At 61.7% G+C, this 55,473-nt stretch carries 42 protein-coding genes; 25 read left to right on the top strand and 17 right to left on the bottom strand.

Going from position 1 to position 55,473, the window contains the following annotated elements:
* Positions 1-50: 50 nt before the first annotated feature.
* From JIN78_RS11390 to deoD, 7 genes are all read right to left on the bottom strand, one after another.
* Entirely contained in the window at positions 51-353 is a 303-nt protein-coding gene (locus JIN78_RS11390) for a hypothetical protein (RefSeq protein ID WP_200392098.1), read from the bottom strand.
* On the bottom strand, positions 350-1,144 hold the full coding sequence (locus JIN78_RS11385) for a hypothetical protein (RefSeq protein ID WP_200392097.1): 795 nt from the start codon (positions 1,142-1,144) through the stop codon (positions 350-352). The genes JIN78_RS11390 and JIN78_RS11385 overlap by 4 nt, the downstream gene beginning before the upstream one ends.
* A gap of 146 nt (positions 1,145-1,290) precedes the next feature.
* Positions 1,291-2,838, bottom strand: coding sequence for a sulfatase family protein (locus tag JIN78_RS11380; protein ID WP_200392096.1), 1,548 nt, complete (start codon positions 2,836-2,838; stop codon positions 1,291-1,293).
* Positions 2,839-2,964: 126 nt separating this feature from the next.
* Positions 2,965-3,606: a hypothetical protein gene (locus JIN78_RS11375; protein WP_200392095.1), complete on the bottom strand. Its 642-nt coding sequence runs from the start codon at positions 3,604-3,606 to the stop codon at positions 2,965-2,967.
* Between the two features lie 75 nt (positions 3,607-3,681).
* Positions 3,682-4,473, bottom strand: coding sequence for a hypothetical protein (locus tag JIN78_RS11370; RefSeq protein ID WP_200392094.1), 792 nt, complete (start codon positions 4,471-4,473; stop codon positions 3,682-3,684).
* 30 nt (positions 4,474-4,503) lie between these two features.
* On the bottom strand, positions 4,504-8,103 hold the full coding sequence (locus tag JIN78_RS11365; RefSeq protein WP_200392093.1) for a hypothetical protein: 3,600 nt from the start codon (positions 8,101-8,103) through the stop codon (positions 4,504-4,506).
* An 80-nt stretch (positions 8,104-8,183) separates the two neighbouring features.
* Complete coding sequence (gene deoD, locus JIN78_RS11360; protein WP_200392092.1) at positions 8,184-8,891, bottom strand: purine-nucleoside phosphorylase; 708 nt, start codon at positions 8,889-8,891, stop codon at positions 8,184-8,186.
* Positions 8,892-8,951: 60 nt separating this feature from the next.
* On the opposite strand from deoD, the gene JIN78_RS11355 reads away from it, so the two are divergent.
* The 8 genes from JIN78_RS11355 (at position 8,952) to JIN78_RS11320 (ending at position 17,976) form a co-directional block, all read left to right on the top strand.
* Entirely contained in the window at positions 8,952-9,311 is a 360-nt protein-coding gene (locus JIN78_RS11355) for a type II toxin-antitoxin system RelE family toxin (RefSeq protein ID WP_200392091.1), read from the top strand.
* A 24-nt stretch (positions 9,312-9,335) separates the two neighbouring features.
* Positions 9,336-9,887: a YdeI/OmpD-associated family protein gene (locus tag JIN78_RS11350; RefSeq protein ID WP_200392090.1), complete on the top strand. Its 552-nt coding sequence runs from the start codon at positions 9,336-9,338 to the stop codon at positions 9,885-9,887.
* 441 nt (positions 9,888-10,328) lie between these two features.
* The gene (locus JIN78_RS11345; protein WP_200392089.1) at positions 10,329-11,063 is read left to right on the top strand and encodes an RNA-binding protein; all 735 of its coding nucleotides are present in this window, start codon (positions 10,329-10,331) and stop codon (positions 11,061-11,063) included.
* Positions 11,064-11,134: 71 nt separating this feature from the next.
* Positions 11,135-13,399: a DUF1553 domain-containing protein gene (locus tag JIN78_RS11340; protein WP_200392088.1), complete on the top strand. Its 2,265-nt coding sequence runs from the start codon at positions 11,135-11,137 to the stop codon at positions 13,397-13,399.
* A 65-nt stretch (positions 13,400-13,464) separates the two neighbouring features.
* The gene (locus JIN78_RS11335; protein WP_200392087.1) at positions 13,465-14,781 is read left to right on the top strand and encodes an NAD(P)/FAD-dependent oxidoreductase; all 1,317 of its coding nucleotides are present in this window, start codon (positions 13,465-13,467) and stop codon (positions 14,779-14,781) included.
* A 15-nt stretch (positions 14,782-14,796) separates the two neighbouring features.
* On the top strand, positions 14,797-15,384 hold the full coding sequence (pgsA, locus tag JIN78_RS11330) for a CDP-diacylglycerol--glycerol-3-phosphate 3-phosphatidyltransferase (RefSeq protein WP_200392086.1): 588 nt from the start codon (positions 14,797-14,799) through the stop codon (positions 15,382-15,384).
* Positions 15,385-15,420: 36 nt separating this feature from the next.
* Positions 15,421-17,214: a chloride channel protein gene (locus JIN78_RS11325; RefSeq protein ID WP_200392085.1), complete on the top strand. Its 1,794-nt coding sequence runs from the start codon at positions 15,421-15,423 to the stop codon at positions 17,212-17,214.
* A 90-nt stretch (positions 17,215-17,304) separates the two neighbouring features.
* On the top strand, positions 17,305-17,976 hold the full coding sequence (locus JIN78_RS11320; protein ID WP_200392084.1) for a metallophosphoesterase family protein: 672 nt from the start codon (positions 17,305-17,307) through the stop codon (positions 17,974-17,976).
* A gap of 22 nt (positions 17,977-17,998) precedes the next feature.
* On the opposite strand, the gene JIN78_RS11315 is transcribed toward JIN78_RS11320, so the two are convergent.
* The 5 genes from JIN78_RS11315 to JIN78_RS11295 form a co-directional block, all read right to left on the bottom strand.
* Positions 17,999-18,571 carry an exopolysaccharide biosynthesis protein gene (locus JIN78_RS11315; protein WP_200392083.1) on the bottom strand — a complete coding sequence of 191 codons (573 nt, stop codon included), beginning with the start codon at positions 18,569-18,571 and terminating at the stop codon, positions 17,999-18,001.
* A 172-nt stretch (positions 18,572-18,743) separates the two neighbouring features.
* Positions 18,744-19,214, bottom strand: a complete 471-nt coding sequence (locus tag JIN78_RS11310; protein ID WP_200392082.1) for an MgtC/SapB family protein — start codon at positions 19,212-19,214, stop codon at positions 18,744-18,746.
* A gap of 85 nt (positions 19,215-19,299) precedes the next feature.
* On the bottom strand, positions 19,300-19,434 hold the full coding sequence (locus JIN78_RS11305; RefSeq protein WP_200392081.1) for a FeoB-associated Cys-rich membrane protein: 135 nt from the start codon (positions 19,432-19,434) through the stop codon (positions 19,300-19,302).
* 22 nt (positions 19,435-19,456) lie between these two features.
* Positions 19,457-21,499: a ferrous iron transport protein B gene (gene feoB / locus JIN78_RS11300; protein WP_200392080.1), complete on the bottom strand. Its 2,043-nt coding sequence runs from the start codon at positions 21,497-21,499 to the stop codon at positions 19,457-19,459.
* 27 nt (positions 21,500-21,526) lie between these two features.
* Positions 21,527-21,778 (bottom strand): FeoA domain-containing protein, encoded by a 252-nt coding sequence (locus JIN78_RS11295; RefSeq protein WP_200392079.1) that lies wholly within the window; start codon positions 21,776-21,778, stop codon positions 21,527-21,529.
* 144 nt (positions 21,779-21,922) lie between these two features.
* On the opposite strand from JIN78_RS11295, the gene JIN78_RS11290 reads away from it, so the two are divergent.
* On the top strand, positions 21,923-22,126 hold the full coding sequence (locus JIN78_RS11290; protein ID WP_200392078.1) for a thioredoxin domain-containing protein: 204 nt from the start codon (positions 21,923-21,925) through the stop codon (positions 22,124-22,126).
* On the top strand, positions 22,127-22,453 hold the full coding sequence (locus JIN78_RS11285) for a redoxin domain-containing protein (protein ID WP_200392100.1): 327 nt from the start codon (positions 22,127-22,129) through the stop codon (positions 22,451-22,453).
* 68 nt (positions 22,454-22,521) lie between these two features.
* Here the strand turns inward: JIN78_RS11285 and JIN78_RS11280 are convergent, their stop codons facing one another.
* Complete coding sequence (locus JIN78_RS11280) at positions 22,522-23,163, bottom strand: 3-keto-disaccharide hydrolase (RefSeq protein ID WP_200392077.1); 642 nt, start codon at positions 23,161-23,163, stop codon at positions 22,522-22,524.
* Positions 23,164-23,633: 470 nt separating this feature from the next.
* Here JIN78_RS11280 and JIN78_RS11275 point away from each other — a divergent pair, with 470 nt between their 5' ends.
* The 4 genes from JIN78_RS11275 (at position 23,634) to chrA (ending at position 30,443) form a co-directional block, all read left to right on the top strand.
* On the top strand, positions 23,634-27,074 hold the full coding sequence (locus tag JIN78_RS11275) for a hypothetical protein (protein WP_200392076.1): 3,441 nt from the start codon (positions 23,634-23,636) through the stop codon (positions 27,072-27,074).
* Positions 27,064-27,885 (top strand): DUF4397 domain-containing protein, encoded by an 822-nt coding sequence (locus JIN78_RS11270; RefSeq protein WP_200392075.1) that lies wholly within the window; start codon positions 27,064-27,066, stop codon positions 27,883-27,885. Before JIN78_RS11275 ends, JIN78_RS11270 begins: the two co-directional genes overlap by 11 nt.
* A 72-nt stretch (positions 27,886-27,957) precedes the next feature.
* Positions 27,958-28,983 (top strand): TIGR00266 family protein, encoded by a 1,026-nt coding sequence (locus JIN78_RS11265; protein WP_200392074.1) that lies wholly within the window; start codon positions 27,958-27,960, stop codon positions 28,981-28,983.
* A 134-nt stretch (positions 28,984-29,117) separates the two neighbouring features.
* Positions 29,118-30,443, top strand: a complete 1,326-nt coding sequence (gene chrA, locus JIN78_RS11260; RefSeq protein WP_200392073.1) for a chromate efflux transporter — start codon at positions 29,118-29,120, stop codon at positions 30,441-30,443.
* Here chrA and JIN78_RS11255 read toward each other — a convergent pair.
* Together JIN78_RS11255 and JIN78_RS11250 are read right to left on the bottom strand one after the other, a co-directional pair.
* A complete protein-coding gene (locus tag JIN78_RS11255) occupies positions 30,440-30,994 on the bottom strand; it encodes an HD domain-containing protein (protein WP_200392072.1) in 555 nt (184 codons plus the stop codon). The genes chrA and JIN78_RS11255 overlap by 4 nt on opposite strands.
* Positions 30,995-31,020: 26 nt before the next feature.
* Positions 31,021-34,683, bottom strand: coding sequence for a hypothetical protein (locus tag JIN78_RS11250; protein WP_200392071.1), 3,663 nt, complete (start codon positions 34,681-34,683; stop codon positions 31,021-31,023).
* A 208-nt stretch (positions 34,684-34,891) separates the two neighbouring features.
* Here JIN78_RS11250 and JIN78_RS11245 point away from each other — a divergent pair, with 208 nt between their 5' ends.
* The 3 genes from JIN78_RS11245 (at position 34,892) to JIN78_RS11235 (ending at position 41,146) form a co-directional block, all read left to right on the top strand.
* On the top strand, positions 34,892-38,416 hold the full coding sequence (locus JIN78_RS11245) for an immunoglobulin domain-containing protein (protein WP_200392070.1): 3,525 nt from the start codon (positions 34,892-34,894) through the stop codon (positions 38,414-38,416).
* Positions 38,417-38,497: 81 nt separating this feature from the next.
* A complete protein-coding gene (locus tag JIN78_RS11240; RefSeq protein WP_200392069.1) occupies positions 38,498-40,366 on the top strand; it encodes a LamG-like jellyroll fold domain-containing protein in 1,869 nt (622 codons plus the stop codon).
* A 54-nt stretch (positions 40,367-40,420) separates the two neighbouring features.
* On the top strand, positions 40,421-41,146 hold the full coding sequence (locus JIN78_RS11235; protein ID WP_200392068.1) for a hypothetical protein: 726 nt from the start codon (positions 40,421-40,423) through the stop codon (positions 41,144-41,146).
* 19 nt (positions 41,147-41,165) lie between these two features.
* Here JIN78_RS11235 and JIN78_RS11230 read toward each other — a convergent pair whose 3' ends face one another.
* Complete coding sequence (locus JIN78_RS11230) at positions 41,166-42,344, bottom strand: substrate-binding domain-containing protein (protein WP_200392067.1); 1,179 nt, start codon at positions 42,342-42,344, stop codon at positions 41,166-41,168.
* Positions 42,345-42,428: 84 nt separating this feature from the next.
* On the opposite strand from JIN78_RS11230, the gene JIN78_RS11225 reads away from it, so the two are divergent.
* From JIN78_RS11225 to queA, 7 genes are all read left to right on the top strand, one after another.
* The gene (locus JIN78_RS11225; RefSeq protein ID WP_200392066.1) at positions 42,429-43,604 is read left to right on the top strand and encodes a TIGR03364 family FAD-dependent oxidoreductase; all 1,176 of its coding nucleotides are present in this window, start codon (positions 42,429-42,431) and stop codon (positions 43,602-43,604) included.
* A 201-nt stretch (positions 43,605-43,805) separates the two neighbouring features.
* A complete protein-coding gene (locus JIN78_RS11220) occupies positions 43,806-44,639 on the top strand; it encodes an NTP transferase domain-containing protein (protein ID WP_200392065.1) in 834 nt (277 codons plus the stop codon).
* 35 nt (positions 44,640-44,674) lie between these two features.
* Positions 44,675-45,085 carry a molybdenum cofactor biosynthesis protein MoaE gene (locus tag JIN78_RS11215; protein WP_234037945.1) on the top strand — a complete coding sequence of 137 codons (411 nt, stop codon included), beginning with the start codon at positions 44,675-44,677 and terminating at the stop codon, positions 45,083-45,085.
* 205 nt (positions 45,086-45,290) lie between these two features.
* The gene (locus JIN78_RS11210; protein WP_200392064.1) at positions 45,291-48,191 is read left to right on the top strand and encodes a PSD1 and planctomycete cytochrome C domain-containing protein; all 2,901 of its coding nucleotides are present in this window, start codon (positions 45,291-45,293) and stop codon (positions 48,189-48,191) included.
* Positions 48,192-48,200: 9 nt separating this feature from the next.
* Positions 48,201-49,688, top strand: coding sequence for a DUF1501 domain-containing protein (locus JIN78_RS11205; protein ID WP_200392063.1), 1,488 nt, complete (start codon positions 48,201-48,203; stop codon positions 49,686-49,688).
* A 45-nt stretch (positions 49,689-49,733) separates the two neighbouring features.
* Positions 49,734-52,226: an AsmA-like C-terminal region-containing protein gene (locus JIN78_RS11200; RefSeq protein WP_200392062.1), complete on the top strand. Its 2,493-nt coding sequence runs from the start codon at positions 49,734-49,736 to the stop codon at positions 52,224-52,226.
* A 57-nt stretch (positions 52,227-52,283) separates the two neighbouring features.
* On the top strand, positions 52,284-53,261 hold the full coding sequence (gene queA / locus JIN78_RS11195) for a tRNA preQ1(34) S-adenosylmethionine ribosyltransferase-isomerase QueA (protein ID WP_345778149.1): 978 nt from the start codon (positions 52,284-52,286) through the stop codon (positions 53,259-53,261).
* Between the two features lie 118 nt (positions 53,262-53,379).
* Here queA and JIN78_RS11190 read toward each other — a convergent pair whose 3' ends face one another.
* Complete coding sequence (locus JIN78_RS11190) at positions 53,380-54,093, bottom strand: sulfite exporter TauE/SafE family protein (RefSeq protein ID WP_200392060.1); 714 nt, start codon at positions 54,091-54,093, stop codon at positions 53,380-53,382.
* A gap of 85 nt (positions 54,094-54,178) precedes the next feature.
* Between JIN78_RS11190 and JIN78_RS11185 the strand changes: the two genes are divergently transcribed.
* Entirely contained in the window at positions 54,179-55,255 is a 1,077-nt protein-coding gene (locus tag JIN78_RS11185) for a M20/M25/M40 family metallo-hydrolase (RefSeq protein ID WP_200392059.1), read from the top strand.
* Positions 55,256-55,473 lie beyond the last annotated feature (218 nt).

The raw sequence follows: 55,473 nt of genomic DNA, 5'->3' as shown, positions 1-55,473 counted from the left end.
TAACAATCCCCACCTCAAGGCCAAGGACCGCAACGAGTTTCTCGCTTGGCTCAAATCGCCTTTTCACCCCTCAATTTTTGTCGTGTAGTGTGAACGCGGAAGAACATCTTCGCATTGTCGGTCGTCATAAAACCATAACTGATCTCGGATCCGGTTCCTGGCTCGACGATTCCAGTATCAAGAAAAGTCTGTAAATCCGGGCTCATCAGAACCTGATAGTTTTTATTGAGCGTCGTGGGCCATTCTAAGAAAACCCCCTCTTCAACGGGCGTCATTTCCGCTTGGAAAGGTTCCTGCCCCAGAGAAAGCTGCATTGAGGCGATCAAGACCGCAAGTAAAGGGGCGGTCTTCATTTTCCCCCTCCCTTCTTCTTCGGCTGCACCTTCCAATAATGAAGGGTTATATTTTCTGGTTTCGAAGGACGAACCGCGAGTTCGTCCTCACGGGCCTGTCGACGTTGCTCGCGTAAGTCATAGGCCGCCTTGAGCCTTGCGTAATCGTTCCGATAAATTTCATGAAGGGCCTCAATCCCAACGAAAGCTTCCTTGTTAGCGAGGTTACCTTGCTCCACTCGATAAGAGCCGACCTCGGTAGGAAGATTAGCCGGGATACGAAGCGGCGAGTCCTGAGCGAGATGAGCTGATGACATTTCCCCAGCCATAAGAAGACTAGAAAACTGCTGATCCCCTTTCTTAAAAGCGGTTAAACTTGTCAAAACCATCCAGTCGGCATGTGACCAAGCGGAGTAAACTTCTCCATCATGCCACCATTGGAGAAAAGTCGCATGCCCGTCCACTACGGTTGCGGAAACAAAAAGATGGGAAGTTTTGCTTTGTGAAGCCAACCGCTCTTGCACCGCAGCCGATTGAAAAGAATCATCAGCCGTTACTTCTGAATGTTCGCTATTTTCCAACTTTTTCTCCGGTTCAAGAAAAAGGCTTGGATCCTTAATTCGGTGAATGGTCACCGTCCGATCAGGTAATTGATGGGTTTTTGTCTCCTTGATTTCAACAGGGGGTAAATCGAGCTTTGGGGCTGGCAAAGGAAGAGATCCATCCTGCAAAGGTCCGACAATCACGGCTTCTTCAGCCTCAATCGCTTTCCCAATGAAAAGCAGGCTAAAAAGAACGAGGTGTAATTTCATCGCAACCGCACCTAAAGCAGGATTTAGAAACGCGTCACGAAAAAAACATCGAACATTGCAAATATTTTTTGAAAATTACCCCACCGCTTTCTTTCCCTCGCTCCCGGGGAGAGCGAGGAATTTGCCTTTCCTGCCGAAAGAGATAACTAATTCTTCAACTCCGGGAAGAGCGCGAGGAGGTCGTCATGAAAAGGAATGGCGCCATCGTTGCTCAATTTGTCCCCCTCCGTGCTGCGGCCATTGGCGATGAGGGTGACCAGTTCGCCCACCAGCTCGGCGACCTTTTCGGGGTGCTGTTCCTGGAGGTTGGTGGTCTCCGCCAAGTCCTCGGCGAGATTGTAAAGCTGGACCCGGGGCAGTTCTTTGTTGGGCCACGCTTTTTCGGGGCGAGGCGAGGACCAGCCTCCCGATCCGGGGCAGAGGCACAACTTCCAATCGCCCTTGCGGATGGCGAAGGAGCCATTGATGGAATGATGGACAATTTGGGGCCGAGGATGCTGCTTCTCAGACCGGAGAGCGGGGAGGAAGCTGAAGGAATCGGGTGCGTTCTCCGCCTGCAGGGCCTCCTTTTTTTGCAAGATATCGGCGCAGGTGGCAAAGATATCCGTCTGGCAAATGGTGCGGGCGCTCTCCGAACCCGCGCTCACTTCCCCAGGCCAGCGCACAAGGAAGGGCACGCGATGCCCCCCTTCGTAGATATCTGCCTTGTGCCCGCGCAAAGGGCCATTGGGTGAATGCCCTTTCTTCTGCAGGTCCGGTATTTTGGCTTGGTTCGAGCAACCATTGTCAGTGGTAAAGATAACGAGGGTGTCCTCAGCAAGGCCCTGCTGATCGAGTTCGGCGAGGACCTCGCCGACGACCCAGTCGGTCTCCATCAGGAAGTCCCCATAAACCCCCAGGGTGGACTTTCCGCGGAATTTCTCCGAGGGCACGATCGGGGTGTGGGGGGAAGTGAGAGCCAGATAAAGAAAGAAAGGTTTGCCGCTCTCCGCCCGGGAAGAGATATACTTTCGCGACTCACGGGCAAAATCCGCCAGGCATTGTTCGGGCTCCATTCCCTTTACCGCGGCCCCGACACGGTTCTGCCAAAAGGTCCGGGAAACACTGGGAACAGCGGTAGCGAGGTCATTGCGCAGATAGACATAGGGGGGCATGTCCAGAGAGGCTGGAAAGAGGAAATTCTCATCGAAGCCCAATTCGGTGGGACCACCCTTCACCTTTTTGCGATAGTCGATGTCCCAGCCCAGGCCCTTGGTCTCGCCTTCGGCAGCCTGCGCTTTTTGCGGAAGCTTTTGCCATTGCAGCCCCAGATGCCACTTGCCGACCACCGAGGAGTGATAGCCTTGCTCACCGAGGAAGCGGGGCAGAATGGTCTCTTGTCCGATGAGAGGCTGCGAGGTGCCCCAGAGGACCCCTTTCTTGAGGCTGGAGCGCCAATTATATCGCCCGGTCATGAGCGCGTAACGGGTGGGGGTGCACACCGCCGAGGAGGTGTGGGCATCGGTGAAGCGCATTCCTTCCGCGGCCAGGCGATCGAGGTGGGGAGTGGGTGCCAGGCCGCCATTGTGGGAAACATCCCCCACCCCCATGTCATCAGCGAGAATGACGACGATGTTGGGGGCTTCGACAGCTCCTTGCAGCAGGGAAGAGGTCAAGGCGAGGACTCCAGCAAAAAAGGCAAAACTTTTTCTCATTCGACTAGAAAGCAATCACAGCGCCTCCTTGCTCACAAGAGGAAAGAGCAGGCTTTCCGTCGACCCTGTTCACCTTTTCCGGTCAGCCCACCTGCCACCCTGCGGACCACGGCGGCTAACATGCTGTCAACGAGCAATCTCATTCTTCGGGGAAGGGAAAAATCGAAAGAGAAGAAGCAAAAGAAGCAGGCCCCCTCCCAGCCCGGGAAGCCAGCGCAGAAGGGAGGGACGGCTCCCGGTCTCCTCCGTTTGGGGGGTAGCTGAGCGCAGCACCGTCGACTCGCCGGGTGCCAGGAGAAGGAACTCGCTGCCGCGTTCGACGATGAGTTTGGGAAAGTCGCCCTCGCGCACGCCGACTTCCAGGCGGCCGGGCTCGCGGCTCTGCCAGAGGACGCGGAAGTAGGCCGCACCATTGATGAGCTGCGGGAAGTCCGGCGGCCGGGTCTCCCAATCGGGAAAGCTCAGCTGGGGAGAAAGCTCCCGCTCATCGCAGCGGACGATGAGCATTTCCGCCAAGTAGCGGGCCGCCTCCTCCCGCTGCCGGGCCCAGGTTTCTTCCGACTGGGCCAGCAACCAGCGTCGCAGGGGAGCGGGGGCAAAGGGCTCGTTGCGGGTCTCGGGGTCGGCATACCCGGCATCGAACTGGATCTCGAGCTGCCATTCCTCCCCTTCCGCCCGCCACTCGGCATAGAGCTGTTCGACGACGTGGCCGGTCGCGGGAAGAAGCAGTCCCCCAGAAAGCGCCAGGACGGAAAGTAAAGGCTTCACCCCTGCAGTGAAGCCCCATTCCGAGCGCTTTGACAATCCCCGGAGCGAGCATTTTTTCAGCAAAGAGCGCACCCCCTACTCCCCCCGCTGGCGGGGCAGAGGCTGAGCCCGTTCGCGGAGAGTGACCAGCTTGAGGGGCTTGCGGGGTCGTTCCCCATCGGCAAAGTAGACCACGATGGTGGAGCGCTCGCCCTGGTTCTGCACCAGGGCACTGGACCAGAGTCGCTGCCAACCCCGGCGGGGATCCTGATAGCCCACGCGGGTGGGGGTCCCCTGCGAGTAGCCGAGGGACTTGACCTCCGTGCGCCCCGCAGCCAGCTCGAATTGCTCTTGTTCACCGATGACGATGCGAAGAGGCGCGGGGGCGACGTTGATGAAGCGCAAATCTCCGGCCCGGAAGGCGTTGGGGGCCTCGGGCACCCGCACGGCGCGGGCCTTTCGCCAAGTGCCTTCCTCCGGATCGCGGAAAAGGACCACGAGCAGGTCGTCTCCCGCAGGAAGGGCGAGCTGATGCCAATCCCCCCCGGCCTCCAGATGAAGGCGGCCCGCAGCGGCGGGGATCTCCACCGACGGGGAGAGGTGGTTCAAGCGCAGGGGCAAGCCCGGCCCGGTGGACTGGCTTTCCGGCAGGGGGATTTCCTGGCGGGGGCCCTCCTCTTCCTGCCAGGACAGCTGGACCCGCTCGGGGGGGACGCTGCCCGCAGGCGGGGGAAGCTCGTAGCGCACCCCGTTGCGAATTTCCTGCCGAAAGGGAGGGGCATCGCCCACGGGCAAAAAGCGAAGGCGGCGGGTGGTCCCTTCCTCCTCTTGGGCGGGGAGGAGAGGGATGCTGACCAGCAAAAGGAGGAGGCTCAGGAGAAACTTCATGGTTTTGGAAAATCGGTTGGGAGGCCCGCGCTAGACCTCATCGGCAGAGAGCCAACGGAAAGCGCGCACCTCGAAGGCCCGGCCAAACCGACCCGCCGGGTGGCCGGGATCGGGATTGAGGCCCGTGGAATCGGGTGCCAGGGGCTCAGGAGTGCGTTGCACAATGGCTTCGCACCAGGCCTGTGCGGTCACCCGTCCCTCCCCATCGCGCGCCTCGCCGTAGGCCCGGACGACGAAGCTGTCCGAGCGAGCACTGAGAGTGGGAGCGATGACTTGCAGGAGATCGGCCTGGGTGAGATAGCCGGGGGCCCCCCAGGCCTTGCTGTCGGGCTTCAAGCTCTGGCTCAGCCGCGTGCTGTCCGCGATATTGTCGGGATGGAGGTAATCGGGGAGTTCACCGTCTTTGCGCAACTCCCAACGGGCCACAAAGTCCTCGTTGAGCCCGGCCTCCTCAATCGCGGCCTGCAAGGGCCCCATCAGGCCCAGCTCGCCCTCCTCCGGTCCGACGAGACGGCGATTGACGAAGTCGGCCAAAGAAAGGAAGGGCCCGCGGCGCTTGACCTGCTCCACGAGAGCGTCCGCCAAAGCCTCGATTTCCCCGTCGGACAAAGTGCGAAGGCCAGACCACGCTTCCTCGTTTTCCGGATGGGAGATTCCAGCCAGATAGTCCCCGCTGTCACCGGGAAGCCGCCGGGGAAAGGGACTGCCCTCGCCTGCGGAGAGCGCGCTTTGCCGCAGAGAGGCCAGGAGGGCCTTCCACGCCTCCCGGCGGGTGGAGTTGACATTGAAGGCTCCCTCCAGCATCAAAGCCCCGGCCGCGCGGGTCACGCTACCCACTTCCGCAGCCGTGCCCCCGGGCCGCAAACGCAGGCGACCATTGGGCAGGGGGCGGCCTTCCGCGAGGAACTCCCGGCGCTGGCGTTCGTTGCCGGTGGCGAGAAAGAACTCATCGAAAAGACTGTGGTTGACCTCGTAGCTCAGGTCGTAGACGAGGTTTTCCTCAGCGGGCAAATCCTGCACCAGAAAGCGGGCAAAGCGGGCCCACTCGTCGCGGTCCTCAGAGCGTTCGGCGTCACTGGACCACCCTATGGCGAGGGCGTTCCAACCTCCCTCTCCCTCCTCGCCCAGCACCGGGGCCGTTCCCTTCATCCCGGTCAGCCCCAGGCGGGGATCGACCAGGGAATTCCCCACCGCGTAGGTCGGGTGCCAGACGAATTCGCTGAGCTTGGCATGTTGAAACTGCGCTAGGGAAAGCACCCCGAGGTCATCCCGGGGAAGTTCGAAGAGAATCGTGCGCAGGCGCCCTTCCTGCGGCAGGCCAAAGGGATTGCCCCGATAGTATCCCTCTTCGTAAAAGGGCATTTGCTCGTCCCAGCCCACCAATTGGTCATAAAGGTCGCGGGTGTAAAGACCGAAGAACCAGGGACCACTGGCGAGCCCGTCACCCTGATCCCCGGCCAGGTTTTCCCAGGGACTGCGGAGGGAATAGCTGGCCCGCAGGTTCCAATTGGCGAGGGGCGCGGTCTCGAAGGCGTCGGGCCCCGCAGGGTTGTTTCCCACAAAAACATTGGAGGGATGCTCCTCCAGCCAACGGAGGCGGAAGCCTTCCCGGCTACGCACATCGGGCTTGTTGGCGATGACGGGATCGCGCAAATCCGTGAATTCCACCTCGATACGCTGGCGCTCATTAAGGGCGAGACGAGGCTCCTTCCCGGCCCCATACTGCAGGGAACAAGAGACCGAAGCCAGCAGGGGAAGGCGGTCGAAGTCAAAGATACTCAGGGAGGAGTGACCACTGGCATCTTTCCACAAAAAGCGGGAATCGTCAGCCTGGTTATCGAGACCACTCGCGGGATGGTAGAAGTAGTTGAGCAGTTCGAAGTTGAAGCCGGATCCGGTATCATCGTCGTCGAACTCGGAAGAGGAGACATAGAAATTGCGTGAAGGATCGGGAGCCACCCGCGCCGAGAGGCGATTGGCGAGAATGTCGTGCCCCTCATATTCCATGGCCTGTGCGGGGGAAAAGACGAGACACTCGCCCGCACCTATCGTTTCCGCCGGCAACGAAAAGTAATACATCCCGGTGTAGGGATCATTGTAGTTGGCGCTCTCCCGGATGCTTTCCCCCACCTGGGGAGGAGGAGTGCGGGTCCCCCCACCCCAGCTGATCCACTGCACATCCCCCACAAAGTTGTCCGTGCGGACCAGGGTGCGAAAGTCGTTGCGCGAGTTCAGCTGCATCATCATCACCGAAGGAGGCACGGAGAGCGCCGCGCTGTAGGGATTCCAGAGCACCACCCGGGGCCATTGATGGGACCGGATGTTATAGATTTTGCGGAAGCCGGGCGGATTGAGGTGATAGGAAAAGGTGGAATACATGGAGGCCTCGACCACCACGGGCTTGAGGTCGGACTGCTGGCGTTTCCGCAAGATAACGGCCTCCTCGTTGGCAAAGGCCGATCGCATGCCGAGTTCACTTTTAGGCAAAAGAACCGTCTCTCCGTTACGAACTTCGGCCTCGCCCCCATCCCGCGGGAGCGAGCGGCGGGCCCAATCGCGCAAGAGACCAAAAGTGGGAGCGCTGGTCCCGTGGCGGCCTTCGGCCAGCGGCTGGCCGAGGGCCTGCGCATGCTCGCCATTGCGAGGGCCCACCAGATTGTCATCGAGGCCGATTTCCCCATCCTTTCCCCACGCGGCAGGATGGGGATCCTGCAGAAAAGCCGTCAGGTTCTTGCGCAACCCACCCTCCCGGGTATCGGCCAAGACCCCCTGAGACCAGGTGGTGGCGTCGAACCAGTTCCACGCGGAATCCCCCCATTTTCCCAACAAGGAAAGCTGTCCGTCACTCGCCAGCCGCTGCCTTTCCCGCAGGGTCAGGGGCTCTTCCCCTCCTCCCGACATCAGCGAGGAATCGACTTCCTGGCTCAGTAACGAATCAAAGAGACTCTCCTCTCCCTGCCAGCGGTTGGGCACCGCCACAGGAGCGCGCACCCCGAGGTCGCCCACCCAATAGGCATAGGCTCCTGCCCGACTCGACGCCGACCGGACCGGAACCTTGGGGACCACCACCTCGTCCCCTGGCGCCAGTGGACCGGCCCCCAGAGTGCCCCGACTCACCACCGGGACCCAGGACGAGGGGGACCCAGCCGCAGCGAAGGGCTCGAAAAGCGGGCGCGAGCCCTCATTGCCACTCACGAGGTAGCTGAGCGCCTCCTCGCGCGCATCCCAGTCCAGCTCCGCCCGCAAATCGCGCAATCCGCCATTGCGATCATCCCGTTGCCAAAAGGAGGCGCCATTCCCCTGACGGGTGCTCCAGACCCCCACCCAATGGGGCTGGGACACAGCATGAGCCCCGGCGAACAGTTCACTCGGCGCGCAGACCCGTTGGTCGGGGCCGAGGTGGACCTGCAGTTGGCCCAGAGCCATCGTCAGGGCCAAGCGGGCATTGGCCCGGGCCTGCTGGCGATCTTGCTCGGCGTGCGCTCCCCGCAAAGTCAGTGAGGAAAGGGCGAGGAGCCCCGTGGCGAGAAGGGAGAGAAAAAGCAAAATGACCACCGAGACCAGCAGAGCAAAGCCCTGTCGGGTCGATGACTTCTTCCTCCCCCGCCCACGCTGGAACCAGTTTTCCAAAACTCACTGCACTTTAGGCAATGAATTTACGAATGCAATACAGAGAAGCCGGGAGGAGAAAAAAACTTCCTCCTCCGCGCTCATTCACCGAGAGAGCCCAGCACCACTTTCATCATCTCGGAGAACCCCTTTTCGCGCTCACTGCTCGGCAGGCTCTCCCCCGTGCGGATGTGGTCGCTGACCGTGCAGACCGCCAGTCCCCGGGCCCCGAACTCGGCACACACTCCGTAAAGTCCCGCCGCTTCCATCTCCACCCCGAGGATTCCGAGCTTCTCCATCCGGTCAAACATCTCCGGCTGGGGGGTGTAGAAGAGGTCTGCGGAAAACAAACTCCCCACCTTCACCGCGATTCCCTGCCGCTCGGCCGACTCCACCGCCGCCCGGGTGAGCCCCCAGTCCGCCACCGCCGAAAAATCGTAGCCTCCGAAACGAGCCCGGTTGACTCCGCTATCGGTGCTGGCCCCCATGCCCACCAAGATATCGCGCACGGCCACCTCCCGGCTCACCGCCCCACAGCTGCCCACCCGGATGAGCTGGCGCACCCCATACTCGGTGATCAGCTCTTTGGCATAGATGGATAAGGATGGAATGCCCATTCCCGAGCCCATGACCGAGACCGGCCGACCATGATAACTCCCAGTGAAGCCCAGCATGTTACGCACCCCGTTCACTTGGGTCACCTCGCTGAGAAAGGTCTCGGCAATGAACTTTGCCCGCAGGGGATCGCCGGGAAGGAGCACGGTCTCGGCAAATGCATCACCAGCCGCTTCGATATGTGGAGTCGCCATACCGCGTTTATACGATTTCCCGCGATTGACCGCCAACCCTTTCCCGTGGCACCCTGCGCCATGCTCCAAATCGTTTTCAACGAAATTTCCGCCGCCGAGATTTCCCAGCTCGATACCCTGGCCCAACTCCAAATCTTTGACGAGTTCCAAGTGACCCACGACGACTTGGAGCATCTCGATGGGGAAAAATTCGGCAAACTCACTCGCGATGGCAAGACCCTCTACCGCTTTCGCTCCGACGACTGGCGCTTCTACTTCGAGGTCGCCGAGGACAAAGTCATCGTCCATCGCGTGCTGCACAAGGGCACCCTCTCTGATTTTCTCTACCGCTCGAAGATTTCTTCCGAAGACGATGCCCTTGCCGACTCCAAGCATTTCTGGAAACTCATCGACGAAGGCCGCAATGCGAAAGCACAATAGAGCCAAGAGCCCGCCCCGCGAAGAATGAGCTCGCCTCCACTCCCTCCTTCTTCCTTTGAAGCAACTTTGCTCCGCCCCGCCAAGAGTCAGACGGAGGAGGACTGGACATTTCTCCTTCTGCCCCAGGAGGTGAGCGACCTCCTGCCCCGACGGGGGCGCACCACGGTCGCCGGCACCCTCAATGGGCACCCCTTCCAAGCGACCCTCGAACCCGATGGCAAGCTGGGCCACTGGCTGCGGGTGGAGGATAAACTCCGGGCGGCCGCCGGGCTGGAGGTCGGCCGAGCAGTCAAAATCACCCTGGCCCCGGTCGCGAAAGAGCCCGAGCCCGCCATCCCGGCAGATTGGGCGGAAATGCTGGCGGCCTCTCCAGAGGCCCGCGCCACCTGGCAAGCCACCACCCCCCTGGCCCGCTTGGACTGGATCCACTGGCTCACCTCCGCCAAGCAGCACAAAACCCGTTGCCAGCGGCTGGAAAATGCCCGGGACATGCTGGCCAAAGGAAAAAAGCGGGTCTGCTGCTTCGACCCCTCGGGATTCTACAGCAAAGCCTTTCGGGCTCCCGAGGCCGAATAGTGAGCTTTCCCGGCCCGCCCCCCTTTGCGCTCTCTTCAGAACCGCACGGAAGAGCCTCACAAGCAAATCCGCGCTTGCCGCTCCCACTGGCATGAACTAGCTTTCCCCCCAGCCCGAGACTTTTAATGACGCCCGCACGCCACCCATCCAGCACTTTAGCTCCGCTGAAGGCGTGCCTCTCTGTTTTGCCCTCCGCCGCCCCCAAGCGGGTGAGTTTCTCTGCGGAACAACACAAAGACGTCGTGAGCGGTCTCCAGGCCGACCCGAGAACCGTTCGCCGGGATCGCCGCCAATTTTCCGGAATAATTTCCGCTCTTCTTCGCACCCACTCTTCTCCGCCTCTTACGGCAAGGGATTCGGTGCGAGACCGTTGCTGTCATTCTTCCCTTGCTTATCCTGAGGTGGTCTTCCCGGTTCGAACGCTTGAACCGACACAAGACCATGTCTGAAAACAACGAAAACCGTAACAACCGGAACCGCGGAGGCGGCAACCGGAATCGCAACCGTGGCCCCCTCAATCGCAATCGCCAAGGAGGGGGAGCCAACAAGGGAGGAGCCAGCCAAAAGCGTGACGAGCTCCAGCCCCGCCGCAGCCGCCGCCGCAAGCCGGAACCTCTGACCTTCTGGCAAAAAATCCTCAAATTCTTCGGCCTTTTCGAAGACCCCAACGAAAAAGGCCGCCAAGAAAAGAAAGGCCAGAAGAGCGGTCGGGTGCCCGGCGGTGGCCCCGTCAAGCAAGGCGAAGGCAAAGGAAAACCCCGCCGCGAGCGCAAAAGCACGCCCCCTCCCACCGAGGTGAAGAGTTCCCGTCTCTACGTGGGCAACCTCTCCTACGATGCCACCGAGTATGACCTCGAAGAGCTCTTCAAGGGCATCGGTGCCGTGCGCAAGGTGGAGATTGTCTACAACCGCCACACTCACAAGTCCAAGGGCTACGGGTTCATCACGATGGCCAATGTGGAAGAGGCCGAGCGCGCGGTGGAAGTGCTCCACGACCAGCCCTACATGGGCCGCAAGCTCATCGTCAATGGGGCCCGCTCCAAAGGCCCGGCCAGCAACGGCGGTGAAGGCAAGCCCAAGCGCAAGCGGGCTCCCCGCAAGGAGGAAGCCAGCCCCTCCCCGGCGGAGATTCCCGCCGAGGAAGAGGTCCACTCCCTCGCTCCCAAAGAAGACTGAAGCAGTCCCCACCCTGAATTTTGCCCCAAGCCCCGCCTCGGTTCGCCAAGCGGGGCTTTCTCGTGCCCCCGATGAGCCCACTGACTCAGGGCGGACTTTGCCAGCGGCACCGGGCCTGCTTGGCTCTCCCCGTGCGCTGGCTTCCTCTCCTCTTCCTCCTCCTTCTCTCCTCCTGTCAGGAAAAAGATCCGTGGGCGGGTGACCCCTCCGTTCCGGTTAAAATCTCTTTCAATCAACACCTCCGGCCTCTCTTCACCCGCGAATGCCTCTCCTGCCACCGGGGAGAAGACGCGCAGGGAGGCTTCAGCCTTGACCGAGCCGTGGATGTGGCCGGTCTGACCACGGAGAACAGTCCCCGCAAATCCCTTCTCTGGGAAAAAATCTCGGATGGACACCCCCGGCCGCTCCCCGAGCAGGAGCAGGCCCTCATCTGGCGCTGGATCAAGCAGGGTGCGGAGACCGAAAGCCATTGGGCCTCTCTGCCCCTGAGCGAACCCACCGGGGCCATTTTACCGCCCTCCCTGCCTCCCACCGAGGAGGTGGATGGCGAGGAACTGGCCTTTCTTACCCGCAGCCTCTTCGGTCGCGAGCCCACCCCGGAGGAGGAGAGCTACCTCGCCCGCAACCAGCCCCCCCGAGGACTGCTCATCGAGACCATGATGCGGCAACCAGCCTTTGCGCGCTTCTTCAAATCCCGCCTTCTCCTGCTCTCCGGCACGGCCCCGGTCAGCAGCAAAGGCCCCTTCGCCCCCTACCTGCGCTGGCTGGACAATGACCTCGCTCGCCCCGATTTCGCCCTCGACGACTTTCTGCGCCGCGCGCTAGGGGGGGATTTGCTCGCCGAAGGAGGAGAGGAAGGAACCCTAGCCAGCGCTTGGGTCCGCCTGCCCCATCGCGCGGGAGTGACCACTCTCGCCGAGAGAGTGGCGACGAGCTTCCTTGCCCTCAATCCCGGGGAAGAGCCCTGCGACGGCGACTTGTGGGCCGATGCCGGCCTGGTCTTGGGTGCCTATTTGCCGGATTTTCCCACCGCCTTGGAGGAAGGCCCTTTGCAAAGCCCACTGCTACCGCTCTACACCGCAGCCGGGCACCAGCAAATGGGCCAAGCCAGCGCCCGGGAGCGCGACCTCTGGGAACAGGCCGAAATCGTCCCCTCCAGTGTGGATGAAGGATTTCCCGGCTGGCTGGCCTTGGGGGACGCCCCCGCCACCATCCCCGACCTGCTCCACTCCTTTTCCTTCGATGAAAGCGCCCCCCGCGACCACAGCCCCACTGGCGGAGCCCGCCTCTTGCTCACTCCCGCCCTGGCTGGTGGGGTGCAGGGAACGGCCATGGTCGGACCAGCGGTATTCAGCCACCTGCCCCTCACCTCGGACCGGGCCTTCACTCTTTCCTTTTTCATCAAAGCCTCCCATCTCCCCGATAAAGAGGAGAACCTGCTCTGGCTCCAGGGCCCCACCCACCGCCCCGACGGCTTTCAGCTGAGTCTCTCCCCGCACAGTCTGCGCCTGGCTTTTGTGAGCGAAGAGAATGATGCCACCCTCGCGGCCAGCGCCTCCGTCCTTCCCCAGCCCGCTCACTGGCATCACTTGGCCTTGACCTACGATGGCTCCCGCCGGGCGGAGGGCCTGGGCCTCTGGATCGACGCCCGCCCCATCGAACTCACGGTGGAAGAAGACCGCCTCTTCGGCGTCCTCGGAGGACCGGAAAACATTGTCAAACTCCGCTATCCCGCGCCTCCAGAAGGGCAAGAGCCCACCCTCTTCGACGAATTGCAAATCTACGGCGAAGTGCTCAGCGCCATTGAGATTGCTCACCTGCGGGATGGCCAGTCCCTTTGGCAGGAAATCCGCGCCGAACACCCCCGCGAGGACCTCCTCTATCGCTACTACCAGCGGGCTATCGACCCGGACAGTCGGCAAGCCCGACAAGCGGCGGTCGCCGCCTCGCGCGCAGTTGCCCAGTTGCAAGAGCAAGCTCTTCTCGTCCCCGTGGCGGAAGCCACCCCCCCTCCGGCCCTGCGTCCCCCCCTGCCCTTCCTCAGCCTGGCAGTCACTGCGGAGGCCAATCGCTTGGGTCTGGCCGATTGGCTCGTCGATCCACGCAATCCCGTCACCCCCCGGGTATTGGCCAGCCGACTTTACCAGATGATTCATGGCATTGCCCTCCTCCCCGGCGATGACATCTCCGATCCCTGGCAGGTCCCCGCCCGAGCGGAATTGCTCGACCACCTCGCCCGCGAGCTGGTGAATCAAGAGTGGAACCTGCGGGCCATCTTGCGCCTCATCCTCCTCCATCCCCCGCAGGAATCCGGCGAGCTCCTTTCCGCCTCCTGATTGTCAGCGGAGAAAAGAGCGGAGCCGCCGCTTTTCACGAGCGCATTTTCCGCTATCGTTCCGCCGTGCCCGAACCCAGAAAAGTGCTCATCATCGGCGGCGGCTTTGCCGGGCTGGCCTGCGCGCGCACCCTTGCCGACGACCCCCGCTTCCACGTCACCCTCATCGACCGGGAGAATCACCACCTTTTCCAACCCCTGCTCTACCAGGTGGCCACCACTTCGCTGGCCGCGCCCGACATCGCCCGCTCGCTGCGGGGCATCCTGACCAAGGCCGCCAATGTGAAGGTCCTCCTCGACCACATCGAGCGGGTCGACGGGGAGAAAAAAATCGCCTACTCCGAGCGGCAGGACTATCCCTTTGACTACCTCGTGCTGGCCTGCGGGGCCCGCACCTCCTACTTCGGTCGCGACGAGTGGGCGGAGTGCACCATCGGGCTGAAAAATCTCAGCGACGCCCACCGCATCCGGGCCCGGGCCCTCTCTGCCCTCGAGCGGGCCGAAATCACCACCGACGAGGCCGAACGCCGCCGCCTGATGACCATTGTGCTGGTGGGGGGCGGTCCCACCGGAGTGGAACTGGCGGGTGCCTTCTCGGACCTCGTGCGCCGGGCCATGCACAGCGATTTCCGCAACATCAACCCCGCCGAACTCAAAATCCTCCTCGTGCAATCGGGCGACCGCCTGCTCAAACCCTTCGAGCCCGAGCTCTCCGAGTATGCCCGCCAGCGCCTGCAGGCCCTGGGGGTGGAGGTCATCCTCGGGCCCCGGGTGGACCAGATCGAGCCCGGCCGCGCCCACCTCAACCAGCCCTGCCCCTCGCCCCTCGTCGCGGACGACGGCTGGGTGGAGGCCGAGACCATCATCTGGGCCGCCGGCGTGCAGGCCCACGACCTCACCCGCCACGTGGGGGTGGAGACCGACCGGGCCGGGCGCATCGCGGTCAATCCCGATCTCTCCCTCCCCGGCCATCCCGACCTTTTCGCGGCTGGCGACATCGTCGACCTCACCGATCACAATGGGGTGAAGGTGCCCGGCCTCGCCCCCGCCGCCAATCAGATGGGCAAGCACATTGCCAAGCTGCTCAAAGAGGAAGCCCGCCTCGAAACCACCAGCCACGCCGATCGCAAGCACTCCCTGCGCCCACGCTTCGCCTACCGCGACAAGGGCCAGATGGCCATCATCGGGAAGAACACCGCCGTGATGCAGACCAAGAACTTTCGCGGCAAAGGCTTCTTCGCCTGGATCTCCTGGCTCCTCATCCACGTGGCCTTCCTCGTCGGCTTCCGCTCCAAGCTCTTCGTGATGATGCAGTGGTCCTACGCCTACCTCTTCAACAAACCGGGGGCCCGCGTCTTCGTCAACCGCCCTGGGCATGACTGATCTCCCTCTCCCACTGTGACCCTCCCGACTTACATCACTGTCTTCCGCCTCCTGCTCATCCCCGTCTTCGTGACGGCCGCGATTCTCTACAGCCAGAGCGTGACCAGCGGAACCCCCCAGGAGAATCTCCGCTGGCTGGCGGTGGGAGTCTTCGTGCTGGCCTCGCTCTCCGATGCCCTCGACGGCTTCCTCGCCCGCAAACTCAATCAGTTTTCCAAGTTGGGAGCCTTCCTCGACCCCCTCGCCGACAAGTGCCTCCTCCTCTTCGCCCTCACCACCCTGGCCGTCTTTCCCTGGGGCCCGGCCGGTTGGCAGCTCCCCCCTTGGTTCATCATACTGGTGGTCGCGCGCGACATCGTCATCGTGGGGGGACTCTGGATCCTGCACCAACAAAAGACGGCGGTCAAAATCCATCCCCACTGGACCGGCAAGGTCTGCACCGTGACCCAGATGTTCGCTCTCGGCTGGGTGATGCTGAAGTGGGTGCCCTTTTCCCCCCTTTACCCCGCCCTGCTGGCCTCGCTCTTCACCCTCTGGTCCGGGGTGGCCTATTTCCGCCTCGGTCTCACCCTTTTGCAGGAGAAAAATTCCGTTCCCCGCTAGAAAAAACGGGGGCGCTGTGCTACAGCCGCCGCCCTCATGGCTGAATCGACCGGCAAGACTGTCCCCGACTGGATGCGGGCGCGCCTGAGTGTCAACCAGCGTTTTCTCATTCTCTGCATCGTGGCGGGATTGCTCTGCGGCATCGCGGCGGTGCTTTTCCATTTCGCCATCGAGGGCCTCTTCCACAGTCTCTGGCACTTCGCCAGTCATCAGGAGCCCCGGGCCTTCATCGCCATTATGATTGCCGCCCCCACGCTGGGAGGCCTTCTGGTAGGCCTCGTGGGGCAACGCTTCATCCCGGAGACCATCGGCAGTGGCATCCCCCAGACCAAATACGCCTATTACAACAAGGGCGGAAAGATCCGCAGCTACGTGGGCCTCTCGCGCCTGATCCTCGGCAGCCTCTACATCGGTCTGGGCAACAGCCTGGGCCGGGAAGGCCCCACCGTGCACATCAGCGCCGCCATCGCCTCGCGTCTCGGGCGCTGGGGATTCCGCGACGCCACCCGCGTGCAGTCCATGCTGCCGGTGGGAATGGCAGCCGGCATCGCGGCGGCCTTCAATGCCCCCCTCTCGGCCCTGACCTTCGTCTTCGAGGAGCTGTTGGACAATTTTTCCATGAAGGCCCTCGGGGGCATGGTCATCGCGGTGGTCACCGCCGCCGCCGTCTCGCGCAGCATTCTGGGGGAAGACCCCATCCTGACCGCCCACCTGCGCAGCGACTACGAGACCTCGGCCTGGATGCTCATCGCCCTCCCTCTCGGGGTCACCGCCGGACTCCTGGGGCATCTCTTCACCACCTCGGTGCTCAGCTTGCGGGGCTTTCTCAAAAAAAGAAAAGCCCTTCCAGCTTGGCTCTTGCCCGCCAGTGGAGGACTCAGTTGCGGACTTCTCGGGGTGGGCGCCTATTTTTTAACCGGGCACTTTGGCAACGCACAGAACTCCGTTTTCAGCATTGGCTACGAGAGCCTGGAAGCCGCTTTCCTGAACGAGCTCACCGTGCCCGTCCTCGCCACCCTGCTCCTCTTCAAATTCCTCGCCGTGGTCCTCAACTACGCCAGCGGCGGCTCGGGCGGGCTCTTTTCCCCCACCCTCTTCCTGGGAGGCTTGCTGGGTGCCCTAGCCGGCATCGGCTTCACCCATCTCCACCATCTGGGCGACTGGGTGCCCCACTTCCCCCCGGACGACAAGGTCATCGGCGGTTGTGTCCTCCTCGGCATGGGCGCCATGTTTGCCTCCGTCATCGGCTGCCGCTTCACCTCCCTCATCATCATCTTCGAGATGACCGGCAACTACGACCTCATCCTCCCCCTCATGGCGGGCAACATGCTTGCCTGGCAAATCTCCAAGCGACTGCGTCCCATCGAGATCTACAACTCCCTCCTCCTGCAAGACGGCATCACCCTGCGCTCCCTGCCCGCCTACCGGGGCGCCCGCGACTACCGCGAGCTGCCCGTGCAAGCGATCATGACCCACGATGTCTTTCAGCTGAAAGGCCATCACACCGCTGGTGAAGCTCTCGCCCGCATTCGCGAAAAGCACAAACGCTTCCATGGCTACCCCGTCGTTGGTGAACACAAGAAGCTCCTGGGGGTCGTGACCCACCACGAGCTCCGTGACCACCCACCCGAGACCCTGCTCGCCGATCTGGTGGCCGAGCAAGAGCTTCTCTCCGTGACCACCACCACCACCATCCGGGACGCCGCCCACCGCATGATTGAGCACGATTACCAGCAAGTGCCGGTCGTCAGCCCCGCCAAACCGGAAAAGCTCCTCGGCTGGCTCACCGCCAACGACATCGCCCGCCAACAGAACGCCATCGAGGGCTGAAGGGGACGCCCGCCACCCCCACCGCAAAGGCGCCCTCCCCATGGATTGGACTTTGCGAACGAAGCGATTCTGTCACAGTGCGCCCCGCGCATGACCTACGTCTTCGGGGATATCCACGGATGCCTGAACTCCTTCAACCTTTTGCTGAAGGAGCTCTCGCCCCGTGCCGAAGACACCATCGTGACCCTCGGCGACTACATCGACCGCGGCCCCTGCTCCAAGGGAGTCATCGATCGACTCATCGCCTTGCGTCAGGAGCTGACCGTCATCACCCTCCGGGGAAATCACGAAATGATGATGCAGGAAGCACGCAACGGCCCCCCCGCCTCCTCCTTCTGGCTTCTCAACGGAGGAATCGAGACCCTGCACTCTTTCTACACCCGCTCACTGGCCGCCATCCCCCCGTCCTATTGGGATTTCTTCGCCCAGCTGGCCCCCTACCACGAAAGCGAAAGCATCCTCTTCTGCCACGCCACTCCGCCTCCCGACAAGGCGGCGGCCGATTGCGACGAAGAAGAGCTACTCTGGCTCCGCTTCCGAGATCTGCAACCCCGCGAGGACGGGCGGCTCCTCATCTGCGGGCACACCCCGCAAAAGGATCGCCTTCCCAAGCTGGAACGCGGCCACCTCTGCCTCGATACCGGGAGCGGCCACGGGGGCTACCTCACCGCACTGACGGTGGAGACCGGCGACTTCCTACAAGCCAATGAAGAGGGCGAACTGCGCCGCGGACATCTTCCCCTTCCTAAAAAAGCCGACTAGCAGCGGCCCCCTTTCACAGACGTCAAAGATTGCTGGCAATCAGCCACACCACCAGAAAGGAGATGAGCCATCCGCAGAGAATCATGAGGCCATCGCGAGCCATCAATCCCAGCGAGAGCAACACGATAGCCCCCGCCGGAGCGGCCGCTCCAAAGGGAACCAGCTCAAGCGGAATCATGCTCAGGGCCAAAAAGGCGATGAGGAAAGCAAGTAAGCGCACGCTGACCGGATGGGTCAACCAAGTCAGACGCTGAGCGGACAGGGAGTCGATCCACTCCGCAAAGGGCCGCCCCTTCTGCTGCATTTTTTCCACTTTTTCGCGGGAAACGGAGAGGGCGCGCAATCTCTCCGGCAGCCACGGATAGCTGCGGCCAAGAATCATCTGGACCGCAATCGTGACCGTGACCAATCCGCAGAGGGCAGGCACCCCCGGGATTCCCGAAAGAGGCGGCACGAGGGCCACCAGGGCAGGCACGAGAAAAATCGGACCAAAGCCCCGGTGCTCGAAGGACTCCACCAGGTCACCCAACTTCACCTTGCCGCCCGTGCTCTGGTCATCGAGTTCCTCAAGAGTCGTCGTCAGTTCTTTTGGCATATTCGAGGTTTGAGTTCCTCTTTCCCTCGCCGAATCCGGGCCAACCCTCACAACTGGTTTGCCGCCTTCAAATCGCTTGCAGAGAACCCTTGCAAGCTCCTCCCTCCCGCGCCGCTGCCCGGCAACCTTTGCAAAGCGCATGGCCGCCGCGTGAGATGCAAGACCTCTCCCCTTATTTTTTGCTGAGGATTTTCGCCTCCAGCACCCCGAGGGTGCGGAGGACGAAGACCACCAAAAGGGCGACCCCGATGGCGAGCACATAACGCTCCAGAGCCACCGCGATGCCAATGGGCGCGACCGCCAATAGCGAAGCGGCGGTCGTCAGGCCACGGGCCCGGTTCTCGGAATGATCGCGAAAAATAGTCCCCGCCCCGAGAAAGGCGAGCCCCGTCACCACGGCCTCAATGATCCGGATTGGGTCCGATTGCACCACCTCGGCGGGAACCCCTTCGCGCGCCAACATCATTTCCACCATCAGGTAGGCGATTTTCACAAAAAGAAACGAAGCCAGGCAAACGAGCATGTGGGTGCGAAGTCCCGCCCACTTCTGGGAGGCCTCGCGCTCCCAACCAATCAAGCCCCCCAAAACGAGAGCGAGGAGAGATTGCAGGAGAATCGCCGAATCTTCCGAAAGATACTGCATGAAAGTCCAATGAAGCGTGCTTTCTGCTTTTGGCAAGACCGCGCCCGCCGAAAATTGTCCTCATGCAAAAGGACCGCAGGCGGCTTCACTTGGGGCCCTTGCCGCAACCACAGCCTCCCCGGTCGCAGGAGGAGGACTTGCGGCCAGCCTGCCAACGCTTCACCAAATAGGCCAAGGCGATTCCGACGATGATTCCAACAACGAGTTCTTGAATGGGCATGGCAAGAGAAGAAGGAAAGGACTCAGAGGAAAGCATTGAGCGCCTGGTAAGTCACCAGAGCCGCGAAATAGGCGAAGAGAGACATACCCGCGAGCTGTCCGACGGCCACTTTCCAAGAATTGGCCTCTCGGCTGACCACCGCCGTCGTGGGCAGGCATTGCAGGGCGAAGACATAGAAGACCAACAAAGAGAGCACCGTGGCCATCCCGTAGGACTTGCTGAACTCCTCGCGAATGGCCCCTTGGGTTTCCCCCTCATCGTCCCCCTCTTCAATGGCGTAGGAGATGGCCACCTGGGAGTTGAACACCTCCCGCGCCGCAAAGGAAGCAAGCATGGCGGTGCCCAGGCGGTGATCCCAGCCCAAAGGGGCGACCACGGGCTCGATCGCTTGCCCAATACGCCCCATCGCCGAGTAGCTGAACTGGTCCTGCTCTTCTCCGGAAGGAGCCTTGGGAAAGGTTGCCAAAGCCCAGAGGATGATGGATAGAGCGAGAATCACCGTTCCCGCCTTCTTCAAAAATGCTCCCGCTCGATCGAAGAGATGACGGAAAATGAAGCTCCAATCGGGTGCGCGATACCGGGGCATTTCCATGAGAAAGCTGGGCTGATACCCCTTCTCCAAGCCCACCCGACCGCGCAGCAGCAAGGCGGCAAGAAAAGCGGTGCCCGTGCCGAGAAAATAAAGCCCGAAGAGAACCAATCCCTGAGCCAATGCCCCCGAGACCAAGAGAGGAATGAGCAGGAGATAGACCGGCAGGCGGGCACTACAAGACATCCAAGGCAAAATCAAAATCGTCAACAGGCGCTCCCGGGCACTCGGCACCGACCGGGTGGCCATCACCCCCGGGATGGCACAAGCGTAGCCGCTGAGAAGGGGAAGAAAGCTGCGACCGCTCAAGCCCACCTTGCTCATTACCCCATCCATGAGAAAGGCAGCCCGTGCCATGTAGCCCGTAGACTCGAGAATCCCAAGGAAGAAGAAAAGAAAGAGAATCTGGGGCAAAAAGACCACCACGCCCCCGATCCCGGCAATGATCCCATCGACCATCAAGTCGGAAAAAAGGCCCTCTGGCAACAGTCCCCCCACCGCTCCCCCAAGCGCTTCGAAGGCCCCCTCAATCAAATCCATGGGGATCCCCGCCCACGTGAAAAGGGTCCAAAAAATGAGGAAAAAGATAGCCGCGAAGTAGAACCAGCCCCGCACTGGATGCAGCAGCTCACTATCGAGCTTGTCAGAGAAAGTGGCCCCGTCCGGCCCATCGCCTTGCTGGCTGGTCATGACGAGTTCTGCCAAGTCGCGCACGCGTTCACGCCGGGAAGCACCCAATTGCTCTTCAGGAGCCTCGCCCTCACTGGCCAATTGGTCGGCTACCGCCTGGGCTTCGCTCAAGGCTTCAGTTGAAAGCCGGCTTTCCGGATTGCGACGGTAATCGCGATCGGCCAACAACATCCAAGCCTGACGCTCCGGGTAGGGAACCGAAAGCTCGCCCAATTTCTTGGCGAGAGAGGCTTTGGCCTTTTGCAGCGTTGCCGAATCCTGCCAAGCCGGATGGGGAGGCAAAGGGAGGGGAAAACGCAGCGCTTGCTTGAGATTGAGAATCCCTTCGCCGTTGTCAGCCTGCAGCGCGACCACCGGCAATCCCAACTCTTCAGCCAAAATCTGGCGATTGATCCGGGTGCCATTTTGTTTCGCCACATCGATCTTATTCAAGACCACCAGAACGGGCAATCCTAGCTCCACCACTTGCAGGGCCAGCGGCAAGTGACGCTCGAGCGCGGAAGCATCCACTACTACCACCGCCAAGTCGATATCGCCCGCGCCCGGCAGGGAACCCAAGAGAGCGTCGCGAGTGACCTCCTCGTCTTGCGCCCGGGCCATGAGGGAATGACAGCCCGGCAAGTCCACCAGCTCCACCTTGCGACCATGGGGGGTGTGAAAGTGGCCGGATTTGTGCGAAACGGTCACTCCAGGGTAATTTCCCACCTTCGCTTTTCCGCCTGTTAGAGCATTGAATAAAGTGGACTTACCGACATTGGGGTGACCCACCAAGACAACTTTTGGCACCTGTTCGCTTTCCATTGACAAAATCTGTTAGGAAAGTTGGCGCACTTGAATTTGTTCCGCGAGATGACTGGAAATAGCGAGCCGGGAGCCACAAATCGAACACACCAGAGTGCGTCCATTGCTGATCTTCCGCAAACGCATCTGTTCGCAAAATCCCAAGTCCCTCAACTGATTGCAGTCCGCTCCCTCCACCAGTTCAACTTGCAGATCACAACCCGCCGCCGCTTGCTTCAGCGAAACAGTCGAGGTGTCACAAATCTGCGGGGAGGCAACTTTCATCATTGGATGTGAGGAGCAGCTTGGCCTTATTGAGACTCGTTTGCAACAACATTTTTTAGCGCTCCCTTGCCGCGCATTCTCCTGCGGCGGAAAGCCCCGCACTTCGAGTTGTCAAAGGGGAGGAATCCCGCTACTAGTCGGGACATGAAAGTTTTCCTTCTCGCGCTGGCACTCTTTTTGAGCGCCTGTGCCATGAATACCGGCAAATTCGTCCCTAGGGACCAGCAGAGCCGTTTACCCGATCTCTACGAGCGGGATCAATACAACCGCCTCGTCTCGCTGCGCAGCTATGGGGCCGAGGATTACCTTCTCGTCTTTTTCTACCCGGAAGCCGACACCCCGGGATGAATCAAGCAGTGTAACGCGCTGGAGTCTTCAGCGCAGAAACTGTCCGCCGCTCGCGTGCGCGCTCTGGGAGTGTCCATGGATCCCATTCCGGCCCAATTGGCCTTTGCCAAGAAATACGGCCTCACCTTCCCCCTCCTCTGCGATGTGGATGGCTCCCTGTGCGATGCCTTCGAAGTGCCCCATCCCAACAACCGCCCCGCCCGCTACAGCTACCTCTTCCATAATCAAAAGCTCATCTGGGTCGACCACCAGGTCAATCCTTCCAAACACATCGAGCACGCTCTGCAAGCCGTTGCCCGCCACCGCGCCGGACAATCGCACCCATAGAAAACAGGCGATTCTTCACAGGAAGAATCGCCTGAAAAAACATCCAGCGAGTCAATCAAGACCCTCGCTCAGAGGCGCTTGACGCGGATATTGCGGTAGCGAATGACACTGCCCGGATCGTGCGCTTGCAAGGCGAAAGTGCCCTCCGCAAGCTTCCGGGTGAAGGATTCCCCGGCCTGCGCCCCTTCTGGCTCGGTGTATTGATAGAGCACCTCGCCATCGATTTTGATCGTGACGGTGCGCCCTTGCACGATGATTTCCTGCAGCCACCACTGCCCGTCCTCCACCGTTACCTGCCCCACATTGACGACGTCGTAGAGACTACCCGTCTTCTTCCAGTCGCCATGGCTCACGTTGACCTGGTTCTCGAACCCGACCCGGGGCCAGCCCTCGGCCTGATACTCGGTGTGGAAGTAGATGCCACCATTGGCTTTCTCCTCCGTCATCACCTCCACCTTCAAGTGGAAATCCTTAAAGGGCTCCCCATCACCCTCATAGAAAAGGTGACTGCGTGGCCCGGCCGCAACAAAAGCCCCGTCCTCGATTTGCCAAGTCTCCTCATTTTCCGTCGACTTCTTCCAGCCATGGAAGCTTTGTCCGTCCATTAAAGAGAGGAACCCCTCTTCCTGCTCTTGTCCACTCGCTGCCGCGCCGAGCAGCAGAGCCATCAAACCACCGCCCAAGGAGGCGCTTATCTTTTTCACTTTCATCATATTTCCATGTTTTCGCCGGGAGAGCACTTTCGCCGCACAGGCAGAGAGACACTGCCTGCGCCCACCCTCACCAAGGCAAAGAATTTTGGTTTCCCAATAAAAACTATACGCTTTTCCGCCAGGAACTTGCACAAGTTAGCGCATTAACTAGTAAAAAATTACCTTTTCACTCTCAACTCGCTCAAAAAACCGCCAGAAAAACAAGGCAACAAACTCACACAGAACACGTAAAACTGTAAACCTTTGCCTAGTAAATACTTTATCGACAAACCCAACTCTTTCCGTTATCTTCCCTGATCGTCTGACCCTTTTACGAAAAAAATGCCGATTTCTTAACTTTTTCGCTTTACGCAGCTCCTCATTAAATTCATTGTATTTGCAAATAGAATACCATGAAACCACCCTGCCAACCCCAGCAAAGCGTTTCGAAGAAATCAGGATTCTCATTGGTTGTCACCGTAACCTTGATGATTCTGCTTTCTCTCATCGCAGTCGGACTTCTTTCCCTCTCCAGCACACAGTTGCGGAGTTCGCAAGCCACCCAAGCCCGCCAAGAAGCCCAGGCCAATGCCCGGCTTGCCCTTCAGATTGCCATTGGTAATCTGCAAAAATATGCCGGACCCGACCAGCGCATCACGGCCACTGCCGACATGGCGGGGACCGCTGAAGGTGACGCCCTGCCCTCTGGTTCCGGCCCGGAGAACAACACCTCGCTCGACGGCACCCAAAAAGGCCTGACCTCCGTGCAGCCCGGCACCCGCCACTGGACTGGCGTCTTTACCAACAATGACGACCCCTCGGAAATTTATGAAAAAACCCCCAGCGCCAGTCTCTTGCGTTGGCTGGTGAGTTCACCTGCCGACGGATTGGGCAGCGGAGACGTCAACCCAGGCAATAGCGCCTATCAAGTGGGCGGCAATCAATCCTCCGCCCAGGCCGTTCTTCTGGTGGGCAACAATACCCCCGGCAACGAAATCGGCTCCGACGACTCCCTCGTCTCCGCTCCCTTGGTTTCCATCCGCAATCCTGAGACCGGCAATCCGCAGGGAGCCTTTGCCTGGTGGGTGGGCGATGAGGGGGTCAAATCCCGCCTCAACCTACAGAACGAAGACGAACTGGATATCGACTACGATACCTTCACCGCCCAACGACGGGGCTGGGAAACAGTCACCGGCATGGAAGGCTACCCCACTCCGGGAGGCGGGAGTAACACCGACTTGACTCGTATCCTCACTCTCCCGACGGCGAAACTGATTCCCGGTGCCTCGGGTGGCACCTCCTCTGGCTCGGCCAATTCTCTCTTCCACTCCGCCACCACCGTCAGCCGCGGCCTCCTGACCAATCCCTTGGAGGGCGGACTGAAGGTCGACTTGACCACAGCCTTCGCGCAAGGTCTCTCCTCTGGCCCCCCCGCCGGAGCCTATGACAACTACCCCACTCGCGATGGCCGCGTCATCCCCGGCACCGCTAGTTCAGCCCTCGCCCGGCTGGAGCATCTCACTTGGGACCACCTCCTCGAGTTCACCGAACGGCACAGAAGCCTTGGTAGTAACGGACTTCAGGTGCGCGGGAAGGGTGAAGTGGACGAAGCAAGCATCTCTCCCGCTATCATTGATATCCGCCTCGTTTTGGGAGTCAAGATGGAGACAAACGGTCGTCGCGTGACAGCAGATTCGGACTTCCAGGTGATTCCAGCCGGCAAACTAGCCGTCACCCTCGCTAATCCTTATTCCGTGCCTCTGGTCTGGGAGAGCGGCCTGGAGCTCCAACTCATCAACCAGACGCCGCTGGGAAACAGACCAGCGCGCCTTTGGCAATACAACAACAACAACTGCGCCTATTTCCCTGCCGATGAGACTCCTCGCCGGGCAGGACGGGAAGTAGCCGTTTTCAACCAAGCGGTTTTCACGATTGAGCCCGGTCGCCTTGAGCCCGGCGAAGCACGCGGCTACACCCAGGCCGAGCCTCTCGTGCGCACCATCCGCACGGCCTCGCGCGAGGTCACTATCCCCTTCAAGCCCATCGATGCGACTAATATCAACGACTTCAATAACAGCGTGCAATTGGAGAGCGGCGTGAGCACCAAACTACCCAAGTCACTTGATGTCCGAGAATCTTGGCAAACCACTTTGGTTATGTTGGAAATGCGCCTCGCTGGTTCCAGCCGCGGAGAGTTCCTCCGCCGGGTCGAGCGCCTCGAACTGGACAATGGCTATTACTGGCCAACAACCCGCCAATTCACATTTGGTAACTACAGCCAATTCAGCGGCGGTCCCGTCCCGCTGGTTTCCCATACCCTCCAGCTCAGCCAACCGGGCATCGATTATCTCCGGGCCGGCCGGATGCCCCGCGACTACGAGATGGGCCAGCGCGGCTCGACTTTGCGCACCTTCATGGACTTCAACCTCCATGGAACCAACTTCAGCAAACCCATCGCCAGCTACAACCCACCTCCCTTCTTCATGGAGATGGTCGACAGTTGGGCGGGGTTGGCCTTCGATGGAGGCTTCACCGGAGATGCCTTTGCCCAGGATATGGCCTTCAATCCCATTCCTTGGGGATTCTCCAATGTGGAAGGCCCCCGAAACACCATTCTCTATTCGGTGCCCGAGCGCTTCTCAACCCTGGCTCAATTCCAGCACGCCGACCTGACCAATGACGCCGAGCGCCTGTCCATTGGACACCAGCCGGCCTACGCCTTGGGGAACTCCTATGCGACCCCCTTCGTGCAGCGCGAGCTGGTTAATGAGCGCCGCGTCGATTATGAAATCATGGGCAGCAATAATCACAGCGGAGCCACCCAGATGCCGCGTGAGTATTACGACATCTCCCACATTCTGAACAGCTCGCTCTACGACCGTTACTACTTCTCCACCCTGGATTTGCAGAGCAGGGAGCCGCGCAACCCGAACTACGTCCTCACGGAGCGTTCGGAAACCGCCAACTTCAGCGAGCCCTCGGAAGTGGCCAAGTCCCTGCAAGTGGAGGGAGCCTTTAACGTCAACTCCACCAGCATCGACGCCTGGAAGGCCCTGCTGGGCTCCACCCGCTTCCGCCAGCATCCCACCTCCGGTCAGCAGTCGGGCAATGCCGCCTTTCCCCGCAGCTTGGAACAGACTGCTCAACCCATCACTCCCCCCACCGGCAGTGGTGAAGATTCCTTTGCTGGCTACCGCGAGCTCGATGAGCAGGAAGTGGATGCCTTGGCTCGCGAGATCACCCGCCAAGTGCGCAAACGGGGCCCCTTTGTCTCCCTCTCCCACTTCGTCAACCGGGCGGTGGCTCCTCTTGAAGAAGCGCCTGAATTGACCCGCAGTGGCGCGCTCCAATGCGCTCTCGACGAGAGCGGCGTCAACATTTCCATCGATGGCGACCGCAATGGTTTCCAAGACATCTCCGCCTCGAAGGACCGTGTGACCCTCGCCCACAAAAACCGCGCTCCCCGGGCCGATGTCGATGGCGGTGATACCAGCAACCAGCTGCCCAATGCCAATCGCCGCCACCCTGACTGGGCGGTGACCTCAGCCGACAACAACTACGGTGCCGTAGCCAGCATTCTCGCGGACAGCGACATGCTCTACGACCGCGAGTTCCGCCCCGAGCAGGGCTACCGCTCCACCGGCATCCCCGGCTGGATGTTGCAAGGTGATATGCTGCAGGTTCTCGAGCCTTCCCTCACCGTGCGCTCGGATACCTTCCGCATCCGTAGCTGCGGCCGCTCCTACGATGCTGCGGGCAAGATCCTCGCCACCGCTTACGCGGAAGCGATCGTGCAACGGCAAGTTGATTATCTTGATCCTTCCAACGAGCCGGAATCTCCCTATAACGAACTGAACTCCGTCAATGAACGTTTTGGACGGCGTTTCCAAGTCATTGCCTTCCGTTGGCTTTCCGAAAATGAAATCTAAACTCACTTCCTTCCTCCTCATCGTCGCCGGGCTCTTCGCCACCGCTTCCGCACAAGACGCGCCCCAAGTCAGTATGCAGCTCGACCTCGTCGCTTGGGGCAACGAGCTGCGCGGCCTCAGTCTCGGTGGTCCCGAGAAAGGGCAAAAGCATACCGCCAAGCCCTTCCAGTATTCCGAGCCCGTCCGCTATACCGGCAATCAGCTGCTGGAAATTCACCAGATCGATACCGGAGCCGATGAGGCTCCCGAGATGTCGGAAGAAGATGCCAGACACGCCACCATTCCTCTCTCTTCTACTAATCCAGAGGAAAATCTGCGTTCCCTGGCGGAGAGTAACGATCCGCTTGTCAAAGCTCTCCTCGTCCGCCGGGAGGAAGAACCCACTCTGGTCGCTCTGGTGCAGCTGCCTGCAAACACCTCGCGGGCCACAGTGCTCCTCGCCCCCGCCGCTGGAGGTCTCTTGCAGCCCTATGTCATCAAGGATGATCCTGAAAGCCTCCCGGTGGGAAAAGTCCGCGTGTTGAATCTCTCCCCTTTCCGGGTCGGGATGCGCTTCAATGGAAATCAGGAAGCAGCCCTCTTGCCCCGCAAGTCGAAAATCATCAATCCCGTCAATGGGCGCTGTGCTTATCAGCTCTCCTACGAAGGCCCCGATGGATGGAAGACCCAGGGCAACAACCTCATCCCCTTCCGCTCCGACGAACAAACCCAATTTATCATCCTCAAGAGCAACAACAGCTTTTTCCAATCCAGCGACGGCAGCACGGGCCGCTTCTTGCAAACGGTGACTCTTCGGCGCAAGGCCAGTTAGAGAAACGAAAGTTCCTGCGGGTGACAATGTCTCTCGCGCCCGGACGGGGGATTTGCTATCTCCCCTTCCGTTATGGAAACTTGGTTCTACCTCGATAAACAAAATCAGCGCAAGGAAGCCCGTGAAGACGAATTGGGCTCCCTGGCCAACTCCGGCGAAATCTCTCCCAAAAGCCTCACCTGGCGGGAAGGTCTGCCGGAGTGGGTGCCCGCCGGCGAGAGCCTCCCCGGCCTCTTTGCCGACCGGGGCGCAGTTGCCCCTCCCCCCATCCCTGCCAACGTGGTGGTGGGCCCCGCCCCCGGCCAAAAATGCCACGAGGTCGATTACGAGCTCTTTGGCGATGATATGCAAATCGTGGAAGTGGAGCTCGACCCGGGTGAAACCGTGATCGCCGAAGCCGGGGCCATGAACTATGTGGAGCAAGATATCACCTTCGAGGCCAAGATGGGCGACGGCTCGGAAGCCAATGAAGGCATCATGGGCAAGCTCCTGGCAGTGGGCAAACGCGCCCTCACTGGCGAATCCATCTTCATGACCCACTTCACCCACGCCGGGGGGAGTGGCAAACGCCGGGTCTCCTTCGCCGCTCCCTATCCCGGAAAGATCATCCCTCTCGACATGCGCGAGATCGGAGGCACCATCACTTGCCAGAAGGACGCCTTCCTCTGTGCAGCCTATGGCACCAAGGTTTCCATCGCCTTCAATCGCAAGCTGGGCACTGGCTTCTTCGGAGGAGAGGGCTTCATCATGCAAAAGCTCGAGGGCGACGGCATGGCCTTCATGCACGCGGGCGGCACCGTCATCAAGAAGGAGCTGAAGGGCGAAACCCTGCGGGTGGACACGGGCTGCCTCGTGGCCCTCAGCGAGGGCATTGACTACGGCATCGAGCGCGCGGGCAACCTGAAGAGCATGTTCTTCGGCGGGGAAGGCCTTTTCCTCGCCACCCTGCGCGGACACGGCACGGTCTGGCTGCAGAGCCTGCCCTTCAGCCGCATGGCCGATCGCATCATCAAGAGCGCTCCCTCTGCCGGAGGCTCCCGCCAGGGCGAAGGCTCCGTGCTCGGCGCTCTGGGCGGCCTGCTGGACGGCGACAACTGAGCCTTCCGCCCCAGGGCTTGGGAGCGCTTCGGCGGGGTCATCCCGATCCCCGCCGGAGGGCCTCCTTTCGTCACCGAAAAGGTCTTTCCGTGGTGGAGCGGATTCGCTAGCGAAGGACACCATCCGCTGTAGCCATGAAAGCGTTGCCCCAGCCCTCCTCCCCGGATTCCCCCTCCCGCCCCAGTCTCAAGGAAGCCTTTCGCTTCTGGCTCAAGCTCGGCTTCATCAGCTTCGGCGGCCCGGCAGGGCAAATCGCAATCATGCACACCGAACTGGTGGAGCGCCGCCAGTGGCTCAGCGAGCGCCGCTTTTTGCACGCCCTGAATTTTTGCATGTTGCTCCCGGGCCCGGAAGCCCAGCAATTGGCGACCTATGTGGGCTGGCTCCTGCACCGGACTTGGGGAGGCCTCATCGCGGGGACTCTCTTCGTCCTTCCCAGCGTGGTCGTGCTCTGGTTGCTGGGCTACATTTACATGGCTTATGGCGAGGTCGCGGGAGTGGCGGCCGCCTTTACCGGACTCAAGCCCGCAGTCCTCGCCGTCGTCGCCGCAGCCGTGCTCCGCATCGGCCATAAAGCGCTGAAGAACCAAACCATGTGGCTCATCGCCGCTGGAGCCTTCGTGGCGATTTTTTTTCTCAAGGTCCCCTTCCCTGCCATCGTCTTCGGTGCCGGGGCACTCGGCTGGCTGGGAAGCAAAGTCAGCCCGCACACCTTCGTGACCCTGGCCGGGCGAGAGGAGGAAGCGGGAATGACCGCCGGGCCCGACCACCTTGGCGAGATCCCTCCGCCCAGCTGGGGCCGTTCGCTGCGGGTGATCCTCATTGGCCTGGCGCTCTGGCTCACCCCGGTGTTCTTGGCCGGCCACTATTTGGGAAAAACCCACTCGGTGACCGAGGAGGGAGTCTTTTTCAGCAAAGCGGCAGTGATGACCTTTGGCGGAGCCTACGCCGTCCTTCCCTATGTCGCGCAAGAAGCGGTAGAGGAAAAAAGCTGGTTAGAGCCGGAGCAAATGCTCGATGGACTCGGCCTCGCGGAGAGCACCCCCGGTCCTCTCATCATGGTGGTGCAATTCGTTGGCTTCGTCGGCGGCTGGCAAAATCCCGAGGGGCTGAGTCCTCTCCTCGCCGCCACCGCCGGGGCAGCCCTCACCACCTGGGTGACCTTCGCCCCCTGCTTCCTCTGGATCTTTCTGGGGGCACCCTTCATTGAGCGCCTCCACGGGCACGCCGGCATCACGGGGGCTCTTTCCACCATCACCGCCGCCGTGGTGGGCGTGATTCTCAATCTCGCCCTCTGGTTCGGCCTCCACGTCCTCTTTCCTGCCGGGCAAGGGGTGCAGTGGTTCGGGCTCACCATTTTCGGGGTGACCCTTTTCGCCCTCATCAAGTGGAAGGTGGACGTCCTCTGGATCGTCTTTAGCGGTTGTGCCCTAGGCCTGCTCCACTACGCCTTCTCCTAAGCACGTGCCCCCAGAGCGCGCGCAAGATAGGGTCGGAACTGCTCCACGTCCTCAAGGTCGGCGGAATCATCCTTGCCCGCCTCATCCCAGCGCCGCAATTGCAAGTGGCGGGAAAAAAGCGGGTCCTCTTCGAAAGCCCGGGCTTCTTCTTCGCTCATCGGCCCCCCCTGCTCCACCAGCGTCTTCCTACTGGCGAAGGAGAGCCGGGCAAAGTATCCCTCCTCCCGCGCGGTGAGGTAGCGCTTGGCCGCGACGTGGTTCTCAATGAGACAAGCCGTCGTTTCAGAAAATCCCCGCTCGCGGGCCCAGCGTCCCCCGAGGGCATCGTGATTCGGAGAGCCAAAAGGGCCACTCTTCCCCGGCTCGGTCAACAAATGCGCGATATCGTGGAGGAAAGCCGCCGCCACCCCCTCGGCAGACTCGTGGTTGCCAATGGCAAGCAGACCCACCTGCACCGCATGTTGCCTCTGGGTCACCTCCTCGCCATAGCTCTCTCCTCCCCGGGTGCGAAACAATTCGTAGACCTCGGCAATAACCTCTTCTTTTCTCATCTGCTCTTTGCTAGTGGATTTTTTTCTCACACCTCCTCCTCGCGCAGCCAGCGGAAGGAGGTGAGGCGGAAGCGACGCCCCCAATCGATCTCACCACGCTCTTTGACCAGAGGATTGAGACCATGGCTATCCGGCTCCACCGGCTCGGGGAAACGCTGCACGGTGGCCTCACACCAGGCCTTGGCAATCACCTGCCCAGCCTTGTTTTTGGCATCGCCGTAGGCCCGCACCAGAAAAGTCTCCGATCGGGCGGAGAGCCCCATCCCAATGACCTGCAGCACATCCGCCTGGGTGAGAAATCCCGGCACTCCCCAAGCCACGGTATCCGGCTTCAAAGTCTGATTGAGACGGGTGGCATCCCAAATATTGTCGGGGTGGCGATAGTCGGGAAGCTCCTCCTCATTGTTCAATTCGTAAGTTCCTTCGAAGGAGCCATTGATCCCGGATTGATCGATGGCCGCTTGCAAAGCCCCCTTTTTGCCCTCCTCCGCATTGACCAGCCGACGATTGACGAAGTCGCTCAGACTCAGGAAGGGGCCGCGCGCGCGCACTTGTTCCACCATCGCCTCAGCCAACGAGGTGACCTCCTGCTCGTCCAGCACCCGGGTCCCGGCAAAGGAATCTTCGGACCCGGCCTCGCCCGCTTGACGAGAACCTGCCGGGGCGCGCAACAGCCGCCCGAAGGGCACCCCCTCGCCCGCCCGCTGATCCGTTCCTTTATTGGAAGAAAGAACCGCCTTCCAAGCCTCCACACTCGTAGAATTGACGTTGAACATTCCCTCCAACATCAGGGAGCCCGCCGCAAAGTGGCAGTCGTTGAGGCGCGCAAAGGTGTCGTCCTCGTTCCCTGCGCCCAAGAGAAGCAGCCGACTGTTGGGCAGAGGGCTCTTGGCCGGATTCTTCACGAAATCCTTCTTTTCCCACTCGCCCCCGGTGGAGAGGAAAAAGCGATCCCACAACGTATGGTTCACCTCGTAGCTCAGATCGTAGAGGAGATTGACGTCCTCTCCCCGGGGCTTGCTCTCGGGAAGGTTTTGCATCAGGTGACGAGCGTAGAAGGCCCATTTGTCGGGGTCGTCCGAGCGTCCCTCCCCGCTATCATCCCAGCCAATGGTGTAGCGGTTCCAGCCATTGGTCTGGCGATTATTCACCGACTTTGCCTCCAGCTCCGTGCCCCGGGGGTCAGTGATGCGGGGGTCGGCCAGGGAATTCCCCACCACAAAGGAGGGGGCCCACATGAGCTCGGAAAGATTGGCATGCTGGAAGGCCCCCAAGGACAGGATATCAGCCTCCGCCGCCGGTAGCTCGAAGAGGATCAGCCGCTCCGGCCCTTCCCCCGGTGTGCCGAAAGGAAAAGCATTCACTCCAAAGGGACGAAGACTGTCGTAGCTGACCACCTCATCAAAAAGGTCGCGGGTGTAGTTTCCGAAAAAGGCCGGGGTCGTGTCTGTCACATTCTCCCACGGCGTCCGCAGTGAATACGATCCCCGCATGTTCCAATTGGCCATCTGCGCATCCTGGAAGTGGGAAGTCTCCGCCAGGATTCCCGAGCCCCGCTCATTGCTCACCGTCTCGCGAAACCACCGCATGCGGAAGCCATCGCGCGTTCGTCGATCGGGCACTTGGGAGAAAAGCGGATTGTGGGCCTGGGTAGCCACCACCGGCACCCCCAGCTGCTCGGCCCAGACCACCGGGAGCTCCCGGTTGTCGCCGTATTGCAGCGCGCAGGAGACAAACTGGGCCATGGGCCAAGTGTCGAAATCCTCCGGCGTCCAGTCTTTGCCCCGCACCCCATGCTTCCACAGCATCCGATAGTCATCGGCCTGCACCCCATCGGCCACCTCGCGAAAGCTCAACACCGGAAGGCGCAGAGACCCATTCAAGTGCTGCAAGGTTTCCCCATCGGGGCCAATGGCCGGAGGCGTGACCCGCCGGAAGACCTGGGTGCTGTTGTCGGCATCCGGGCGCAGCGACAGATAGAAATTGCGCGTGGTATCGGGCGCGGTCGGAACGAGCACGTTGCGGCCCACCTTCCGCTCGGAATACTCCTGCCCGTCAGGCGGAGAAAAGAGAAAACTCTCCCCGGGAGGAATCACGGTAGAAGCCAAATGAAAGTAAAGCGTTCCCTGCTGGGCGGAACCTCCCATGCCCCCCGTTTGCTCATTAACATGAGTGCGCCCCAGATACATCTTGAACCGCTCCATCGAGCCATCCTGATAAGTGGCCTCAATGCACTTGGCCCCGTTGACGAGGAGAGCCAGGGCTGTCTCCGGCACGCGGAGGGAGACGTTATAGGGATTCCATAACACCACGCGGGGAAAGAGATGGATGCGCAGGCGGTAGTTGCGGGCGGGAAACTCCTCTCCGGAAGATGGAACACGCCCAGCCGGGGCAGGATTCGGGTCCGCATAGTAGCTCAAGCCGTAGTAGATGGACCCCTCCACCAGGACCGGACGAAGGCTCTGGTGGCTGAGGTCCTGCAATGCCACCGGACGGGGGTTGGAGTGATCGTAGGCGTCCGCCATCGCACCAGGCCTCGCTTCCTCCGCCGAAAAGAGAGCGTCGCGGGTTGTTCCCCCCTCCTGAGCCAGTTCGCTCCATGTGCGCAGCGAACGGAAAGTCGGAGCGATGAGGTGGGATTTGACCGTGGACAAGCGCAATCCCGCACGCATGGCCTCCTCGTTATTAGCCGGACCCACCAGCCGATCCGAGTCCGCGATGCCTGCGGAAACGACCGTCGTGCCGTCCCGCAAATCCTCCGCCCGCCGCCCCTTGCCATGGAGATACCAAGTCAAGTCCCGTTGCAACCCACCCTCCCGGGTATTGACAAATAGTCCCGCCGACGCGGTGGTCAAATCGTGGAAACTCGCCTGCGGATCCAGTCCCACCAGAGAAAGGCCCGTCCTTCCCACCAAGCGGGCCTTCCGCTCCGGTGCCACATCCTCACCCCACAACTCCACATCCTGGGCTCCAGCGCGCTGATAGTGACGGGTGAGAGAAGTCTTCCCGGCCATCTCCAGCCGGTCGGGGCTGCCCACATTGGCCTTCGCTCCTTGGTCGCCCACCCACCAGGCATAGCCCCCTCGTTCCCACAAGTCCTCACCCTCCCCCATGCGCACCGGCACCCGTGGAGCGCTCACCCCGGCGGCGGCTTCGTCGCCAATGCTGCCCGCAGCCACCAGGGCCACGGCTTGTCCTTGCACCCCCCGCTGAGGATCAGGGGCCGACCCTTCCCCACGGGGACCGGAGACGAGCCAATCCAGCACCTCGTCCTCCGGGCTCCAGCTGTTGCCGCTGAAAAACCGGGTATCCGTCAGTCCGCCATCCCGCACGGTCCGCTTCCAATAGGACTCTCCCTCCTGGTCGGTTGTTCGCCACACCCCGACCCAATTGAGTTCCTCCATCTCGGCCCGCTCACGAAGCAAATCGGCCCGGGCACAGACTCTCTGGTCCGGCCCCAGCGATTCCTGCAAACGGGCAATCGCCAGCTGGAGTGCCAGCCGGGCATTGGCCCGCGCCAATTGCCGCCCTGCCTCACTGGCACTACCCCGCAGGACACTCGCACCCAACCCCAGAATCCCCATCGCAATCAGGGAAAGTAGGATCATCAGGGTGACCACGAGGACCAGGCTGAACCCCTGCCCTTCACTGCGCCATCTTGCTTTCTTCCGAATCGTCGTCGTTTTCATAGCGGGACCTTCCACTGGTGAGACTCCTCCAAAGTAGCCACTTTTCTCTGCAAATTCAGTGGCGAAAACGCACAGTTAATTGGCGATTTCGCAAATGAAGATAGACATTTCCGACACTGATTTTTTTGTCACTCAACTCCCCTTTGCGAAGCGGGCTGCAGCAAGCAAAGGATAACTTCTGCTTTCCCGAAGCACTCTCACACTCACCATGAAAACTTATCAAATGTTGGGCTTTGTCACGACGACAGCCCTCCTCCCCACAGCGCAGGCTGCCACCTTGCTCAGCGAGAACTTCGACAGCCTCACCTCCGCCTTCGGTCCTTTTGTCTCCGCAGGAGAAGGGAATGGCGATGGCACGGACTGGACCGAGCAGCTCCCGAATGGCTGGAGCCAGACCTATGGCCCCGGACATGAAGAAGGAGGCCCCACCGAGTTCGATGGTTGGCGGGCAATGGACCCGGCCTCCTGGGTGGCCACAGCCAGCGACCAAGGCCGGGCGAACTTCACCGCCGGAGAAGGAGCGATCCTCGTGGCCGATAGCGACGAATATGACGACCTCGCCAGTGCCGCCTTCGAGTCCACCCTGCAGCTCCCTCCCGTCGATTTGGCGACCGTCAGCGTCCCCCAATCTCTCTATCTTTCCTTTGACTCCAGCTGGCAGGCCGAGCCCCAGATTGGTCAGGTGAAGGTGACCTATCAGGGCGAAGGGGCAGAATTCCCGGTGACCTACACCGTCCTCGACTGGAACGGAGACAACAAGAGCACCGCCTTCAGCGAAGCCCTCACCCTCGCCCTCAACAACCCTGCCGGGGCCACCTCGGCAACGGTGGAATTCTACCACAAGGGTAACAACAACTGGTGGTGGGCCATCGACAATGTCGAAATCTTCAATGCCGATGTGGTCATCACCCAGCAACCCGCCGGGGGAACCTACTATGCCGGCTCCAATATCACCCTCGCCGGACTGGAAACCCAGGGCGGCGTCGCCAGCTACCAGTGGTATCGGATCGAAGGAGAAGAGCGAACGATCATCGCCGGGGCGACCCAGCAGGAACTCGCGCTCTCCAATAGCCAACCCGGGGACAGCGGACTCTATGCCGTCGAGGTCACTTCCGGGGACACCACCACCAGCAGCTCTCCGGTCGCGGTCGACATCCTCCCCGTGGAGCCAACCACCGTCTATTTTATGGAAAACTTCGACTCGGTGGCCTTGGGATTTCCCGTGCAAGAAGGCTCCCTCACCGGGGCAGGGCCCTTCGTGGACAAGGTCTGGTCCGCCACCGCTCCCAGCGGATGGACCGTCGACCGCAGCGGGGTGAATGGAGTGGGCAATGCCGAGGTTGGGGTGGAGGAGTGGGAGGGCTGGAACTTCGCCGACCCCGCCTGGTGGAGCAGCACCGCCGGCAACCAGAATCGCGCCCAATTCACCCGCTCGGCCTGTGTCGCGGCCATCGTCGATCCCGATGAATGGGACGACCTCGGCGGAGCCTCCCAAGGAGAAGCCTCCAAGGCCTCGCTTCCTGAAAACCCGCCCCTCTTTGCCACCGTCGTCAATTATGATAGCGAGATGACCTCCCCGCCCATCGATATCTCGGGAGCGACAGCCGGGACCCTGCAGTTGCGCTTCTCAAGTAGTTGGCGACCCGAGGACTCCCAAATGGCCATCATTTGGGTTTCCTTCGATGGAGGCGAGCGTGAACGACTCCTGCACTGGAACTCCTTTTCGGGAGACACCGTGGACGAGGGGGATGGCATCTTCCATCCCGATGCCGAAAACGAAAGCGTCCTCCTGGCCATTCCCAACCCGGCGGGAGCCAGCTCCATGGAGCTGACCTTCCACATGCCCCAGGCCGACAACGACTGGTGGTGGGCAGTGGACAACCTGCTCGTCTTCAGTGGCAGCGAGCCCGCCGATGTCCTCGTCGCCCCCCAGAGCCACACCGTCCTGGCCGGCGGTGGCGCGGTGGTCTTCGAGGCCCAGGCCGACGGCATCGGGACCTTCACCTACGACTGGACGGGACCCGGGGGAGCTCCGGTGGGCTCGGACAACATCGACGATCCGGTCAACCGCCTCACCATCGCCGAGCCCGGCACCGATGATGTCGGAGACTACGCGGTCACCATCAGCAACCCGGCGGGAGGTATCGAGCTCTGTGCCAGCCTCCAAATCCTCCCCGCTCTTTTTGCCCAACAACCTGCCGATAAAGTGGGTGATAATGCGGTGGTGGAAGGGCTCGACGCCTTTCTGGACGTCAATGTCCACAGCTATGATCCAGAGCTGTCCTACCAATGGTATAAATTCGTCGATCATGACAACAACCCGGCCACTCCGGAAATCAAAGAGGCCATCGCGGGAGCGAACAATGGAGCGGGCAACAATCCCGACCGGGCCTTCACCCTGCAGCAGCTCAACAACGAGACCGGCCTATACGAGACTCAGATGACTTTGGCCTACTTCGAAGCCGAACTCGAATCCGTCACGGGCCGCTATTGCCTGGAAGTGACCAACCAATATGGCAGCGTGAGCAGCCGCACCGCAACCCTTTCGGTGGTTCCCATGGTCTTCTCCCTGCAGCCGGTCTCCACCCTTGTGCAAGCCGGCGAGCCCGTCACCCTGCAAGCGCAAGCCGACAGCGCCTTCCCCGTGACCTATCAATGGTATCGCCGCGAGGTGGGCTCCCCAACCCGCGAGTTGCTGGAAGGAGAAACAGGAGCCCAATTGAGCTTCCCGGCGAGCGGAGCCTCGCAAAACGCTTTTTACTCGGTGGAAGCCCGCAGTGACAATGGCCAGGGCTCCATCGGGGTGCTCTTCAGTGAGGAAGCGCTCGTGACCGTCTACGTGGACCACTCTCCCGTGGTCCTCTTCAGCGAAGACTTCGAGTCCCTTCCCCTGGGAGATTCGGTGGACGATTCTCCCGCCGCCAGTGGAGTCTGGACGCAGACTCCCCCCAGCGGCTGGGTGGCGGACAACTCGGGCGTGCCCGGCTTTGGCACCGAGAATGATGGCATCACCGAGTGGGCCGGCTGGTCCTTCGCCGACCGCCTCTGGTGGGCCTCGGTCGACGATCAGCAGCGCAGCGACTTCACCAATGCCTCCGGCACCGTCATGGTCGCCGATCCGGATGAATGGGATGACGCGGCACACGCGGCCGGCAGCTACAACACCTACCTCACCACCCCGGCCATCTCCTTGGCCGGGGCCGAAGAAGGCTCCCTGGTGCTCTCCTTCGACTCCTCCTGGCGTCCGGAAGTCAATCAGCGCGGCCAGACCGAGCTCTCCTTCGATGGCGGGGCCACTTGGCTGCCCTTCCTCATCTTTGAATCCGACGCCAACGACCCGGAATACAAGGACCATGCCACCAACGAGCACGTCAGCCTCCCGGTCAATGCCCCCTCCGGAGCCTCCGAGATGCTCGTCCGCTTCTCCCTTGTCGACGCCGGCAACAACTGGTGGTGGGCCCTCGACAACATCGCCGTAACTGCCGAGGTGCCCGGCGGCATTCTCGCCATCACCGACTACACCATCAGTGCCGGTGCTGTCACCCTCACCTGGACCTCGGCGAGTACCGTCGCCTACAAGCTCACCTGGTCCCCCGACCTCGTGGAATGGACGGATGTTCCCGGCTACGAAAATATCGTCGGCGAAGAGGGCAGCACCACCCGCTCGGTCAACTTCACGGAACTCCTTACCCAAGCCCCTCCCAAGGCTTTCATCCGCGTCGAACGCCGCTAAACCTTTCCCGGCCATCCAACAAGGCCGCCGCGCCCCAGTGCGGCGGCCTTCTTTTTCCAACTTTCCAACAACACACCAACTATGAAAACCATCCTACGCCTACTCTGCCTGGCAACGACCTTGCACGCCCACGAGGAAACTCCTGATCCCGCCCTCTTCTACAAATTCAGCCCCCGTCTGCTGGTCGCCGGCAGCGAGGAAAATTCCCCCCCCGTGCTGAAACCCCAGTTCGGACCTCCCCTGCAACTTGCCACCAGACCGCTCGCCAACGAAAGCGGTCAACTTGGCCTCCGCTTTGACAAAGGACGGCAACCCCACCTCCTCCTCGCCAAGAGCGAAGAACTCCCCTCTCTCCTGCCCACCCGAGAGTTCACCCTGGCAGCTTGGTTCACCATCGATGAGCCCCAGGATTGGGGTGCCCTCTTCTCCGCTCTGGAAGACAATGGCGACCGGGAAAAAGGCCTCGTTCTCGGCTACAACCGCCAACGCCCCTACGTCGGACTGGCCACTGAAGGCGCTGACGATGGCGATGGCAAGATGACCTATCTGCAAGGGAAAACGCCCTACACCGTCGGCAAGTGGCATCACCTCGTCGCCACCTATGACGGCATCGAGCTGACCCTCTACTTCGATGGCACCGAGGCGGCCCGAAGTGAGGTCCAATCGGGCAAAATTCTCTGGCCCGAGAACCTCCAGCAAGCCTGGATCGGCGGCTATCACGACTCCAACGAAAACTACCCCCACGAGGGCCGCCTCGGCCTCTGCAAGCTCTTCCACTACTGCGCCAACCCCTCCTGGGTCGCCAAACAATTTGCCGAAGGCGAAGAGCTCGCCAAACAAGAAGCGGAAGCTCCCGTGCCAGCTCCTCCCGGCATCGTGGTGAAGCCCTATCTGCAATGGGTGCGCCAGAACGAAGCCACCATCATGTGGGAGACCGCCCACCCTTGCAAAGGCATCCTCCACTGGGGCTTGGGCTCCGATTGCGACCAACGCTTCGAAGAAGAGGAAGAAACAACTCTCCACGAAATCACCCTCACCGGGCTCGAAGCGGAGATGCTCTACTACTACCATACCGAGTCCCCCGACGAAGAGTCCGCAAACATCACCGAAGTCTCTACCTTCCAGACTGCGACCAAGCCCGGCTCTCCCATCGCCTTCACCGTCTTTTGCGACGCTCAAGCCAATCCCCAAGTCGTCAACCAGCTCGCCAAAGCCGCCTGGGAATTTCGCCCCAACTTTCTCATCATGGGAGGAGACCTCGTCACCACCGGCCGCAACAAAAGCCACTGGGTGGACCACTTTTTCGCCAATATGGACCCCCTCATCTCCCGCGTCCCCTTCTACCCCGTCCTGGGCAACCACGAGCAAAACGCGGATCACTACTACCACTACATGCACCTGCCGGAGCCAGAGTATTTCTATACCTTCACCCAGGGCGATGTTCAGTTCTTCATGCTCGACAGCAACAAATCTTTCGCCCCCGATAGCGAACAATACCAGTGGCTAGACAAAGAACTCGCCGCCTCCACAGCCAAGTGGAAAATGGCCGTTCATCACCATCCCCCCCACTCCTCGGATGACGACTACGGCAACGACTGGAAGCGCCCCATCTCCGAGGCCACCAATGGCGACCGCAATGCCAAACAGCTCATCACCCTCTACGACAAACACGGAGTCGACATCGTCTGGAATGGCCACATCCACTCCTACGAACGCACCTGGCTCCTGCGAGCCGGACAACCGGTGGAAAAAGACGGCACCCTCTATCTGATCACGGGTGGCGCGGGCGGCGGACTCGAGCGCTTTGGCCCCTACCGCCCCACCTTCCAGCGGCAGATCAAAACCGGCCACCACTTCAGCTACGTCACCTGCTTCGGCGGCGAGCTCGATGTCAAAGCCTACGACCTCGAGGGTCGCCTCTTCGACCACTTCACTCTACGCAAAGACTAACGACCACCTCCTGCCACCGCCCCGTCCACCCACCGACGGGGCGGTTCTTTGTCCATGAAAACCCTTCTCCTTCTGGCCATCTCATCCCTCTCCCTGCTGGGGCAGCCGGAGGGCGAAGCTCGCCCACCCCGCACCCTCAGCCTCCTCCCCCTCGGCGTTCATCCCCCCTTCGAGCAGGAAATCCGGGAAGACGCCCGCTACGAGGTCGCTCCCGCTCCCGGCACCATCCCCCCGCCCACCCTCCTTCTCCCCGGCGCAGACGACGCCCCCGGGAATCGTCTCCTCCTCCGGCTGCGCAGCCTCAGCCCGCCCATCGAGCTCCCCCCAGCCCCGGACAATGGCACCCTCACCCTCAGGCATCCCGACGGCAGCCCCTGGTGCCGCGTCCCCTATCTCGCTGGTCCCGCCACCCTCACCCTCCTCTGGCGGGGCGGCCTCCTCTGGGACGAAGTGCGCACCCTCCCCCTCCCCAACCACCCTGGCGCCATCCCCGCCAACTCCTGTCGCCTCATCAACATCTCGCACCGGACCTTGACCCTTCGCTGGCAAGAGACCGTCCATCCTCTCCCGCCCGGCAAGTTCATCCTCCTCTCTTTTTCCGAAAAAAAAGCGACCGCCCACCTCGAAATCACCTCCCGAGAGGGAAAGCAGCAAGAAACCGCCTTTCGCAGCGAGATTCCCGTTCTCCCCGCCTTCCGACAACAAATCATCTGCTACCGCTGCGATGGCAGCGACCAACGCCAGGCCATCAAGGTCCATCTCCTCCGGGAAAAACGGTAGACCTTGTCCCCCCCGCCCTTCACCGACTCTTGCGATGCACTCCCGGCTGATCTCCCGTCACTCTCTTGAAAAAACGGCACAGCTCATCCTGAGCACCGAAGCCCGTGCGCTCGGCGATCGCCTGCAGAGTCAAGCCCGTGCCAATGAGGTAATCCTGAATCCTAGCCGCCCGGATGGCATCCATTTCCTGCTTGGGCCCATGCCCGAAGACCGCATGAAAACGCAGACGCAGCTGCTCCCGCGACACCCCCAGCCGACGGGCCAGCTCGCCCGCCGTCAGCCCCCCCTGCACCACCTCCTCGCGCATAATTTCCACCGCCCGCCGCACCAGCTCATCCGCAAGGGTCACCATCCCGGTGCTCTCCCTCTCCACCACCCCGGGCGAAGGCACCAACACCCGCGAATGACTGGCCACCCCATAGCCCGACATCTGGCGATACAACAAACTCGCCGCCTCATAACCAATCTTTTTCCCCGGAAAGCGCAAACTGCTCAAAGGCGGATTGGTGGCATGACAATACACGATATCATCAGCCACCCCCAGCACCACCGCATCACCGGGAACCTTGACCCCCAATTGGGCCAAAACCCGCACCGCACACACCGCCGCAATATCATCCTTGGCAAAAATCCCATAAGGGGGCTCCAGAGGGGCCAACTGCCGCCACCCCGCCTGCGCCACCTGCCTGGCCCGCGTCCGCTTCGGATAAGTCGCAGCCGGCACCGAAAGAACCTCGCAATCAAAACCATCCTCCCGCAAAGCCTCCCGAAAGCCCTGCAAACGCTCGGCAGAATACGTCCGGTTGGGATCATGCCAATAGACGAACTGGCGCAGCCCCAGTCGCTTGAAGCGCTCGGCCGCCTGACGACCACAGAAGACATTATCCATGGTCACCCGCGGGAAATGCGGCCCCCCCGTCGGCTGCTCCACACTCAGATTAACCACCTGGATGCCCTTCTCAGCCCAAGCCCGCGCTTCCGCCGCCGTGTAGCGAAAAACCAACAACCCATCCCCCTCCCAATCGGCATCAATCTTAACCTTCGGCAAATCCCCCCCACTCGGCTGCTCGAACTCAAGCTCGAACTCATGCCCCTCCCGCAAAAAATCCAAAATCCCCCCAAAGATTCGGTTCCCGAACCCCTGGGCCCAATCAATCAACCGCACCCCCACCTTGTATCTCTTTTCCAACAACGCCATTTCCCTGCGTTTTTGTAAGATATATTTGCAAAAATCCAAGAAGAAGATTGTATCCTCCCGCTACCACACCTCGCCTCAGCCACCATGACCATTGCCATCATCGGAGCCGGCATCGCCGGCCTCTCCCACGCTCTTCTCGCCGCCCGCCAAGGCCACCAGGTCACCGTCTTCGAACGCTCTCCCTCCCCCCAAGGAGCCAGCATCCGCAACTTTGGCATGCTCTGGTCCATCGGCCAAACCGCAGACCTCTACCCCCTCGCCCTCCGCTCCCGCGAAATCTGGCTGGAGATCCTCGCCGAAATGGGAGCCTACCACCGCCTCTGCGGCTCCCTCCATCTCGCCAGCCGCGAAGACGAAGCCACCGTGCTGCGCGAATTCGCCGACCTCGCTCCCGCCCTCGGCTACCAAGTCCAATTCCTCTCCCCTTCCCAAGTGGAAGCCCGCTCCCCGGTGGTCAAAAAGGGCATCACCCAAGCCGGCCTCTACTCCCCCACCGAAGTCAACATCGACCCCCGCCAAGTAGCCCAACTCCTGCCCCGCTACCTGCAGGACAAATTCGGCGTGCGCTTCCGCTGGAACACCCGCGTGACCAGCATCGCCGAAGGCTCACTAGAAACCGCCGACCGCCACCACCATCCCTATGACCAAATCCTCCTCTGCAGCGGAGCAGAGCTGGAAGCCCTCTTTCCCGACCTGCTCACCACCAGCTCCATCCGCCTCACCAAGCTGCAAATGATGCGCACCGTGCCCCAGGGACCCGCCTTCGACCTCGGCCCCATGCCCGCCACCGGCCTCACCCTCCGCCATTACGAGAACTTTCGCATTTGCTCCAGCCAGCATGCTCTCATCGACCGCGTCGCCCACGAGACCCCCCTGCTCGACCGCTACGGCATCCACGTCATGGCCTCCCAAGATGCCACCGGAGGCCTCGTTCTTGGCGACTCCCATGAATACGGGACCGAGATCACCCCCTTCGACCGGGAAGAAATCGACGACCTCATCCTCACCGAGCTCCGCCGACACTTCGAGTTCCCCCGTTGGCAAATCGCCCGCCGCTGGCACGGCATCTACGGCAAGATCCCCGGGCAACCCATCCTCGACCTCCCCTCTCCCCTCCCCGGCGTCCATCTGCGCACCGGCCTCGGCGGCACCGGGATGACCCTTTCCTTCGGATTGGCTGAACAATTCGTCACCCGCCACCTCACCCCCAGCCCCAAACGCCCCCCTGCCAGCCCCTCCCCCTCACCCCAATGGGCCTAAACCAACGCTGCCCCCACCGCCACACTCCACGCCCTCAGGAAGCCGTCCTTCTCGGCTAAGCCCTCTTCTTCTGACCTGGCATGAGGAAGATGCGCAAGCACGCTCACCCTCCACGCCACAGCCCTCGCTGCGGGCGGGATGGAGGAAAAGCTGGACTCGCCGGGGGAAGGTCCTAGCCTCGCGGCCCGTTCCTTTTTCGTAATGTCTCTCGCCTTCCCAATCAAAGCGCTCGTCCTCGTGGGCGGAAAGTCCCGCCGCATGGGTCAGGACAAAGCCCAGCTGGAGTTCGAGGGAAAGACCCTTCTGGAAAGACTCCTTGCCGTGCTTGCACCCCGGGTGCCGGAGATTTTTCTCTCGGTGGCCCAGGAAGAACAGCGCTCCTTCCAGCGGCCGGTGATTCGCGACCTCACCAGCAATCCCGGCCCCCTGGGTGGGCTGGAGGCGGCCTTTGCCCACGATCCCAAATCCGCGTGGCTGGTCCTGGCCTGCGATCTCCCTCTCTTCGACGACCCCACCCTCGCGGCCCTGCTGGCGCATGCAGATGCCAGCGCCATGGCGAGCTGCTTTCTCAGCCGCCTCGATGGTCGCCCCGAGCCCCTGTGCACCCTCTATCAACCGGAGGCAGGGGTGAAACTGACAGAATATCTGGCTCAAGGAGGCCGCTGCGCCCGAAAGTTTCTCGAATCCCTCAAGCCCCAAGGCCTCGCCCTTCCCAACCCGCTGGCCCTGGACAACGCCAATCGGCCCGAGCATCTCCACGAGCTGACCTTGCTCGCCAGAGAAGGCCTCGTCAGAAAGGAGGCCACCATCACCTACTACGGCAAACTCAGTAGTGAAGCCCCCGCCGCCGAGGAAATTGTGCAGACGCAGGCCGCGACCTGTGCCGGGCTCTATGAAGAAGTCCGCCTGCGACACCGGCTGAGCCTCGACCTCGATACCGTCAAGCCGGTCTTGGCCGACGAATTTGTGGACTGGACGACTCCCCTCCCCCCGGGTGCCCAAGTCGCCTTTCTCCCCCCCTTTGCGGGAGGATAAGGAAGGGACGACATTTTTTAGGTAAAAAGACGACAATGATGTTTACAATTTCCTCTTCCCCGATCGACCGGAATGGCGTGATAGCACTGGTGGAGAGTCCTTCAGCGGGAGCCTTGGTGGTCTTTGAAGGGCGCGTGCGGAATCATCATTTAGGGAAAGAGGTGGAGGCTCTGAGCTATTCGGCCCACCCCGTCCTCGCCGAAGCGGAGGGAGCCAAACTGGTGCAGGAGACGCGGGAAAAATTTCCTCAAGTGGAGGGCTTGGCCGCGACCCATCGCGTTGGAGAGCGCCTCCCGGTGGGCGAAATCGCCGTAGTTATCGCGGCCTCCTCCCCTCATCGGCCGGAAGCGTTCGCTGCCTGCGACTACCTCGCCCAACAGCTCAAAAACCGCTTACCGGTCTGGAAAGAAGAGCACTACCAAGACCAGAGCAGCGACTGGACCTGAAGGCCCACCGCAGAAAAAGAGTTCTCCCAAACGCTCTTCCAAAGCAGGTCGGCAACTTTCTCCTTCGAAAGCGAAAAAAGCTGCCACGTGGCAACGGGAACTTGTAAGAATCCGTTGTTCAACTCGTAAAACCGCTTATCTTGGTGCCACCCTGTCATTTCTTTTGACAGGGAAAAAACCACGCCTCTGACGTTCACTTTGTTTTATGCCTCAGACCCACTTTGCTCTCGCTTCTCTCCTGCTTGCGCCCCTGGTGCAGGCCAAGATCGACTTTGCCGAAGAGATCAATCCTCTCTTTGTCAAACACTGCACCGCCTGCCATGGGGGGGTGAAAGAAGCCGGAGGACTCTCCTTCATCTACCGCGAGCGGGCGCTGAAAGAAGGGGACTCGGGTGAGATGGCCATCGTGCCAGGCAAACCCGAGGAATCGGAGTTGATGCGCCGCATCACCCTGCCCCCCGGGGACGACGACATCATGCCCCAGGCCAAACATGGACCGCCCTTGGAGGAGCACGAGGTGGCCCTCTTTCGCCAGTGGATTGCAGAAGGGGCGGAGTGGTCGGGCCATTGGTCCTTCACCGCCGTGGAAGCTGATCCTGCTCCCGAGGTGGGCGGCGATTGGGCCCGGGGCGATATCGACCGCTACGTGCTGGCCCGCATGCAGGAAAAGGGCCTCTCCCCCGCCGCCCCGGCCAGTCGCCGGGAATGGCTGCGCAGGGTGACGCTGGACCTCACTGGCCTGCTCCCCACCGCCGACGAACTGGAGGCCTATTTGGCTGATGACTCTGAACAAGCCGAGGCCAAGGTAGTGGACCGCCTCCTGGCGAGCCCGGCCTATGGCGAACGCTGGGCCTCGGTCTGGCTCGACCTGGCACGCTACGCCGACTCCGAGGGGCTGGGGATCGACAATCGCCGCGAGGTCTACCCTTATCGCAACTGGGTCATCAAGGCCTTTGAGGAGGATCTCCCCTACGACGAATTCACCATCAAACAACTGGCCGGGGACCAGCTTCCCGACCGGACTTTGGACGACTTGATCGCCTCGGGCTTCAATCGCCTGACCACCCAGAATAGCGAGGGCGGCACTGACGACGAAGAGTTCCGGGTCGCGGCCATCATGGATCGGGCGGCCACCACCTACAACGTGTGGCAGGGATTGACCATGGAATGCGTGCAATGCCACTCCCATCCCTACGACCCGATCAAACACGAGGAATACTTCGAGACCCTCGCCCTTTTCAACAACACTCGGGACGGCGATCGCAATGCCCACGACATCCACCTGCGGGTGCCTGACAGCGAGCAGGAACGACAAAGCGTCTTGGAGCACTTCAATGCCCTGCAAAAGGTGGAGAAAGAGCTGCAGGAGAGCAATCTCGCCCTGAATGAGGACTCCCGCTGGTATGCACCGCAGGATGCCGAGTTTATCTCCACCGGGAGTTCGCTAAAGGGGGAAACCCGCCAGACTGAGCAGGGTGAGCCCGACTTCGTGGCAGTGGGCACTCCCGGTCGCGACGCCAAACACACGGTCCACTTTTCCCTCCCCACCGATGCCGACCAGGCTCTGACCGCCCTGCGAGTGACCGTCCTCCCGGAAGACCTCGCTGAAGCCCGGCACATGGGCGAAGCCGGCTTTGGCATCCAAAGCATCCAGCTGCATCGCGTGCAGGCAGATGGGCAGACCGAAGCCATTGCCTTTCAGGATGTCTTCACCAGTGTCGCCCACAATCAGGGCTACGTTCGGGGGGTCATGGATCCTTCCCGCGACAACGGCTGGTCTGTGATGACCAAATTCTTTCACCCGCAATGGGCGACTCTCGTCTTCAAGGAGCCCCTGACCGGCGTGCAGCCCGACGACCGCTTTCGCTTGGAAATCATCCACACCCGCCGCCTCGGCAACGAGGGCAGCGTGCCCATGGTGGTGCGCCGCTTCCAATTCAGCTTCACCGATAATCCCGACTGGATCACGAAGGGGGTGAGCCCCGAGCGGGTCGCTTTGGCCAAAAAAATCCAGCATCATCAGGGGGCCCTCAATGGAGCGAAAGGCCCCCGCACCCTCATCATGCACGACGTCGAGCCCGGCCTGGAGCGCGAGACCCGGCTTTTCGTGCGCGGCAATTGGATGACTCGTGGAGAGGCCGTCACACCCGGCACCCCCGACAGCCTGCCCCCCATTGCGAGCGAAGAGCCAACCCGGCTGGAGTTCGCCCAATGGTTGGTCTCAGGCGAGAACCCCCTCACCGCCCGGGTCTGGGTCAACCGTCTCTGGCACCAGCTCTTCGGGCTGGGCCTGGTGGAAACTTTGGAAGACTTTGGTGCCGTCGGGATGAAACCCAGCCATCCCGAATTGCTCGACTACCTGGCCACCCAGTTCGTGGAGACCTACGGCTGGCGCAGCAAGCCCGTGCTCCGCGAAATCGTGCTCTCGGCCACCTACCGCCAGACGGCGCAAGTGAGCCCCGAGCACCGCTCGGCAGACCCCACCAATATCTGGCTCTCCTACGGGCCTCGCCAACGCCAGACGGCGGAAATGCTGCGCGATGCCACCTTGCAGGCGGCGGGCCTCCTCAGTGACAAGCGCTTTGGCAGCATCACCTTCCCCCCCATCCCAGAAGGAGTGTGGCGTCCCTTCCAAGGAGGCGACAGGTGGAACACGCCCAAGCCCGGTGACGAAGAGCGCTACCGGCGCATGATCTACACCTACGCCAAGCGGGAAATCCCCTTCCCCGGCATGGCCACCTTCGATGCCCCTTCCCGCGAGTTCTGCAAGCAACGCCGCATGGTGAGCAACACTCCCCTGCAGGCCCTGATGACGATGAACGATGCCGCCTTCTACGAAGCGGCCCAGAACTTCGCCCGCCGCTTTTTCCCGCAAACGGAAGGAAGCGATCTGGGCCAGCAAATCCGCGACGCCTACCACTTGGCGACTACCGAGCAGGCCGATGACGAAGTGGTCGGCAAGCTGCGCCAAGCGCACGACAATTTCCTACAAACTTATCAAGAAGACCCCGAGCTCGCCCAAGAGGTGCAGGCCACGCCCGAGGAGGCAGCCCGCACCATGTTGGCCTCGGTCATCCTGAACCTCGACGAATTCCTCACCCGCTAACATACCGCCATGAATCTCGAAACCCTCTTGCGCGAACAGCATCGCCAACAACTCACCTATCAGACCCGCCGGCACTTCCTGCGCGACGGCATGACCGGTTTGGGAGGCCTCTGGTTGGCCCTGCAAGGGCAAGGCTTCGGCCGGGCCCTTTCCATTGAGCACAGCGCCACCAATCCCCTGGACGCCTTGCCCGCGCAGTTTGCCCCCAAGGCCAAGCGGGTCATCTTCCTCCACATGGTCGGCGCCCCCTCCACCCTGGACCTCTTCAACTACAAGCCTGAGCTGGCCAAATACAACGGGCAGGAATGCCCCGCCTCCTTCCTCGAAGGCGAGCGCTTTGCTTTCATCCAAGGGGTGCCCCGCATGCTCGGCCCCCAGTTCTCCTTCCAGCAATATGGCCAATCCGGGGCCTATGTCTCCGATCAGCTGCCCCACCTCGCCAAGCACGTCGACGAGCTCTGCTTCGTGCACACTCTGAAGACGGACCAATTCAACCACGGTCCCGCACAACTGGTCATGCAAACGGGCAATTCCGCCCTCGGCCATGGCTCCATCGGTTCGTGGGTCACCTGGGGACTGGGCACCGAAAACGAAAACCTGCCCGGCTTCATGGTCCTCCTCTCCGGCGGCCGCCGTCCCCGGGCCGGCAACGCCCTCTGGTCCGCCGGGCACCTCCCGTCCGTCTATCAAGGCGTGCAGTGCCGCTCGGTGGGCGAACCCGTCCTGAACACCACCAATCCCCGTGGAGTCAGCCACTTGCTGCGCGGCCAGAGCATCGAGGCCATCAATGACCTCAACCGCAAGGCCCATGCCGAAATCGGCGATCCCGAAACCCTCACCCGCATCGCGCAATACGAGATGGCCTTCCGCATGCAGACCTCCGTGCCGGGCGTGATGGATATCGCCGACGAGCCCCAGCACATTCACGAAATGTATGGCACCCGCCCCGGGAAGGAATCCTTCGCCAACAACTGCCTCCTCGCCCGCCGCTTGTCGGAATCCGGCGTGCGCTTTGTGCAACTCTACGATTGGGGCTGGGACTCCCATGGCGCGGGCAAAAACGAAGCCCTCAACCACGGCTTCCAGGACAAATGCCGCTCCATCGACCAACCCATCTCCGCTCTCCTCACCGACCTCAAACAACGGGGCCTCTTGGACGAGACCCTCGTTATCTGGGGGGGTGAATTCGGCCGCACCCCCATGCAGGAGAACCGGGGCGGTGGCAAAATGGCCTTCATCGGCCGCGACCACAATCCGAACTCGGCCACCATCTTTATGGCTGGCGGCGGGGTCAAACCCGGCTTCAGCTACGGCGAAACCGACCAATTCGGCTACAAGCCCCTCCCCGGGCAAGAAGTCCACGTGCGCGACTTCCACGCCACCCTCCTCCACCAGATGGGCTTCGACCACAACAAACTCTCCATTAATTCCAATGGCCTGGAGGAAAAATTGACCGGGGTGAAGAAGGCCCGCGTCATCAAAGACCTCCTGGCCTGATTCCCCTCCTTTGCAACAGCCTGATCCGGTGCTAGCATCCAGATCATGCGCTGCCCTTGGTTTCGTCACTGCCAGTCCGCCTTTGTCGGACTTGTGCTGCTGGCGTTATTCGGGGGTGCCATCCTCTTCTGGCAGCTCAATCGCGGCGGCTTCTCCGGCGAATGGGGCGAGCGCTTACAGGAACAACTCGATGAATTCGGCCTCCATGCCGAGTTCTCTTCAGTGCATCTCTCCCTCACCCAGGGGCTCATCGCCCACGATCTGGAGATTTACCGCGATGCCGACCGCACCACCCTCCTCGCTTCCGCCGAGCGGATGAATCTGGATATCGACCGGGGTCTCGCTCTCCGCGGCCAGTGGGAAATCCGCTCCGCAGAGTTTGAGAACGCCTTCATCCGCTTGCCCGACCACTGCGCACCCCATCACCTCGATCAACTCACCGGCACCGCCCGCCTCTCTCCCACTGGCGATTTGGCCTTTGCCAGCACCAGCGGGCAGCTGGGCCAACTCAATCTCCAGTTGTCCCTTTCCCTGCAAAACTTCGCCCTCCCCAAGCAGGGAGCTGACGAGGGCGAAAAAAACGTTCCCCTGGAAGATTTCGTCGCCGCCCTTCACCGCGAGGTGGCCCACTGGACCCCGGCCGGGGACGCCCTGCCCACTCTCGAGCTGCGCATCTCCGGCAATCTCGCCCGCCCCGGCACCCTGGAAGGCCGCTTTCATTTCTCCGCCCCCCGCCTGGCCCGGCTGCGCTACACCGTGGAGGACCTCGCCCTCTCCGGACGGGTCAATTCCTCCTCCCTTCACCTCGAGGAGTTCACCTTCCATGATGAGGCCGGCCCCTTCACCCTGAGCGGCATCTACGATCTCCGCGCCCACCAGCTCAGCTTCGCTAGCCAATCCACCGCCCGCCTCGATCGTCTGCTGGCCGAGGGCCTGGGCTACGATCTCCTGGAAAGCGTCACCTTTCGCGAAGCCCCCACCGTGACCGCCAGGGGCGAAGTCTTCCTCCCTGCCGACTCCCCGCCCGAGCTGCGCCTGACCGGGCACCTCGCGGTGGCCCAGGTGGGCTTTTTGGCCACCACCTGGACCTCCCTCGAGACCGATTTCTCTTGGCAAAAGAACAATCTCTATCTGCGTGATCTCCAAGTCCGCCACCCGGAGGGCGAACTCGCCGGGCAGGTTCTTTTCCAAAACGAGGTGGTGCGCTACCGGGCCACCACCACTCTGCCCCCGAAGGTCTTCGACCCTTTCATCGAGAAAGAAGGCGACATTCGCAACACCATCGAAAACACCGAGTTCACGCCAGAGAGCCGCCTCAATATCGAACTCTCCGGCAGCATCCGCCCCTCCGACCTCACCGACTGGTCGGCCAGCGGACGTGCCGTGGTGGAGAATATCCGCTTCCACGGCACGCCTCTCAACTACGGCTCCGCCACCTTCAATCTCACTCCCCTGCAGGCCGTTTACTCCCAGCCGGAAGTCGAGATCGACCTCACCGGCACCAAGTCCTTCCAGCGCTTCGGAGGACCGGAGAGCGCCGTCGTGCGCGCGGACGCCATCCGCTACGATCACGCCGAGGGGGTCACCCGCATCGAGCACCTCCACGGCGTCTGCTGGCCCTCGGCCGTGCTGGCCATGTTTCTGCCCGAAGTCGCTGCCTTCATCGAGCGCACCTACCGGGCCAGCGAACCGCCCGCCTTTTCCTCCACCGGAGTCATCGACCACCGGGAGCCTGGCGAGAGAACCTCCTTTCTCACCCGCCTCTCCGCCCCCGCCCCGCTCTACTACGACTTCCTCGGCAAAGCGGTGGAACTCCGCGAGACCTCAGTCCTCGTCCACACCCACCACCAGCAGGTCGACCTGCGCGAACTCTCCTCCTACGCCTTCTCCGGCCCCATCGAGGGCGAAGTCAGCATTCTCCTGCCGGAAAAAGAGTCGGGAAAACCTGACTTCCGGGGCGAGCTGAAGTGGACCCGCCTCCGCCTCTCCGACCTCGGCGACACCTACGGATTTGATAGTATCGAGAAGGGTCTCCTCACCGGGCGACTCGCCTTCTTCGGCACCGCTGACCGCATCGAGACCCTCAACGGCAGCGGCCTCATTGCTCTGGAGCAAGGCGAACTCTTCAAAGCCCCCGTCTTCGGCCCCCTCTCCCCCCTCATCGCCGGGGTGCAGGGTCATGATCGCGCCTCCCACGAGACCGCCCGCGACGCCTCCGCCAACTTCCTTATCCGCAATGGCATCCTCTACACCGACGACTTTCTCACCACCACCGATTCCCTCACCGTGCGGGCTGAGGGGGCCATCGACCTGGCCCGACAAACCCTCGACATGACCGCCCGAGCGGACACCGAAGGCCTGCTCAAACTCGTCACCTTGCCCCTGAATCTGAGCGGTTTCGACGGCCTCTTGCAATTCCGTGGCACAGGTCCGATTGCCGATCCCACCTGGCAAAACACCCCCTTCACCCGGCCCGCCCCCCGCCGCGAGGAATCCCTCTTTCCCGAGCCCCCCAGAGTCCGCGTGGTCCCCGAGTAGGTGGCCGCGCATTCCGGCTTGGCCCCGACGGCAAATCACTCTACCAGTGCCGCCATGCTGCGCACCGCCGACTTTCACTACGATTTGCCCGAGGAGCTCATCGCCTCCCACCCCCTGGAAGATCGCACCGCTTCGCGCATGATGGTCGTCGACCGCACCCGGGGCACCATCGAGCACCGCCAGTTCGCGGACTTCGTCAGCTACGTGACCCCCGAGGACCTGCTGGTGCTCAACGATACCAAAGTGGTGCCCGCCCGCTTCTTTTCCAATGATGGCAAAATCGAGCTCCTCCGCGTGGAGGAACTCTCCCCCCTGCGCTGGCGCTCCCTGGTCCGCCCCGGCAAGAAAATGAAGCCCGGTCGCACGGTGGAAGTCGGCGCAGCCATCGGGACGGTGGAGGAGATCGACGGCGACGGCAATCGCCTCATCGCCTGGGACCGCCCCCCCGACCCGGAGCGCGGAGCCCTCGCCCTGCCCCACTACATGGAGCGCGACCCTGAGAAGCTCGACGAGACCCGCTACCAGACGACCTTTGCCAAGGAAGAAGGAGCCATCGCCGCCCCCACCGCCGGGCTGCACTTCACCCCCGAGATCCTCGCCCGCCTCCCCCACGCCTTCCTCACCCTTCACGTCGGCATCGGCACCTTCCGCCCGGTCAAGAGCGAGCTCGTCAGCGAGCACCACATGCACTCCGAGAACTACCACCTCTCGCCCGACACCGCCCGACGCATCCGGGAAAAAAGCGGGCGCACCATCGCCATCGGCACCACCGTCACCCGCGTGCTGGAGCATCTCGCCGAGGTGCAAGCCGACTACCCCGCCGCCGCCAGCGGAGCCACCGACATCTTCATCCATCCCCCCCGCCAGCTGAAAGCGGTGGACGCCCTCCTCACCAATTTCCACCTGCCGGAGTCGACCCTCCTCATGCTGGTCTCCGCCATGGCCGGCCGCGACCTCATCCTCGAGGCCTATCGCCAGGCCGTCGCCGAGCGCTACCGCTTCTTCTCCTACGGCGATTGCATGTTGATTCTATGAGAGTGGTTTTCAACCGCCAAGACGCGGGGTCCGCAAAGAGGGCAGTGAGTTTTCTTGGGAAAATCTCCCCTCGGCGGCCCCTCTGCTTTCTCTGCGGTTGAATCCGAATGATCTCACATTATTGGAAAAACAACAACCTTCCCGCCACCACCAGGATGAGACAGCCCGTCCAGCGGCGGATGAGATGAGGGGCGAAGACCCCTTGCAACAAGCGAGCGCCCACGAGTCCCCCCACAGCGACCACGAGCGGAAACCACCCCGGGCGCGACCAGTCGGCCTCCGGAGCGAGGGCGAGGAGCCCGACCGCGGAATTGACCAGAATGAACCAGGTCCCCACCGCCGCCACCTCCCGCGCCCGTCCCACGGCAAGCAGATGCAGCACCGGCACGAGGTAAATCCCGCCGCCAATGCCCGTGAGTCCTGCCAAAAAGCCCAGCCCCAGACCGAGAGGCAGCAGCAGCCAGGGCGAACGCGCCTTTTCCTCTCTTTCCGCAAAGCGGCCCAACAACAATCCCCCCGCCACCGCCAGAGCCAGCCCCAGAACCAGAAAAAAAGCCCGCTCGGAAATCTCCCAGTGCGCCCCCAGCCACACCCCCGGGATGGAACTCGCCAAGAGCGGTCCCAGCAAGCGGGCCCGCACTTGCCCGGCACGGAGGCTGGCCCACCCGCCGATGAGCACCACCACCAGATTGCAGGTCAGGGAAACGAGCCGGATAACCTCCGGACTCTCCCCCTGCCAAGCCAGCACCGCCGTGTAGGAGGAACCTCCGCCAAAGCCGACCGAGGAATACAGCAGCGCGATGAGGAAAAAGAGAGCAAGAAGCAGAGGCACCGCGCGAAGGGACGCTAGGACGCTCAAAGAGCCAAGCGAAAGTTTTCGGCGTGACCTCGCGCCCCCCAGGGTCAAGACTTTTGCCATGACCAAGACCGAACAAAAGTTTCTCTTCAAACTCCTCGAAACCGCCAGCCCCACCGGCTGGGAAATGCCCGGCCAGCGGGTGTGGGCCGACTACATCAAGGACCACGCCGACGCCGTGGAGTGCGACACCTACGGCTCCACCTGGGCCACCATTGAGGGCAAAAGCAAAAAAGTCCTCATGCTCGAATCCCACGCCGACGAGATCGGCTACATCGTCAAGCACGTCACCAAGGAAGGCTTCCTGCGCATCGACCGTCTGGGAGGCTCCGATGCCGCCACCGCACGCGGCCGCCGCATCCGCATCTTCGGCGACAAGGACGAGGTCCACGGCATCATCGGGAACACCGCCATCCACCTGCGGCGCGACTCCCTGGCCAATGAAAAAGCCCCCCAGGTCCACCAGCTCTGGGTCGACGTCGGCGCCAGCAGCAAGGAAGAAGTGGCCCAAATGGGCCTACGGGTCGGCCACCCCGCCGTCTATCTGGATGGCCCCATGGAGCTCGGCAAAGACCTCATCGTCTCCCGCGCCATCGACAACCGCATCGGCGGCTACATCCATGCCCAAGTGCTCAAGGCCATCAAGGCCTCCGGCCAAAAGCCCGCCTGGACCATCGTCGCCCTCAACTCCGTGCAAGAAGAAATCGGGGGCCACGGAGCCCGCATGGCCACCAACCGCCTCCAGCCCGACGCCGCCATCTGCGTCGATGTCACCCACGCCACCGACACCCCCAATATCGACCACACCCAACACGGCGAAGTGACCCTCGGCGGCGGCCCCACCGTGACCCACGGCGCAGCCAATCACCCCCTGCTCGTGGAGCGCCTCTTGCAAGTAGCCGACAAAGCCAAGGTCCCCGTGCAGCACGAAGCCGCCGGCCGCTTCACCGGCACCGACACCGATTCCATCTACAATGTCCACAGCGGCGTCTCCTCCGCCCTCGTCTCCCTCCCCCTGCGCTGCATGCACTCGGTGGTGGAGACCGCCCATCGCCGCGACATCCAGCAAACCATCGACCTCCTCACCGCCCTCGCCCTCGATTTGAAAAGCAAGGACGACTTCGCGCAGAAACTGTAACTCCCCAAACCCCGGTCGCCCTAGCCGCGGGTCGAAAGCCCCCCGGTAGGGAAGCCCCCCGGTAGGGAAGCCTCGCCGAGGCTTCCGCGTTTCGCCTGTTTCCGCGCGCGGGACCAATGGATGGCCTCTCACCGCAACCGCTCCCGAAAAACGGTGATCCAGTGCGTTACCCCGGGCTGGCAAATGGGACTCCCTTGGGGGCTCGAGAAAGGAGCTTG

The sequence above is a fragment of the Roseibacillus ishigakijimensis genome (genome assembly GCF_016595415.1).
In the GTDB taxonomy this organism is placed as follows: domain Bacteria; phylum Verrucomicrobiota; class Verrucomicrobiia; order Verrucomicrobiales; family Akkermansiaceae; genus Roseibacillus; species Roseibacillus ishigakijimensis.
This window is presented reverse-complemented; position numbering and strand designations above follow the sequence as displayed.

Bases quoted from the DNA above. Each gene is read 5' to 3' on its own strand.
- JIN78_RS11390 (WP_200392098.1), bottom strand. From the start codon at position 353: ATGAAGACCGCCCCTTTACTTGCGGTCTTGATCGCCTCAATGCAGCTT.
- JIN78_RS11385 (WP_200392097.1), bottom strand. From the start codon at position 1,144: ATGAAATTACACCTCGTTCTTTTTAGCCTGCTTTTCATTGGGAAAGCG.
- JIN78_RS11380 (WP_200392096.1), bottom strand. From the start codon at position 2,838: ATGAGAAAAAGTTTTGCCTTTTTTGCTGGAGTCCTCGCCTTGACCTCT.
- JIN78_RS11370 (WP_200392094.1), bottom strand. From the start codon at position 4,473: ATGAAGTTTCTCCTGAGCCTCCTCCTTTTGCTGGTCAGCATCCCTCTC.
- deoD (WP_200392092.1), bottom strand. From the start codon at position 8,891: ATGGCGACTCCACATATCGAAGCGGCTGGTGATGCATTTGCCGAGACC.
- JIN78_RS11355 (WP_200392091.1), top strand. From the start codon at position 8,952: ATGCTCCAAATCGTTTTCAACGAAATTTCCGCCGCCGAGATTTCCCAG.
- JIN78_RS11350 (WP_200392090.1), top strand. From the start codon at position 9,336: ATGAGCTCGCCTCCACTCCCTCCTTCTTCCTTTGAAGCAACTTTGCTC.
- JIN78_RS11345 (WP_200392089.1), top strand. From the start codon at position 10,329: ATGTCTGAAAACAACGAAAACCGTAACAACCGGAACCGCGGAGGCGGC.
- JIN78_RS11340 (WP_200392088.1), top strand. From the start codon at position 11,135: ATGAGCCCACTGACTCAGGGCGGACTTTGCCAGCGGCACCGGGCCTGC.
- JIN78_RS11325 (WP_200392085.1), top strand. From the start codon at position 15,421: ATGGCTGAATCGACCGGCAAGACTGTCCCCGACTGGATGCGGGCGCGC.
- JIN78_RS11320 (WP_200392084.1), top strand. From the start codon at position 17,305: ATGACCTACGTCTTCGGGGATATCCACGGATGCCTGAACTCCTTCAAC.
- JIN78_RS11315 (WP_200392083.1), bottom strand. From the start codon at position 18,571: ATGCCAAAAGAACTGACGACGACTCTTGAGGAACTCGATGACCAGAGC.
- JIN78_RS11310 (WP_200392082.1), bottom strand. From the start codon at position 19,214: ATGCAGTATCTTTCGGAAGATTCGGCGATTCTCCTGCAATCTCTCCTC.
- JIN78_RS11305 (WP_200392081.1), bottom strand. From the start codon at position 19,434: ATGCCCATTCAAGAACTCGTTGTTGGAATCATCGTCGGAATCGCCTTG.
- JIN78_RS11295 (WP_200392079.1), bottom strand. From the start codon at position 21,778: ATGAAAGTTGCCTCCCCGCAGATTTGTGACACCTCGACTGTTTCGCTG.
- JIN78_RS11290 (WP_200392078.1), top strand. From the start codon at position 21,923: ATGAAAGTTTTCCTTCTCGCGCTGGCACTCTTTTTGAGCGCCTGTGCC.
- JIN78_RS11280 (WP_200392077.1), bottom strand. From the start codon at position 23,163: ATGAAAGTGAAAAAGATAAGCGCCTCCTTGGGCGGTGGTTTGATGGCT.
- JIN78_RS11275 (WP_200392076.1), top strand. From the start codon at position 23,634: ATGATTCTGCTTTCTCTCATCGCAGTCGGACTTCTTTCCCTCTCCAGC.
- JIN78_RS11270 (WP_200392075.1), top strand. From the start codon at position 27,064: ATGAAATCTAAACTCACTTCCTTCCTCCTCATCGTCGCCGGGCTCTTC.
- JIN78_RS11265 (WP_200392074.1), top strand. From the start codon at position 27,958: ATGGAAACTTGGTTCTACCTCGATAAACAAAATCAGCGCAAGGAAGCC.
- chrA (WP_200392073.1), top strand. From the start codon at position 29,118: ATGAAAGCGTTGCCCCAGCCCTCCTCCCCGGATTCCCCCTCCCGCCCC.
- JIN78_RS11255 (WP_200392072.1), bottom strand. From the start codon at position 30,994: ATGAGAAAAGAAGAGGTTATTGCCGAGGTCTACGAATTGTTTCGCACC.
- JIN78_RS11250 (WP_200392071.1), bottom strand. From the start codon at position 34,683: ATGAAAACGACGACGATTCGGAAGAAAGCAAGATGGCGCAGTGAAGGG.
- JIN78_RS11245 (WP_200392070.1), top strand. From the start codon at position 34,892: ATGAAAACTTATCAAATGTTGGGCTTTGTCACGACGACAGCCCTCCTC.
- JIN78_RS11240 (WP_200392069.1), top strand. From the start codon at position 38,498: ATGAAAACCATCCTACGCCTACTCTGCCTGGCAACGACCTTGCACGCC.
- JIN78_RS11235 (WP_200392068.1), top strand. From the start codon at position 40,421: ATGAAAACCCTTCTCCTTCTGGCCATCTCATCCCTCTCCCTGCTGGGG.
- JIN78_RS11230 (WP_200392067.1), bottom strand. From the start codon at position 42,344: ATGGCGTTGTTGGAAAAGAGATACAAGGTGGGGGTGCGGTTGATTGAT.
- JIN78_RS11225 (WP_200392066.1), top strand. From the start codon at position 42,429: ATGACCATTGCCATCATCGGAGCCGGCATCGCCGGCCTCTCCCACGCT.
- JIN78_RS11220 (WP_200392065.1), top strand. From the start codon at position 43,806: ATGTCTCTCGCCTTCCCAATCAAAGCGCTCGTCCTCGTGGGCGGAAAG.
- JIN78_RS11215 (WP_234037945.1), top strand. From the start codon at position 44,675: ATGATGTTTACAATTTCCTCTTCCCCGATCGACCGGAATGGCGTGATA.
- JIN78_RS11210 (WP_200392064.1), top strand. From the start codon at position 45,291: ATGCCTCAGACCCACTTTGCTCTCGCTTCTCTCCTGCTTGCGCCCCTG.
- JIN78_RS11205 (WP_200392063.1), top strand. From the start codon at position 48,201: ATGAATCTCGAAACCCTCTTGCGCGAACAGCATCGCCAACAACTCACC.
- JIN78_RS11200 (WP_200392062.1), top strand. From the start codon at position 49,734: ATGCGCTGCCCTTGGTTTCGTCACTGCCAGTCCGCCTTTGTCGGACTT.
- JIN78_RS11185 (WP_200392059.1), top strand. From the start codon at position 54,179: ATGACCAAGACCGAACAAAAGTTTCTCTTCAAACTCCTCGAAACCGCC.